The organism is Mesorhizobium humile (genome assembly GCF_033977215.1).
GTDB classification, from domain to species: domain Bacteria; phylum Pseudomonadota; class Alphaproteobacteria; order Rhizobiales; family Rhizobiaceae; genus Mesorhizobium; species Mesorhizobium humile.
The window spans coordinates 53865-109834 of the sequence record NZ_JAVIIV010000022.1 but is presented as its reverse complement, the minus strand read 5'-3'; the positions used below and the strand labels follow the sequence as shown (position 1 = coordinate 109834).

The following is a 55970-nucleotide window of genomic DNA, read 5'->3' as shown; positions in this document are numbered from 1 at the left end:
CTGCCGGTCGGCCAGAAGGCGATCTTCTATGAGGAGCGCACCAGCACCCAGCAGGGCACGGCCGAGCCGGGCAGCATCGTCTGGTCGCTGGTGCAGGAATCGCCCGGCGGCGATCTGCCGCCAGAGCCGGCGATCCGCGCCGAGGCGACGATCCCGGGCAAGAACCTCCAGCTGCGCATGACGATCCGGCGCAACGCCGACCAGACCTTGCCGGCCAGCCACATCATCGAAATGATTTTCCTGACGCCGAAAGACTTCGACGGCGGCGGCGTCGACGGCCTTCTGCGCATCGCCATGAAGAGCTCGGAGCAGGATGCCGGCAGCCCGCTGATCGGCCTCCCGGCCAAGATCGGCGACGGCTTCTTCCTCGTCGCGCTCAACGACACCAAGGCCGACGAGGACGCCAACCTGACGCTGCTGAGGGGGCAGGCGTGGATCGACGTGCCGGTGGTCTACAAGACCGGACGCCGCGCGCTGCTCACCATGGAAAAGGGCATCCCGGGCGAAAAAGTGTTCGACGAGGCGCTGAAGGCCTGGGCGGCGAAGACGTCGGGGTGAAGTTAAAGGCGCGCCTTAAAGCCTTGAAAGAGCATGTCGAGCGCAGCGACGATATCGTCGTGGTGGCTCGTAAGATTGGTTCGATTTTCACCCAGTTCGGTCGCCGCAACCGTGGCAATCAGGTGGGTGGCCATCACCATCTTCCGGCCGTTGATCTCGAAAACCGGATGCAGCTTGCGCATTGGCGAAGGTGCCGAGGTCAGCGGCAGAAGCGGAACGACCACGCGAGTCTTGAAGTGGTCGAGCAGGTCGGATTGAACGTCGAGCAGATAGCCGCCTTCGATGCTGCTGGCGAAGACGTCATAGCGCGCCATTAGAATTGCCGATGTTCGGCGAGCGGGATGCCGTGCTTGTCGACATAGTCGTTCCAGGCGACCATCGTCGCGCGGTTTTCAAGCTTCCATAGCCGCGTTTTCTCCGCAGCAACCGCTTCCGCTATGCCGGCCTCCGCGGCACGCGATACATTCACGTTGAGCCCCTTGGCTTCCGCCATGAGTTGAGAATCGATAGACAGGTTAGCCGGTTGGCGGACTGCGTTCGGCGCTATCTTGCGCATGATGGTGTCCTCATTATGCGCATATCTTATGCGCACGCCGCCGTTTTTGCAACGAAGACAGCGCTACCCCTCCATCTCCTCCCGCAGCATCTCCAGCTCCAGCCACTCTTCCTCGAGCGCGGCGAGCGTGGTGCGTTCCTTGTCGAGCGCGGCGATGGTCTTCTGGAACGAGGTCGGGTCGCGCTCGTAGAAGGACGGGTCGGCGATGTTGTTTTCCAGCCGCGAGATAGAGGCCGTCACCGCCTCGATCTTCTTCGGCAGCGAATCCAACGCGAATTTCTGCTTGAACGAGAGCTTTCTTGCGGGGCCCTTAGGCGATGGCTGTTCGGCTTTCGATCCAGCCTCGCCTGCCTCGGTTTTCGACCTTGCCTTGCGATCCTCCAGCTTGGAACCGCCGCGCTGCGCCAGCATGTCGGAATAGCCGCCGGCATATTCGATCCAGCGGCCGTTGCCGTCCGGCGCGATCACGCTGGTGACGGTGCGGTCGAGAAAATCGCGGTCGTGGCTGACCAGGATCACGGTGCCGGCAAAGCCCGCTACCAGTTCCTGCAGCAGTTCCAGCGTCTCCATGTCGAGATCGTTGGTCGGCTCGTCGAGCACCAGCAAGTTCGCCGGCCGTGCCAAGACCCGGGCCAGCAGCAGCCGCGCGCGCTCGCCGCCGGAAAGCTCGCGCACCGGCGTGCGCGCCTGCTCCGGTTTGAACAAGAAGTCCTTCATGTAGGAAACGACATGGCGCTGCTCGCCATTGATGACGAGGTTCTCGCCGCGCCCGTCGGTCAGGTAATGCGCCAGCGTCTCGGCCGGGTCGACGGCCTCGCGCTTCTGGTCGAGCGTCGCGATCTCGAGATTGACGCCGAGGCGCACGGTGCCGGCGTCCGGCGCCAGCTCGCCGGTCAGCATCTTCAAAAGCGTCGTCTTGCCGGCGCCGTTCGGGCCGACCAGGCCGACGCGGTCGCCACGCTGGATGCGGGTCGAGAAACCCTTGATCACGGTGAGGTCGCCAAAGCTCTTGTCGATGGCCTTGGCCTCGATCACCAGCTTGCCGGATTCGGCCGCGTCGCTCGCCACCATGGTCGCTGTCCCCTCGGCGCCGCGGTGGCTGCGGAAACGCTGGCGCATGGTCTGCAACTCGCCGAGGCGGCGCATGTTGCGCTTGCGCCTGGCGGTCACGCCGTAGCGCAGCCAGTGCTCCTCGCGCACGATCTGGCGGCCGAGCTTGTGCTGCTCGCGTTCCTCCTCTTCCAACACCTGGTCGCGCCATTCCTCGAAATGGGCGAAACCCTTGTCCAGTCGCCGCGTCTGGCCGCGGTCGAGCCAGACGGTGGCGCGCGTAACGCGCTCGAGAAAGCGGCGGTCGTGCGAGATCAGGATGACGGCCGAGGAAGTTCGGGCAAGCTCCTCTTCCAGCCATTCGATGACTGAAAGATCGAGATGGTTGGTCGGTTCGTCGAGCAGCAGGATGTCGGGTTCGGGCGCCATCACGCGGGCAAGGGCGGCGCGGCGCGCCTCGCCGCCGGAAAGGTCGTTCGGCCGCTCCTCGCCGGTCAGCCCGAGATGTTCCATCAGATAGGTCGCGCGATGCGGATCGTCGGCCGGACCGAGGCCCGCCTCGACATAGGCGCGCACGTCGGCGAAGCCGTCCATGTCGGGCATCTGCGGCAGATAGCGGACCGTGGCCGAGGGCTGGCGGAACACTTCGCCGTCCTGCGGCTCGATCATTCCGGCTGCGATCTTGAGCAGGGTCGACTTGCCCGAGCCGTTGCGGCCGACCAATGCGATCTTCTCGCCGGCGGATGCGCTGAGCGCCGCGCCGTCTAGCAGCGGAGTGCCGCCGAAGGACAGTTTAATGCCGTCGAGGTTGAGAAGTGGCGGCGCCATCTGGAAATGTCAGCTTTCAGGAAGAGGGTAGGGGTGGGCCAGAAGCAGCGCGCGGCCACGCTCCAGCGCGATGCCAAGCTGCCCTTTGACCTCGTTTGATATAGTGAGCGAGGAGCCGAACGCCACCTCGACGCGGTCGAGCGGCCATTTGGCGCCCGTGACCGTCAGGCCGGACAGATCGGAGAAGCCGAGCACCGAAAACAAGGTGCCGTCGGCATAGTCGAAACCGGCGCTGCCCGGCAGGACGGGGACGCCTTCCTGCGCCCCGCTGGTCAGCAGTATCGTCGTACCCGCTTCGGCGAGCCGAAGCCCGAGCGCCAGATGCAGGAAGGCATGGTCGGCGCGCTTGCCGCCGAAGGCTCCGGCCAGCACCAGGCTGGTGGCGCCGCGCTGGAGCGCTTCGGCTATGGCGAGCTCGCCATCGGTCATGTCCTTCTCGGCCGGGAATACCTTGCGCGGAACGGCGGCTAGGTCCTTTGGGAGGTTCGCCGGCACCGAGTCGAAATCGCCGACCCAGATCTCCGGCAGCAGTCCGAGCATGCGTGCATGGCCGATGCCGGCGTCGGCGGCGATGACGCGCGAACCCTCGATCTGGCGTTCGAGCCGGGGCGTGCGGATAAGCTCGCCGCCAAGCAGGATGGTGAATGTGCCCATGGCCGTCGCCCTTACCAGCCCTCCAAGCGAAACGGAAGCCGGATGGCCCCAGGTTCGGTTGCGAGCCTGCTGCCGGGAACATTAGCTGCCCGGCAAACTTCCGCTTGCGCGCCGCTTCGGCCGGGCCTATCTGTCGAAACGCTCTAACGGGGTGCCGGACGTGATCCGGCTGAGAGGCGATCAAGCCAACCCGCTGAACCTGATCCGGTTTGTACCGGCGGAGGGATTAGACGTTTCGGACCATCCGACGCCTCAATTCCTTGTCACTCGAACGAAGGAGGCGCCGATGCGCTCGATATTGTCACGTCTGATACTGGCAACAGGCTTAGTTTCGCTGCTGGCGGGCGTTGCGCCCGCCGAGGCGAAGGACAGGCTCACCGTCTACACCTATGAAAGCTTCACCGCCGACTGGGGTCCCGGTCCCGCGGTGAAGAAGGAATTCGAGGCCGAATGCGGCTGCGATCTCGAATTCGTCTCGGTGGCCGACGGCGTTGCGTTGCTCAACCGCGTCAAGCTCGAAGGCGCCGGCACCAAGGCCGATATCGTGCTCGGCCTCGACACCAACCTGACGGCGGACGCCAAGGCGAGCGGCCTGTTCGCGCCGCATGGCGAAGTGGCCGGCATCAACGTGCCCGGCGGCTGGAGCGACGACACGTTCGTGCCTTTCGACTATGGCTATTTCGCCGTCGTCTATGACACGGAGAAGCTAAAAGTCCCGCCGAAGAGCCTGAAGGAGTTGGTCGAGGATACCGGCACGGACAAGATCGTCATCCAGGATCCGCGCACCTCGACGCCTGGCCTCGGGCTGCTTTTGTGGGTGAAGTCGGTCTATGGCGACAAGGCGCCGGAAGCCTGGGCCAAGCTCAAGCCGAAGGTCCTGACGGTGACGCCCGGCTGGAGCGAGGCCTACGGCCTGTTCACCAAGGGCGAGGCGCCGATGGTGCTGTCCTACACCACATCGCCGGCCTACCACATGGTGGCCGAGAACACCGAGCGCTACCAGGCAGCCTCCTTCGAGGAAGGCGAGTACCTGCAGATCGAGGTGGCCGGCATCACCACGACGGGGGCGAAGAACCCGCTGGCGCAAAAGTTTATCGCCTTCATGACCGGGCCGAAATTCCAGGACATCATCCCGGAAACCAACTGGATGTTCCCGGCGGGCAAGACCGACAAGCCGCTCAACCCGGCCTTCGACAAACTGGTCAAGCCGACCAAGACCTTGCTGTTCAGCCCGGAGGAAGTCGCCGCCAACCGCAAGGCCTGGGTGGATGAGTGGCTGGCTGTGATGAGCAAGTAGATTTTCGATGCTTGCGCCAAGGCCCCCCTCTCTGTCCTGCCGGACATCTCCCCCTCAAGGGGGGAGATTGGCAGCTTTGGCGCCTTGCTCAATCCTGCGGCATTGGAGATTGGCGAAAGCCCGCGTGACGTCTGATCTCCCCCCTAGAGGGGGAGATGGCCGGCAGGCCAGAGAGGGGCGCGAAGGAACGCGGCGCCCGCTAGCTCGAACCCAAAGGGTGCAGCGTGCAACCCACGCCGCGCCCTGACTCCCGCATCACCGCCGGCATTGCCGCACTCGCGGCCATCGCCATCCTCATCGGCGGCGCTTTCGCCGGCCTCGCCCTCGAAGGCATGCAGGATCTCTCCGGCGCCGCCGCCGCCTTCGACGGCTATCTCCTGCGCGTCGCCCGCTTCACGCTCTGGCAAGCGGCTCTGTCGACGCTCTTATCGGTCGCGCCGGCGCTGCTGGTCGCGCGCGCCCTGTCGCGACATCCGGCCTTTCCCGGCCGTCGACTGATCCTGCAGCTGTTTACCGTGCCGCTGGCCTTGCCGGCGATCGTCGCCGCGCTCGGTATCCTGGCGCTCTATGGTCGCGCCGGGTACTTTGCCGGCGCTTTCGCCAGGCTCGGCGGCGGGGATTGGCCGGGGATCTACGGCCTCTCCGGCATCCTGGTCGCGCATGTCTTCTTCAACCTGCCGCTAGCCACGCGCCTCTTCCTCGAGGCGCTGGGCACCATTCCCGCCGACCAGTGGCGGCTGGCGAGCCAGCTCGGCATGGGCGCCCGGCCGGCCTTCCGGCTGATCGAATGGCCGGTGCTGCGCGCGGCCCTGCCGGGGATTGCCGGGCTGGTCTTCATGCTCTGCATCACCTCCTTCACCATCATATTGACGCTGGGCGGGGGGCCGGCCGCGACGACGCTGGAGGTCGCCATCTACCAGGCGCTGCGCTTCGATTTCGATCCCGCGCGCGCCGTGGTGTTGACGCTGCTGCAGATCGCACTCACCTTTGTCGTGGTCGTCGCGCTCACGCGGCTCGGCGCCAACACGGTCGGCGACGCCAACCTGCCGGTGGTATCGCGCCGCTACCTTTCGGTGGGCCGGATCGAAAGTGTGCTGAACGTCGGCCTCATCGTGCTTGCCCTGCTGTTCGTCGCCGGACCGATGCTTGCGACCGTGCTTTCAGGCTTTCAGGCCGATCTCGGCCGGCTGGCGGGTGAAGCGGCGGTGCGCCGCGCGACGCTGACCAGCGCGGGCCTCGCTTTGCTTGCGGCGCTGCTCGGCGTGACGTTGTCGCTGGCGCTGATCGCGGCGCGGCGCGCGCTGGCCCTGCGGCGCCGGGCGGGCGGCGCCATGGGCCTGCTCGAACACGCCGCCGACACCGGTGCCGGCTTCGTGCTCGTCGTGCCTCCGATCGTGCTTGGCGCAGGCTGGTTCCTGGCGCTGCGCCACGTCACCGATGTCTTTGCCGTCGCGCCAGTCATGGTCGTCGCCGTCAACGCGGTGATGGCGATGCCCTTTGCCATCCGCGCCATTCGTCCCGCCTATGACGCGGCGAGCGAGCGCCACGAGCGCCTTTGCGTGGCGCTCGGCATATCCGGCTGGACCAGGCTCAGCCTGATCGACTGGCCGTCGCTCAGACGGCCCCTGGCCACCGGCTTCGCCTTCGCCATGGCGCTGTCGCTCGGCGATCTCGGCGTGATCGCGCTGTTCGGCAGCGATTCCGTGCAGACCTTGCCCTATCTGCTTTTGGCGCGCATGGGCAGCTACCGGACAGCCGACGCCGCGGGACTTGCCTTGCTGCTCGGCCTGGTCTGCCTGATGCTGGTGTTTGCCGCCGACTGGCTGGGGCGGGAAGGAAAGTCATGACGACCATGGACGGCACCGCCACGCAAAAGGGCCTCACCGTCGCCCTGGATGGCGTCTCGTTCAGCTATGGCGAGGCCTCCTTCCGCTTCGACGCCGAATTCGAGGCCGGCAGGATCACCGCCATCATGGGGCCGAGCGGCTCCGGCAAGTCGACGCTACTCAATCTGATAGCCGGCTTCGAAACGCCCGATGCGGGCAAGGTGCTGATCGCCGGCGTCGATCTCGGCGACACACCGCCTTCGGCGCGGCCGGTGTCGATGGTGTTCCAGGAAAACAACTTGTTTGCGCATCTTTCCGTGGAAGCCAATGTCGGGCTCGGCCGCTCGCCGTCGCTGAAACTCGGCGACGCCGATCGCGCCGCCGTCACCAAGGCGCTGGCGCGGGTTGGCCTTGCCGGCAAGGAAAAGCGGCTGCCGCGCGAGCTATCCGGCGGCGAGCGGCAGCGCGTGGCGCTGGCGAGGGTGCTGCTGCGCGACCGGCCCGTCTTGCTGCTCGACGAACCTTTCGCATCGCTCGGCCCGGCGTTGCGCGACGACATGCTAGACCTTATGGCCGGCATCCATGCCGAGCGCGAAATGACGGTGCTGTTCGTCACCCATCAGCCGGAAGATGCGCGCCGCATCGGCCAGGACGTGGCATTTCTCGACGAAGGCACGATCGCGGCAATTGGGCCGGCCGACGATTTCTTCGACCGGTCTGGACCGGACGCCTTCCGGCGCTATATCGGCGATCGAGGCGGCACCGTTGCCGGATCACAACACATTGCCCGGAAGCGGACATAATTTACGGCCAAACCGGCAACGGGCGATCCGGCGTTTGCTTGCCTTGTCCGGGGGAGTGTGGCTAGGTCCGGCCATGCTGGTCCGGCGGGGCCGTGATTTGCCGAAAGATTTCGAAAGGAAGCCGATCTGTCGACCGGCGCTGAGAAGGTTTGGATGAGGCCGCTGGCACGATTTTTCGCGTTGGCGGGCGTTGCCGTGGCGCTGGCCAGCTGCCAGATGTTCACGCCGCCGGACGTGCAGGAAAGCGGCTTCCAGCCTTCCGACAAGCCGATCACCGTCGACAATGTGGTCGCCAACGCCAAGCTCGCCGAAATGGCGAAAGCGCAGCATCCGCGCATTCTTGCCACTTATGGCGGCGAATATTCCGACCCCAGGCTCGAGCGCATGGTTGCCAAGGTCGTCGGCAATCTCACCGTGGTGTCGGCCAACCCGACCCAGACCTATCGCATTACCATCCTCAACTCGCCCAACGTCAACGCCTTCGCGCTGCCGGGCGGTTATCTCTATGTGACGCGCGGCCTGCTGGCGCTGGCCAACGATTCCTCCGAGCTTGCCGCCGTCATCGCGCATGAGATGGGCCACGTCACCGCGAATCATGGCTTGCAGCGGCAGCAGCTCGAGGCCGAGGAGGGCCTGGCGACCAAGGTGGTTTCCGATGTGCTCGGCGACAGCCCGACCGCCAAGGCTGCGCTCATCCGCGGCAAGCTTCGGCTCGCGCAATTCTCGCGCAACCAGGAGCTGCAGGCCGACGCCATCGGCATCAAGTCGATCGGCGAGGCGGGCTACGATCCCTATGCCGCCGGCCGCTTCCTGCAGTCGATGTCGGCCTATACCGATTTCCGCTCGGTGAGCGGCGCAACCGACGCCAGCCTCGACTTCCTGGCGACGCACCCCAACACGCCGCAGCGCATCGAGCTGGCGCAGCGTCTTGCGCGCAATTTCGGCCCGCCCGGCTTCGGCACGCGCGACCGCGACGCTTTCCTCGCAGGCATAGACGGCCTGCTTTACGGCGACACGCCCGAGGAAGGCTATGTGCGCGGCCAGACCTTCATGCATCCCAATCTCGGTGTCTCCTTCACCGTGCCGGACGGTTTCGTCATCGACAATTCGGCGGCCGCCGTCACCGCGACCGGGCCGGGCGACATCGCCATCCGTTTCGACGGCGTGGCGATCGATAAGTCGGTGTCGCTCACCGACTACATCCGCAGCGGTTGGGTGGCCGGTCTCGAGGACGCCAGCGTGCGCCAGGAGACGATCAACGGCAACGATGCGGCGATGGCGCATGCCACCGCGCAAGGCTGGCAGTTCGATATCGCGGTGATCCGCGCCGGCGGACAGGTCTACAGGCTGCTGACGGCCGCGCCCTCGGCCAGCACCGCGCTGGACCCGGTCGCGCGCTCGGTCAGCGGTTCGTTCCGTGTGCTGAGTCCAGCCGAGAAGGCGGCGCTGAAGCCGCTGCATATCAGGGTCGTCACTGTCCAGGCCGGCCAGACCATGGGCTCGCTCGCAGCGCAGATGGTCGGCGTCGACCGCAAGCTCGATCTCTTCCGCGTGCTCAACGCCATGTCGCCCGGCGCGACGGTGTCGTCCGGCGACAAGGTCAAGATCGTCACCGATAGGTAGGACAGCCCGTCGGGGCGGCTTGCGGCCGCGACCTGGGTCGACGCTTCGGCCGATCCCAGGTTTTTGTCGCCGCCACCATCACAAGTCAGCACTGCCACTGGTGCTGTCGCCGGTGTTCCTGCTGGGTTGATCGGAATGATCGCCGCCATTGCCGCGCCAGGGCGCTGGTTCGATTGGTGCCAAAGGGGCCTTTGGCGTGTTCGGCGGCGGCGGCGCAGGGGTGCGGACCACTTTTACCTTCGTGACCACTTTCGTGACAACCTTGGGCTTGCACACGGCGACTGTCTGGGTGCTCCACTTCGGCGGAAGCCCAAGAATACCCATCGAATATACCTCTTGCCGCTCCATGCCTGCCCTGAGGAAAGCCAAGGCGCGGGCCGGGTCGGCGGGCACGCCGTTGCGGCCTTCCTGGAAGATCAGAGCAAGCTCCTTCATGGCGTCGACATGCCCCATCGCCGCTGCCTGGAGCAGCAGGTCCAGTCCCTTGCCGGTGTCGCGCTCGACACCGAGGCCATTGAACAAGGCTCGTCCCCAGGCGGCCATGGCGTAGGGGTCTCCCTTATCGGCCGCGGTCGAATAGAGGCCGTTCGCCTTCGATGTGTCGACAGCCGATCCGGACGAGGCGATGGAGCCGAGCGCGAACAGGGCGCGGATATGTCCCTTGTCCGCGGCCTCCTGGATCGCTTGCCTGGCTTCGTCGATCCTGCCCGACGCCAGCAGCACCCGCCCCAGCTCGTAACGGAAGCGCGCAATGTCGGGGTAGGACTTCACCGCCGCCTCGCAGGTCTCGACAGCCCCGCCGCCGATCTCGTTCGGCAACCGGCCCGAGACGACGCCCTGCAGGTCGAGCGGCTCGCCGGCAGCCTGGTCGCAAGGGTCTACGTCCGGCGACAGTTTCACCGTCGCCTGCTTGGCTGCGTTGCCCACGCGAATCTCGAAGCCGACTTCGACGGGAGCGGCCGAACCGATCTGCGGCTCGTAGCGCAGATTGTCGACCTCGGCGGCCATCAGGCTCGATTGCGGCGACAGGACGCGATCCGGCAGGGACAGCGTTCCGGTCGCCGGGTAGCTCGCAAGCTTGAGGCTGATCGAGGCATCCTTGGCTGGAAGATCGAGCTTCAGCGGAACCGGACCGACGCCGACCGGGACGCGGATGTCGCGACTTCCAATCGCTTCGGCGGCATCGGCGACCTGGATTCCGCGCTCCGTCACCTGCTGGTTCTGCTGCGCGTCGAGCGGCGGCGGCGCTGGTTGCTCCGCCCCACGCATCAGCACGACATCGTCGATGAGCGAGGAGTTCTCCCACGGAACCTGCTTGCCGTTGGTGGCCTTGACCACGTCGCGGCGCACGGCCGCCATGACAGAGCGTATCTCCTGGTCCGGCGCCAGCGCGCGGCGCGAGAAGGATGACGAGAACGGGCTGAGGTCGCCGGACCCGTCATAGGCGACTGCACCCGGCTCGGTGGCAAAGGCAATCAGCGTGTTCTGCGACCCTGTCACCTGCGCAAGCCCGCTGCCGCCGGCGACGATCAATTGGTCGCGCAGCCAATAGTCCTTGCGCGGGAAGGGATTGTTGCGACAGGCGTCGAGGATGATCATCTGGACTTTCGATCTCGACCGCAGTTGCCGCAATATGTCGTCGACCTTGATGGCCTGGACTTCCATGTCGGCCGCATCTTTCAACGACGCATCGACCGGGATCAGGAAATTCTCGCCGCCGATCTGGAAGCCGTGGCCCGAATAGTAGACGACCGCGAGATCGGCGCCGTCTGCCGCCGCCAGATAGTTGCGGAACCGCTCTTCGAACTGAAGCCGGGTCAGGTCCTTGGCCGCGAACACCTCGAAGCCGGCCAGCCGGAATGTCTTCGATACATCCTCTGCGTCCTTGTCCGGGTTCTTGAGCGCCGGGATTTCGCGGTATTCGGAATTGCCGATCACAAGGGCGACCCTTCGATCGGCACGAGCGTCCAGCGTCGTAAAGGCCACGAGGACCAGGGCCGCAAGGAACATACAGCATCGCAGCATGGCAATCCCCCATCTGTTGGCATCTGGAGGCTTCAAAGAGGCCAATTGCGACGCAATGGTCTGTTAAAGACCTCACAATCCAGAAGTATGGATGAAGGAAAATTGCCTCGATGGCGATATTTTCTTATTTACTAAATAACTTATTGTCGAATTCGAGCGCTCATTAGCTCAGGCGGCTTCCGCCAGGAATTCCGGATTCTGTTTTACCAGCGCCAGCTTCAACTTTTCCATGGCGCGGGCTTCGATCTGGCGGACGCGCTCCTTGGAGATGCCGAGCTGTTCGCCAAGCGCTTCCAGCGTGGCGCCGTCGTCGCTCAGCCTGCGCTCCTCGATGATGCGAAGCTCGCGGGCGTTGAGAGCGCCGAGCGCGCTCTTCAGCCAGACGGCCCGGCGCTGGATGTCGATCCGGTCGCCGACGATCTCGTCGGGGAGCGGGTCTTCGGAGACCAGGAAATCCATCCGCTCGGCGGCACCGTTCTCGTCGGCCAAAGGCGCGTTGAGCGAACTGTCGGGCGAGGAGAGGCGTGAATCCATCATCGCCACGTCGGCTTCCGGAACGCCGAGTGCGGCCGAGACCTCGCGATAGAGCGTTGCATTGGAGAGCGGCTCGGCGCCGTTGGCAAGGCGGGCGCGCAAACGCCGCAGGTTGAAGAACAGCGCCTTCTGCGCCGAACTGGTGCCGCCGCGCACGATCGACCAGTTGCGCAGGATGTAGTCCTGCATGGAGGCACGGATCCACCACGTGGCATAAGTCGAGAAACGCACTTCGCGTGCGGGCTCGAAACGGGCGGCCGCCTCGAGCAGGCCGACATGGCCCTCCTGGATAAGGTCGCCGAGCGGCAGGCCGTAATGGCGGAATTTCGAGGCCATGGAGATGACCAGGCGCATATGGGCGACGGTGATCCTGTGCAGCGCGTGCTGGTCGTTCTCTTCCTTCCAGCGGAGCGCAAGCACATGCTCCTCGTCGCGCTCGAGATAGGGAGCCTTCATTGCCGCCCGGACCAGTGTCCGTCCTGCCGCGTCCTCGATCATGCCGGCTCCTTTTGGCGGTGATTGCGCTTATGGCGGTTGAAAAGACGCCGCCGCGCCCTACAACAGCCATGCAACGTGTCAGGCGCATCGATGGTTCCGCCGCCCGAGGGGGGCAAATGTTGCCAGCGGGAACATTTTGTTATCGGCTTGTTATCGGCCCGGAAGTGCCGCTGGTGGATTATTGAGCGGTTTTGAGAATCAGATTTCTGGCAGAGCCGATATTTGAAATCTGGTTCCTTATTTAGCAGCCTTCTATCTGTCAGTTTCCGGCTCTCACAATCGTGCCGGGGCACCGGTCAAAACGGGATCACATAAAAATGAAATGGCTCAAATCGCTCCTCGTCGTCGGAACGCTGCAGGTTCTGGCGATCACCGCCGGTCATGCCGGCGCCAATCTCGACCAGATCAAGCAGGCCGGCGTCATCAAGGTCGGCACCGAAGGCACCTACGCGCCCTTCACCTATCATGACGAGTCCAACGCGCTGGTCGGCTTCGACGTCGAGATCGCCAAGGCCATCGGCGACAAGCTCGGCGTCAAGGTCGAGTTCCTCGAAGGCAAGTGGGACGGGCTGATCGCCGGCCTCGACGCCAACCGCTACGACGCCGTCATCAACGAGGTCGGCATCACCGACGCGCGCAAGGCCAAGTATGATTTCTCCGATCCCTACATCGCCTCGAAAGCGGTGCTGATCGTGCGCGGCGACAACACCGACATCAAGACCTTCGCCGACCTCAAGGGCAAGAAGTCGGCGCAGTCGCTGACCTCCAACTTCGGCAAGCTCGCCGAGTCGAACGGCGCCGAGCTCGTCGGCACCGACGGCTTCGACCAGTCGATCCAGCTGCTGCTTACCGGCCGCGCCGATGCCACGATCAACGACAGCCTCTCCTTCCTCGATTTCAAGAAGCACAAGCCGGACGCCAATGTGAAGATCGCCGCGCAGGAAGAGAATGCCGATTACTCGGGCGTCATCGTGCGCAAGGGCGATCCGGAGCTGGTCGCGGCCATCAACAAGGCGCTGGCCGACATCAAGGCCGACGGCACCTACCAGAAGATCGCCGACAAATATTTCGGCCAGGACGTTTCGAAGTAAGGCAATCGTCAGTTTCTTCGGATACCGGGGGGCCGTCAATGACGGCCCGCCATTTCTTGCATGGTATCCATGGGGGCCGTCAAAGACGGCCCGTCATTTCACACGATATTCATGCGCCGCCGTCTTTGACGGCCCGCCGGTTTTTGCATGATAGTCAGTCCATACGGGGGAACGCGCCGCCGTATCTGGATGGGAGAAGCGCGCCGTGCCGCACTGGCTGCAATTGATGCTGGACTCTCTGCCGACGCTGTTGTGGGCGGCGCTGATCTTTACCGTGCCGCTGACGCTCCTGTCCTTCGCGCTCGGGCTCATCGCCGGACTGGCGACGGCGCTGATCCGGCTGTTCGGTCCGAAGCCGCTGGTCGCGCTGGTGCGCTTCTATGTCTGGATCTTTCGCGGCACGCCGCTGCTCGTGCAACTGTTCCTGATCTTCTACGGCCTGCCGTCGGTCGGCATCCTGCTCGATGCCTTTCCCGCCGCGCTGATCGGCTTCACGCTCAACATCGGCGCCTATACGTCGGAGATCATCCGCGCCGTCATCGGCTCGGTGCCGAAGGGCCAGTGGGAGGCGTCCTATTCGATCGGCATGACCTGGAGCCAGGCGATGCGGCGCACGATCCTGCCGCAGGCCGGCCGCGTCGCGGTGCCGCCGCTGTCCAACACCTTCATCTCGCTGGTCAAGGATACCTCGCTCGCCGCGGCGATCACGGTGCCCGAGATGTTCCAGGCCGCGCAGCGCATCGTCGCCACCAGCTATGAACCGCTGATCCTCTATGTCGAGGCTGCGGCGCTCTATCTCGCGTTGAGCTCGGTGCTGTCGGCGCTGCAGGCGCGGCTGGAGGTGCGGCTCAACCGCTATGGCGGGTTCCTGGAGGCCAACGCATGATCGGCCTCACCAACATCGAAAAGCGCTTCGGCGACAATCTGGTGCTGAAAGGCGTAACCGTCAGCCTGGACGAGGGCAGCGTGACGGCGCTGGTCGGTCCTTCCGGCGGCGGCAAAAGCACGCTGCTGCGCTGCATCAACCTGTTGGAGATCCCGACCTCCGGTTCCTTGCGCATCGGCGACGAGACGATTGCGTTCCAACCGGGCGGCAAGGTGCCGTCCAAGGACATCCAGCGCATCCGCCTGCAAACCGGCATGGTGTTCCAGAATTTCCAGCTCTTCCCGCACCGCACGGCGATCGAGAATGTCATGGAGGGGCTGGTGACGGTGCTGAAGTGGCCAGAGCCAAAGGCGCGCGAGCGGGCGATGGCGCTGCTCGAAAAGGTTGGCATGGCGCACAAGGCCGACGCCTGGCCGGCGACGCTGTCGGGTGGCCAGCAGCAGCGCGTGGCGATCGCCCGGGCGCTGGCGCCGTCGCCGCGCGTGCTGCTGTGCGACGAGCCGACCTCGGCGCTCGACCCGGAACTCGCGCAGGAAGTGGTCGACGTGCTTGGGCAACTGGCCCGAGAAGGCACGACCATGGTGATGGCCACGCATGACCTGCGGCTCGCCTCCAAGATCGCGCAGGAAGTCGTCTTCCTCGATGCCGGTTCGATCGTCGAGAAAGGCCCGGCCTCGGTCGTGTTCGACAATCCGGAGCGCGAGCGGACGAAACGCTTCATCGCCTCGCTGCGGCAGGAGGAAGCGCAGAAGGAAGCTGGCGGCTAAAGCAGGTCGCGTGAAAAAGGATTCACGCAACCTGCTTTAAGTCTTTGATCTTAAGCATGTCTTTGTCCCGAAACCGGGACCACTTTCGGGAGACATGCTTTAAGCTCCTACCTCCCCCTTGTGGGAAGCCAATCGCCGTATGCGAGGGTCCCAGAAACAAAAAACCCGGCGCAAGGCCGGGTTCTTCGTGCAGAAAAGCAGAAAAGCTCAGGCAGCTTCTTCCTGTTCGGATTCCTCGTTGTCGGCCTTGGCGCCGCGCTTCGGACCCTTGTTGAGGTTGACCTCGATGAGGCGAACCGCCTCCGTCTCCGACATGCGGTTCACCGCGGCGATCTCGCGGGCCATACGGTCGAGCGCGGCTTCATACAGCTGACGCTCGGAGTAGGACTGCTCCGGCTGGTTGTCGGCGCGATAGAGGTCGCGCACCACTTCCGAGATCGAGATCAGGTCGCCGGAATTGATCTTGGCATCATATTCCTGGGCGCGGCGCGACCACATGGTGCGCTTGATGCGGGCGCGGCCCTGCACGACCTTCAGCGCGCGGTCGACATAGTCCTCTTCCGACAGCTTGCGCATGCCGATCGAGGTCGCCTTGGCGACCGGAACCTTCAGCCGCATCTTGTCCTTCTGGAAATCGATGACGAACAGTTCCAGCTTGTGACCCGCAACTTCCTGCTCGTCGATCGCCACGATCTGGCCGACGCCGTGCGCCGGATAGACGATGAACTCGCCGGTCTTGAACCCGTGGCGGGCCGCGCTGGACTTCTTCTGTGGGGTGACCGTTGCCATTACGCCCTGAACTCCTTAGTTGTGCAGCCGGCATCATGCCGGCTCGAACCGATGGGGTCGGCGATAGCCGACCATTAGCCGCGCAACAGGATGAGCCCACCGGAAAAGCAGGGACCGGCATATCGCACAAATGCGACCGCCTGCCCCAGATCGCTCTGGTCCGGATCTAGAAGCTCACCTTTCAGTGATTTGGGGCGTTAGCGCCATAAATCGACGTTGTGTCACCGGCATGTTTCGCTGATGTAACACAAAAAGTCGGAAGAATCAAGGTTTTGCTGCGTTCGCTAACGCCAAACGGGGTCGCTGCCTGTCAAGACAGCAATTGTATCGGTCTCGTTACGCCGCGTCATGCCGGCGTTGCCGGCGCCAGCATCAATCGCCTTCGCCAGGCTCCGGCGAAAAATATTTCTCGAACTTCCCGGCCTCGCCATCGAAGGTCTTGGCGTCTGCCGGCGGTTCTTTCTTGGCGGTGATGTTTGGCCATTTCTCGGCGTATTCGGAATTGACCTGCAACCATTTGTCGAGGCCGCCCTCGGTGTCCGGCTTGATCGCGTCGGCCGGGCATTCGGGCTCGCACACGCCGCAGTCGATGCACTCGTCAGGGTGAATGACGAGCATGTTCTCGCCTTCGTAGAAACAGTCGACCGGACAGACCTCGATGCAGTCCATGTATTTGCATTTGATGCAATTGTCGGTCACGACATAGGTCATTGCAGGCTCCGGAACGTCCCGATTTGCTCGGCTTTTTCAGGTTGAGGTAACGCCTTTGCCGGCTGCTTGCAAGGGCAGGGCATTTGTGTGCGGCCGGCATCGGGAAATGGAATTCCAGCGGTCTCGCCGGTTGCGGTCCGGCTGGCCCAATTCAATCATCGCCGAGCAGACGGTCAGTCTGCCGCCGCTCGCGTTTGGTCGGACGCCCGCTGCCGGCCTCGCGCAGGGCCGGAATGGCGTCCGGAACCGCCTCGCCCTTGGGTGTCGGCGCCGGCGACATATCCTCGTAAAGCAGCCGCGCTTCGTCGGCCGGACCGCGCCTGGCGCCACAGTTCAGCACTTTCCAGACCAGGATGCGGCCCTCGAGCGTGATGGTCAGCACGTCGCCGGGCTTGACCAGATCCGAGGCCTGCGCTGCTTTGTCGCGATTGATACGGACGCGCCCGGCGACGACGACTTTCGCCGCCAGCGACCGTGATTTCACCGCGCGCGAGAAGAACAGCCATTTGTCGATACGCTGGCGGCCCTCTCCAACCATCGCGACTAGCTTTGTTGGAGCATGATCTTATCCGAAAACCGGTTCCCACTTTTCGCTGACGCGGTCCTTCGGTTCGGGATCATGCTGTCTCTTCGTTGGAGCATGATCTCGCCCGAAAACCGGTTCCCACTTTTCGGGATCATGCTCTAGGCTATTTCTTCAGCTGGTCGCGCAAGGCGGCGAGCTTGGCGAAGGGCGAATCCGGATCGAAGCGCTGCGGACGTTCTTCGCGCGGCTTGCCCTGGAAGGCCGGCTTGCCGCCCGGGGCATTGCCCTTGCCGTCCTGCCTGTTGCCCTTCCAGTCGGGCCGGCCCTCGCGGCGGCCCCCTTCGTGGCGATCCGGGCGCTCGCCTTGCGGCCTGCCTTCGCGCCGGTCGCCGGTCTCCGGTCTCGGCTTGAACTTCGAGCGGTCGAAGCGCGGCTTGCCAGCGCCGTCGCGCTGCTCGCGGCGGCCCTCATGGGCGGGCTTGTCGCCAGGCTGGCCGCTAGCGGCGCCCGCCTGTCCGTCGCGCGCGGGCTGGCCGCCGCGGGGGCGATTGTCGCGACGGTTGTCGTGGCGATGGCGCGGACGCTGATGGTCGAAACGCGCCTGACGCCACAGAAGGACAGGCTTCGGCTCCTCAGCCTCGGCCGGGGTTTCGCCGGTGGCGGCTTCCGTCGTCGTTTCAGTAGGTGCGGTGGCCTCGCTTGCAGTCGGGGTTTCGGTCTGCAAGGACCCGGCCAGAGCCGAGGGCCCGCCTTCCTCCGTCACGGCCTCGCCTGCCGGCTCATCGCTTTGCGCTGCCGGCTCGCTTGCCGCTGCAGCTTCCACGGGAGCCTCCGCTTCCACGGTCTCCTGTCCGGTTGTTTCGCCGACAGGTTCCGCCGCGCTTTCGGTCGAGGTCTCCGTCGCATGGATTTCGGCGCCGGCCGTCTCCGGGCTCTCGACCGACGTTGCCTCGGCCGCGGCTTCGGGGGCTTCCGTCGCTTGCGCAGCACGTGCCGCTTCTTCCGCGGCAAGCTTGGCCGCGGCCGCTTCACGGGCGGCGTCGTCCTGCGCGTCGAGCTTCGCCTTCACCTCGGCGGCCGGCTTTGCCTCGGAGCGATAGCCGAGACCCTTGAGGATCTCTTCCATGTCGTCGGCGGTGGCGCCGAGGATCGACATCATCGGCGGCGTCACCATGAAGGCGTGGCCGTCATAGGCGCCGTCCGGACGCTGGCCGAGGCCGGGCTTCCAGTTGGTCGCCGGGCGGATGAGGTCGGCAAGCCTTTCCAGGATATCGATGCGCACGGCGCGGCGGCCGAGATTGCGGTAGCCGGCGAGCTTGTAGAAGGTCTTGTCGAAGGCCGGGTCGATGACCACCGAGGTGCGGCCCGAGGCCAGCGCATGCACCACGTCGCCGAAGCCAGGCTTGTCCTTGCCGTCGTTCTTCAGCGCCCAGAGCAAGGTCACCAGGCCGGCCGGCGCCGGCTTGATCAGCGCAGGCACGAAGACATGGTAGGCGCCGAAGCGGACGCCGAGGCGGCGCAGCGCCGCGCGGCCTTCCTGGTCGAGAGATTTCATCTCCTCCGCGATGTCGCGGCGGTTGATCAGGCCGAAATGCTCGACCAGCTGGAAGGCGATGCCGCGCGCGATGCCGGTGAGCTGGTCGGCATTCTTCAGATCGACCAGCGGCTTCAAGAGCGACTCGATCTGGAAATTGACGAAACGCTCGGCGCGCGCCGCCACCTTGTCGCGGGCAGGGCCAGTCAGCTGCTCGTCTGCAAGCAACACCAGGCGCGGCTTCAGCGCCTCGTCGCCGGCGACCAGCGTGCCGATCGGCGCGCCGATCCAGCGCAAGATGCCGTCCGAGCCCAAGGCCAGGTCGCCATTGGCGCAGGCGGCAAAGCGCTCGGCGCGCGCGTCGAACTCGGCCGCGAGCGCCTTCTGGGCGGCGGTACGCACCGCCTTGGCGTCCTCGCCGCCGGCGCTCTGGTCGGCGGTGAAGCGGAACCCTTGCAACTCGCCGACATGATGGCCTTCGACGAGGACGGTTCCGGTAGGGCTGATTTCGGCTTCAGGCATGGTATTTTCTCTAAGGCGCCGCATGAGGACGGAAGTCCTGCGGTCTACGAAGCGTTTCGTCAACCGCTCATGCAGCGCATCCGACAATCTGTCTTCGATTTCGCGCGTCTTTTCCTGCCAGTGTAGCTGATCGGCCAGCCAGCCGGGGCGGTTGGAGACGAAAGTCCAGGTGCGGATCTGCGCGATCCGGTGCGAGAGCGTGTCGATATCGCCTTCCGTCGTGTCGGCGCGCCGCACCTGCTCGGCCATGTAATTCTCATCGACATGGCCATGACGAGCAAGGTCCATATAGATGGAGGCGATGAGGTCGGCATGCTGCGCCGGCGCGATCTTGCGGTAGTCGGGGAGCGCGCAGGCCTCCCACAGCAGCGCCACGCGCTCCTTGCCGGTGGCCAAGGCGCGGATATCGCCGTCGCGCGACAGATGCTCCAGCGCCTGCGCGTCCACGGCCGGCAGCGCGCGGGTCAGCCCTTCGACCGGTGCATTGGTCTCGATCGAGCGTTTCAGCGCATCGAGGCTGGAAAAGTCGAAATCCGCGGTGCGCCATTGCAGCACCTTCACCGGGTCGAAGTCGTGCCCCTCGACCTTGGCGACCAGATCCTCGTCGAACGGATCGACCTGGCCGGTGACGCCGAACGTGCCGTCGCGCAGGTGCCGGCCGGCGCGGCCCGCGATCTGGCCAAGCTCGGCCGCGGTCAGGTTGCGGTATTGGTAGCCGTCGAATTTGCGGTTCTGGGCAAAGGCGACATGGTCGAGGTCGAGGTTCAGCCCCATGCCGATGGCGTCGGTGGCGATGAGATAGTCGACGTCGCCGGACTGGAAGATCTCGACCTGCGCGTTGCGGGTGCGCGGCGAAAGCGCGCCAAGCACGACGGCAGCACCGCCCTGCTGGCGGCGGATCAGTTCTGCGATGGCATAGACCTCGTCGGCGGAGAAAGCGACGATCGCCGTGCGCCGCGGCAGCCGGGTGAGCTTCTTCGAGCCGGCATAGGCAAGGTGCGACAGCCGCGGCCGCGTCACCACCGACACACCCTTCAGCAGCTTCTGCAGGATGCCGTGCATGGTGGCGGCGCCCAGAAGCAGCGTCTCCTGGCGGCCGCGCAGATGCAGGATGCGATCGGTGAAGATATGGCCGCGCTCGAGATCGCCGGCGAGCTGCACCTCGTCGATGGCGACGAAGGCGGCGTCGGTCTCGCGCGGCATCGCCTCGACGGTGCAGACGGAATATTTCGCGCCGGCGGGCACGATCTTCTCCTCGCCGGTGATCAGCGCCACCTTGTGGGCGCCGACCTTCTCGCAGACACGGGCATAGACCTCGCGAGCAAGCAGTCTCAGCGGCAGGCCGATGATGCCGGTCTCGTGCGCGACCATGCGCTCGATGGCGAGATGGGTCTTGCCGGTGTTGGTGGGCCCTAGCACGGCCGTCACGTCGCGGCCTGAAAGGATCAGCGGCTGGGAATGTTTCGGCTGGATGTTCATCGGCTCGGAAATAAGGTTTCTGCCGCTTGTAGTCTGAAGCACGGCGATGCCGCCGCGTGTGACAGGCGACACATAGGGACTTCGGGCGTGAAGCGAAAGCGGAATGTTCCTTTGGAGACAGGCGAGGCAGGCCGGGGCGTTCAAAATCGGCTGCTTGTTAACGGCTGGAACGAGTCTGGAACGAATCAGCGACGAATCGCTGACTCGTTCTGATTCAGGTTTTGTTCACGGCTATATGTGGATTTTTTGACGCTGAGTCTCACCACATGCTGAATCGGGCAATTGGCCCGATTCATGCTTGACCGCCGCTGGACCCGAGCGGTCGTTAACTTTTGCCGGCGAGCCGCCGCGGTCGACTCTAGGGACGCTCGCAAGGTTATGAAATTGTTGATTTTTCTTAACGGCATTTAACGATTTCGGTAATGTTTTGGCGCTCCGCCATTAACTTTTCGGCCAAAGCCAGAACGAATCGGCGACGAATCAGAGATGCGCGAAGTTTCCCGGTTTGTTCACCCCTAGATATGGTGTTATCCACAGCTTGCCCACCGAGGATTCACAGCTTGTGAGAGGGGTTGCGCACAGGGCGTGGCCGGGGCCGTTAACTTTTGCGTGCCGGATTGAGGCACGGTGTCGCGCCGGGCTTGCCGGCGGGCGAAAAAGGCGGCTCCGTTGCCGGAGCCGCCTTGGTGTCGTGCGTATCAGACGAAGTACTGGCCGCCATTGGCGGTGATGGTCGAGCCGGTGATGAAGCCGGCCTCGTCGGAAGCCAGAAAGACGACGCAGCGCGCGATCTCTTCCGGTTCGCCGAGGCGGCCGACCGGGATCTGCGGGATGATGCGCTCGTTGAGCACCTTCTCGTCGATCGCCTTGACCATTTCGGTCGCGATATAGCCGGGGCAGATGACGTTGACGGTGATGCCCGCGCGGGCGCCTTCCTGGGCAAGAGCCTTGCTGAAGCCGATGTCGCCGGCCTTGGCGGCCGAGTAGTTGGCCTGGCCGGCCTGGCCCTTCTGGCCGTTGATCGAGGAAATGGTGACGACGCGGCCGAACTTGCGGTCGCGCATGCCGCTCCACAAAGGATGCGTCATGTTGAAGACGCCGGAGAGGTTGGTGTCGATGACTTCCTTCCACTGCGCGGGCGTCATCTTGTGGAACATGGCGTCGCGGGTGATGCCGGCATTGTTGACCAGCACGGAGACCGGACCGAGATCGGCCTCGACCTGCTTGATGCCGGCGGCGCAGGCCTCGTAGTCGGCGACGGACCATTTGTAGACCGGGATGCCGGTCTCGGCCTTGAATTTCTGTGCCGCCTCGTCATTGCCGGCATAGTTCGCCGCGACCGAATAGCCGGCGTTCTTCAAGGCGACCGATATCGCCGCGCCGATGCCGCGCGACCCGCCCGTGACGATTGTTACCTTGCTCATGCATTCCCTCCCTTTGGTCGGGAGTGAATAGGGAATAGCGAGTAGCGAGTAGGGGTTTGATATCCTGTCGCGCTGACGCCATTCTTCCCTATTCGCTACTCCCTATTCACTACTCACTTCTCTTTCAGAGTGCTTCGACGCACATGGCGACGCCCATGCCGCCGCCGATGCAAAGCGTGGCGAGACCCTTCTTGGCGCCGCGGCGGCGCATCTCGTAGACCAGCGTGTTGAAGACGCGGGCGCCAGACGCGCCGATCGGATGGCCGATGGCGATGGCGCCGCCGTTGACGTTGACGATCGAGGGGTCCCAGCCCATGCCCTTGTTGACGGCGCATGCCTGCGCGGCGAAGGCTTCGTTGGCCTCGACGAGGTCGAGATCCTTGACCGACCAGCCGGCCTTTTCCAGCGCCCGCTTCGAAGCGGGAATGGGCCCCGTGCCCATGATCGCCGGATCGACGCCGGCGGTCGCCCAGGAGGCGATGCGGACCAGCGGGGTGATGCCGCGCCGGGCAGCCTCGGCCTCGGTCATCAGCAGCGCGCCGGCGGCGCCGTCATTGATGCCGGAGGCGTTGGCGGCCGTGACCGTGCCGTCCTTGTCGAAAGCGGGCTTCAGCTTGGTCATGGCGTCGAGCGTCGCGCCGAGACGGATATACTCGTCCTGGTCGACGATGGTGTCACCCTTCTTGCCCTTGATGGTGAAGGCGACGATCTCGTCCTTGAACCTGCCGGCCTTCTGCGCGGCTTCGGCCTTGTTCTGCGAGGCGAGCGCGAACTCGTCCTGGGTTTCGCGGGTGATCTGGAACTGGCGTGCGACGTTCTCGGCGGTGTTGCCCATATGGTAGCCGTTGAAGGCATCCCACAGGCCGTCCTTGATCATGGTGTCGATCATCTTGTAGTCGCCCATCTTGACGCCGGCGCGCAGATGCTCGGCATGCGGCGACAGCGACATCGATTCCTGGCCGCCGGCGACGATCACCTTGGCATCGCCCGTGGCGATCTGCTGCATGCCGAGCGCGATGGCGCGCAGGCCCGAGCCGCAGACCTGGTTGAGGCCCCAGGCGGTGGTCTCCTTCGGCAGGCCGGCGTTGATCGAGGCCTGGCGCGCCGGGTTCTGGCCTTGAGCGGCGGTCAGCACCTGACCGAGGATGACCTCGTCGACTTCCGCCGCCTCGACGCCGGAACGCGCGAGCAATTCCCTGATGACGACGGCGCCGAGCTCATGCGCCGGCGTGGCGGCGAAACTGCCGTTGAAGGAGCCGACCGCGGTGCGGGCGGCGCTGGCGACGACGATTGAATTGGAAGCGGACATTTTCTTCTCCAGACTTCGAGGTGGCGTATTTTCGAGATCGCTTTAGGACTTTCTTGCCCGTTCGAAACCCTGAGTCAAACCGGAAATGGGCATGACCGCCATGCGCGGCAAGCAGAGCGCGCGCCAGTCGCGGTAACGTGAGGTCGGCAATGCGGCGGATTTTGCAATGGCTGTGCAGCATTAATTGATGCCGCAGTGCACAAACCACTTGGAATTGTGACGCTTTTGCGCGTATCCTCGATAAAGGGTGCAATCGTTACCGGCCGCTTACTCCTAGAGGTGCCGGTGTCCTGGGGAGGATACGGATGGCCGCAAAAGACGACCCGATCGTCATCAAGAAGTATGCCAATCGCCGGCTCTACAATACCGGCACAAGCACCTATGTGACGCTCGAGGACTTGGCCGAGATGGTCAAGAAGGGCGAGGAATTCACGGTCCAGGACGCAAAGACCGGCGACGACATCACGCATCCGGTGCTGACGCAGATCATCTTCGAGCTCGAGAACAAGGATGGGCAGAACATGCTGCCGATCCCGTTCCTGCGCCAGCTCATCTCCTTCTACGGCGACCAGATGCAGATGATCGTGCCGAGCTTCCTCGAACAGTCGATGATTGCCTTCTCCAAGGAGCAGGAGCGGTTCCGCGAGCAGCTGAAGGGCGCCTTCGGCAAGGCGCCGATCGACATGATGAAGACGCCGATTAAGGCGCTCGAGGAACAGACGCGCCGCAATGTCGAGATGTTCCAGAACGCCATGCGCATGTTCACGCCGTTCCCATCCGCCGGCGGCAATTCGGCAGCACCTGCCGAGCCGCCGAAGAAGGAAGAAAAGGGCGACGACCTGCAGGAGTTGAAGGCGCAGATTGCGGCCATGCAGCGCAAGCTGGACACGATGTCCTGACGGGTGTGTTGATATTCAGGTGAGGCCGGCCTGCGAACGACGGCCTCCTGCGCTTCCGGTGCTCACGTACTTTAAGTACGCTCCGCTCCGGCCTTCGCCGGCCGAAGCCCTCATAAGTGCCTTCGCTCTATGAAGGCTACGGCCGGCGTAGGCCGGTTCTCGGAAGCCATCGTTCTCGACTCGGCCTGACCTGAATCTCAACACACCCTACGGCGCTTCATTGCAAGGCGTTGGTGACACTACGTCCCCACAGGCCCGTCATAGCGGGCGCGGGGCCTGATCAGCCTGTTGCTGGTCACCTGCTCGACGGCATGCGCGGTCCAGCCGACGCTGCGGCCGAGGGCGAACAGACGGAACGGAGCGTCGGTGGGCAGGCGCAGGCCGCGGGTGATCGCGGCTAAAGCGAAATCGATGTTCGGATGCAGCCCGGTCGCGGCAAGAACCGCCTTGCGCAGTTGCAACAACCCGTCGTCGATCCTGAAATCGGAAAACAGGCCCTCGGCGCGCGGGTCGCCTTCCGGATAGAGCGGGTGTCCGAAGCCTGGCAGCGGCCGGTCGTGCGCCAGCCAGCGGGCGATCGCCTCGTCCGGACCCAGCCGCTCCGCATCCTCGACCAGCGCGATCGCCGCAGCACCGGCGCCGCCATGGCGCGGGCCGCTCAGCGTCGCAAGGCCGGCGAGCAGGCAGGCGGCGATCGGCGCGCCGGTGGAGGCCGCGACGCGGGCGGCGAAGGTCGAGGCGTTGAGCTCGTGATCGGCCAGCAGCACCAGCGCCTTGCGGATGAGGTCTGCGCCCGCGGCGTCAACCGACCAGCCCTGCGCCAGCCTTAAATGCACGGGTTCGGAGCCTGGCGTCGCGCCGAGCGCCGTGGCCAGCGCGCTGGTCGCCGCGGCGCCGTCCTGCTGCAGCATGGCCGGCCTGCGGCCAAGCGAGGGCCAGCCTTCGGCCGCCAGCGCCGACAGCCTGGCAAAGGCCGTTGGCGTGCCGCTTTGCCGGGCGGCTGACGGCGTCAGCGAAGCGAACGACACCGGACGGTCGGAGGCCCACAGCAGTTCGGCGGTCTGCTCGAGCGTCGCCGTCGCCGAAAGCTCCACGGCGTCCCTGCCGCGATAGATGAGGCGGCCATGCAGCGCCGTCGAGATGGAAGTGGCGATCGCCGGTTCGCCCCAGGCAATGGCGCCTTCGGCGATCGCCTGCGGGCTCCTGCCGCGGTCGCGGCGCGTGGCAAGGGCGGCGATGTCGTCGGCGCGGTACTGGCTGCGGCGCGGGTCGGCGTCGTCCGGCTTCATGCCGATGCGGCCGCGGCTGACATAGGCATAAAGCGTCTGCGGCCGGACGCTCAGCCGCTCCAGCGCTTCATCCCGCGTCAGCCACTCCGTCATCTGCCGCCTTACATTGATTATCTTGATCAAGATTGATGCATTGATTGTGCAGCATTAATTACAATGCACAAAAGGTCAAGGAGACGATCATGGCGAATGGGCTCGATGATATTGTGGCGGCCGACACGGTGCTTTCCGATGTCGACGGTGTGGGCGGGCACCTCACCATCCGGGGCCATTCGCTGATGGAGCTCGCCGGCCACTGGCGCTACGCGCAGGTGGTGCGGCTGCTGTTCGACGGCTTCTTCGACGACCTTCCGGGCGATGCCGAACTGGAGAAGGCGATCGGCAAGGCGCGGGTGGAAGTATTTGATCGTGTGAAACCGATGCTTGCCCAGCTGGCGCCGCTCCACGTCTACAGCGGCATGCGGGCCGGCATGGCCGTCCTGCCGGACGGCGACGGGCTTGCCGATGCGCTGCGGCTCATCGCGGCGCCGGCTGTGCTGACGCCGGCACTGCTGCGCCTTGGCCGGGGCGAGACGCCGGTCGCCCCCGACGAAAATGCCGATCATGCCGGCGATATGCTGCGGATGCTCACCGGCACTGCCTCGCCGGCGCTTGCCAAGGCGCTGGACAGCTATCTGGTGACGGTCTGCGACCACGGCCTCAACGCCTCGACCTTCGCAACCCGCGTGGTAGCGTCGACGCAGGCCGGGCTGCCCTCGGCGATCCTGGCCGGGCTCGGCGCGCTGAAAGGCCCGCTGCATGGCGGCGCGCCGGGGCCGGTGGTCGAGATGCTGGACGCCATCGTGGCGAGCAACGATGCCACCGCATGGCTGCGTAACGAGATCGCGCACGGCCGGCGCATCATGGGTTTCGGCCATCGCATCTACCGCGTGCGCGACCCGCGCGCCGACGCCCTGAAGACGGTCGTGCGGCAGCTCGGTTCCCGCAATGAGACCGGTAGCCGGCTGGCCTTCGCCGAGACGGTGGAACAGGCGGCGCTCGAAGTGCTCAGGATCGCCAAGCCGCAACGCTCGATCCAGACCAATGTCGAGTTCTACACCGCGCTTCTCCTGGAAGCGGTCGGCTTCCCGAAAGAGGCATTCTCCAACGTCTTTGCCGCCGGCCGCGTTGCCGGCTGGCTCGCCCACGCGCGCGAGCAGCAGGCGACTGGGCGGCTGATCCGGCCGCAGTCGCGGTATGTCGGACCGATGCCCGATCTCGTGGCCTGAGCTTGGTTCCTCGCCCCCGCAAAGCGGGGGAGAGGTGGCCCGGCGAAGCCGGGACGGAGAGGGGGACGCTGGCCGTAAAGCGGCGTCCCTTCCGGGCGAAGTGCTGGCTGACTCCTCAATAGGCAGTAGTAGTAGTAGTTCGCGGGAGCCAAACCTCCGGCGGCCGCGAAGGCCCCTCTCCGTCCCGGCTTCGCCGGGCCACCTCTCCCCCGCTTTGCGGGGGCGAGGAAAGAACCCCATGACCGAAATTTCATCAGATCACGCTTGTGTGTTCGTGTTCTTGCCTTGGTCCGCCCTTATATGCTGCACTGCAACATAAGCTGACTGCGCCGACTTCGTCCAAATGACGCCGCGGCAGGCCGGCACATCGAGACAAGGAACGCCATGGCGAAGAACGGCAAGGCGGAGGAAAAGAAGAAGATCAACGTCGCGCTCCAGGGCGGCGGTTCGCATGGCGCTTTTTCCTGGGGCGTGCTCGATCGGCTGCTGGAGGATGGGCGGCTGGAGATCGCGGCGGTGTCCGGCACCAGCGCCGGCGCCATGAACGCGGTGGCGCTGGCCGACGGTTTTGTGCGTGGCGGCGTGGAAGGCGCGCGCAAAAAGCTCGACGATTTCTGGCGGGCGGTGGCCTCGAAAGGCCGTTTCAGCCCGGTGCAGCGCATGCCCTGGGACGTGGCCTGGGGCAACTGGTCGATCGAGAACACGCCCGGCTACGTCTTCTTCGACACGATGTCGCGGGTGTTCTCGCCCTATGTCGCCAATCCGCTCGGCCTCAACCCGCTGCGCGACGTGGTGGAGAAGGAGATCGACTTTTCCAATGTGCGCGCCTGCAAGTCGATGGAGCTGTTCATCTCGGCGACCAATGTCGAGACCGGGCAATTGCGCGTCTTCTCCGACGGCGAGATCGACCTCGACACGGTGATGGCCTCGGCCTGCCTGCCGCAATTGTTCCAGGCGGTCGAGATCAAGGGCGTGCCCTATTGGGATGGCGGCTATGGCGGCAACCCGGCGCTCTATCCGTTCTTCAAGACGGCGGCGACCGAGGACGTGCTCCTAGTGCAGATCAACCCGGTCGTGCGCGAAGGCACGCCGAAAAGCGCCAACGAGATCCAGAACCGCATCGACGAGATCACCTTCAACGCCGGGCTGCTGCGCGAATTCCGCTCGATCGCCTTCGTCAAGGAACTGATCGCGGCCGGACGCCTGCCGCATGGCGAATATCGCGACATCCGCATGCACCGCATCGATGCCGACGAGGCGTTCAAGGACCTCTCCGCGTCTTCCAAGGTCAATGCCGAATGGGCTTTCATCGCCTATCTGCGCGACCTCGGCCGCAGCGCCGCCAGCGACTGGCTGGAGGAGAATTACGACGCCGTCGGCCAGCGGCCGACACTCGATCTCTCGGGCGAGCTCGACGACGGCTTCAAGCCGTTGCGCGGCCCGGCGCCGGGCCGTCGCGTCAAGGAATTCCTGGCCGCCCATGTCAAACCGGAATCCGCGCGGCGGCGGGCGTAGAGCGCTCGATTGTCAGCATCTTCCCCAGCGGAACCGGCGAGGCGCTGGATCACGTCTTCGGCGCGATGTAGTCTTACGTCGACGTAAACGGGAGGTGGCGATGCTGCAGACCAGACAGAATACTCTCGGGGTCAGGTTTGAAGCGCAGTGCAGGGCCTTCGAGAAAGAGCCGTTCCCGACGCTGGAGGCGCGCAAGGACCGGCTGAGCCGCCTTCTCGCGCTCACCGAAAGGCATGGGGCCGAGATCTGCGCGGCGATCGACAGCGATTTCTCCGCTCGCTCGGCCGAGGAAACGCGGCTTGCCGAACTGTTCGTCGTGCGCGCCGGCATCAGGCATGTGCTGTCGCATCTCGGCGCCTGGATGCGCGAGCGCCGCGTCGCCACCAGCCTGCCGTTCCTGCCGGGCCGCAACCGCCTCTTGCCGCAGCCTCTCGGTGTCGTCGGCATCGTCTCGCCCTGGAACTATCCTTTCCAGCTCGCCATCGCGCCGGCGACCGCGGCACTGGCGGCCGGCAACCGCGTCATGATCAAGCCGTCGGAGCTGACGCCGAAGTTTTCGGACCTGCTCGCCAGCCTGGTCGAAAAATACTTCGCCGCCGATGAGGTCTGCGTGATGGTCGGCGACGCGGAGGTCGGCAAGGCGTTCGTGTCGCTGCCGTTCGACCACCTCCTGTTCACCGGCTCGACAGCCGTCGGCCGCCAGGTGGCGCTGGCCGCCGCCGCCAATCTGACGCCGGTGACGCTCGAGCTCGGCGGCAAGTCGCCGGCGATCTTCGATCCGTCCTGCGATCTCGACGCGGCCGTCGCCAGCGTCGCCTATGGCAAGCTGCTCAATGCCGGCCAGACCTGCATCGCGCCGGACTATCTGATGGTGCCGCAAGGCCAGGGCGCGGCGATCGCGGCCAAGTTCGCCTCGGCAATCGCGAAGCTCTATCCGCGCCTCGGCGACAATCGCGACTATACGGCGATCGTCAGCGAACGGCATCACCGGCGGCTGGTCGACATGGTCACGGAAGCGCGCGACAGCGGCGCCGACATTACCGAGGTCAATCCCGCGAATGAGAAGCTCGGCGTCACCGACCGCAAGATGGCGCCCGTGCTGGTGCGCAATGCGGGCGAGAATCTGCGGCTGATGCGCGAGGAGATCTTCGGGCCAGTCCTGCCGATCGTCGAATATGGCACGGTGGATGAGGCCATCGAGCATGTGAACCGGGGCGAGCGTCCGCTGGCGCTCTACTGGTTCGGCAGCGACAGCGCCAATCGCCAGAGGGTCATGCGGGAAACCGTGGCCGGCGGCGTCACGGTCAACGACTGCATGCTGCATCTGGTGCAGGAACGGCAGCCCTTCGGCGGTGTCGGCGAGAGCGGCACCGGCGCCTATCACGGCGAATGGGGCTTTCGCACCTTCAGCAAGGAAAAGCCGATCTTCATCCAGTCCAAGTTCAGCGCCGGTGGCCTGCTGCGTCCGCCTTACGGCAGGACCTTCGAGCGTCTCTTCCGGTTGCTCAACCTCATTACTTGACAACTTTAGCCGGGAAATGGCGGGGCGTGACTGCTTCAAACAAGCGATTGTCGCTGCTTGCGGAAGATTTTTTGCATCATACTGACGGCTGCTGCCAGTAACCTTGGGGAAACTGTCGGCGCGCCCGCAAAAGCGCCAGCCGCAGGCAGAAAAGTCGTTGTTTGTCGAGAAATCACATTCCGCGCCGCAATGCTTCCGCAACTTTTCCGGCTATATTGCGCCGCAACTTTCAGGTAGAAGCGGCGCTTCGCCGATCACGGCAAATTGAACTAGGCCCCGCGCACACCCATATCGGCCGCGCGCCCGAGTCGGAAGCGCCGACCTCGCCAGGTCCTGCAACGGAAAAATGACGATGCCGAAAATCAGGTTTCACAAGCTTGCAGCCATTGTCGTGCTCATCGGGTTCGCGGCCTGGATGGGGACCGGCGAGTTTTCGTCGGTCGGCAGTGCCGCCGACAAGTCGGTTACCACCGACAAACATCCCGCTGACGCCGGCAAGCCGGCGCAGCCGCAGGCCGCCAAGCCGGACGCGGCGCAGGCCGAGCCGAAGGCCCCGTTGCGTACCGTCGCGGTGGTAACGCCGCCGCGCAAGACCTTCGCGCGGGCGATACGGATTTCGGGTCTCACGGAGGCCGACAAGCGCGCCGTGTTGGCGACGCGCGTTGCCGGCGTCATCGACAAGCTGCCGGTCAAGCAGGGCGACCACGTCAAGACCGGCGATCTCGTGCTCATGCTCGCGGCCGAGGAGAAGATCTCCAATGTCGACAACGCCAAGCAGTTGCTTGTGCAGCGCAAGGCCGAGCTCGACGCCGCCGAGCGTCTGGCCAAGACCGGCAATCTGCCGAAGCTGCAGCTCGACACGGCCCGCTCCAACCTGACGCTCGCGCAATCGCAGCTCGATACCGCGCAGGCCGAACTCGACCGCAACGAGGTCAAGGCGCCCTTCGACGGCGTCATCGACCGCGTCCCCGTCGAGCTCGGCAGCTCGGTGATGCAGGGTGGCGAGGTGGCGACGATCCTGAAGCTCGATCCGGTGATCGCGCGCGGCGAGATCAGCGAGCGCGATCTGCGCTACATCAAGATCGGCGACGAGGCCGATGTACGCCTGGTCAACGACCAGAAGGTCACCGGCACCGTGCGCTACATCAGCCGCGATGCCTCGGCGCAGACCCGCACCTTCCGCGTCGAGGTGGCGATCCCCAACGGGGACGGCTCCATCCCCGCCGGCATGACGGCCGAGATCACGCTCAGCGCCGAGCCGACCAATGCGGTCATGCTGCCGCGCTCGGTGGTGACGCTGGGCGACAAGGGCGACCTCGGCATCCGCGCCGTCGGCAAGGACGACAAGGTCGCGTTCTTCCCGATCGATCTCGTCGACGACACGCCGCACGGCCTGGTGCTGGGCGGCATTCCTGAAGGTGCGCGCATCATCGTCGCCGGTCAGGAACTGGTGAAGGAAGGCGATCTGGTGAAGCCCGTCGAGGCCGACCAGGCGACCATCAGCAAGCTGATCGGCGAAGCCGCCGCCGGCACGCAGTAAAGCACGACGCGCCGGTCGCCGAACCGATCCGGCGATGGCAGTCCGAAGCCTCCGAAGCATAACAGGCCGAAGTCATGGATATCGTCAGACTCGCCATCAACAACGCCCGCCTCACCATATCGGCGCTGATGTTCCTGCTCATCGCGGGCTGGATCGCCTATCAGTCGACGCCCAAGGAAGCGGAACCCGACGTTCCGATTCCGATGATGTATGTCAGCCTGATCTACCAGGGCATCTCGCCGGAGGATTCCGAGCGCCTGCTGCTGAGGCCGATGGAAAGCAAGCTCAAGAGCCTGAAAGGGCTCAAGGAGATGCGCTCGGCCGCCTTCCAGGGCGGCGGCTATGTGATGGTCGAGTTCCAGCCGCAGACCAATCTGGCCACCGCGCTGCAGGATACGCGCAGCAAGGTGCAGGACGCCAAGGCCGACCTGCCGCAGGCGGCCGAGGAGCCGGTCGTCACGGAGGTCAACATCTCCGAATTCCCCGTCATGGTCGTGACGCTGTCGGGCGACTTGCCGGAACGCACACTGACGGCGGCGGCGCGCGAGCTGCGCGATCGGATCGAGGAAGTGCCGGGCGTGCTCGAAGGGTCGCTGCAGGGGGCGCGCGACGACCTCGTCGAGGTCGTCATCGATCCGGTGAAGCTGTCGTCCTACGGGCTGCAGCTCGACCAGGTGATGCAAGGCGTCGGCGCTTCGAACAGCCTGGTTGCCGCCGGCAATCTCGAAGGCTCGGAGGGCAAGTACGCCGTCAAGGTGCCGTCGCTGATCGAGACGCCGGAGGACGTCGCCAACCTGCCGGTGGTCGCCACGCCCAACGCCGTGGTGCAGGCCAAGGACATCGCCACGATACGCTCGACCTTCAAGGACGCCGAGACGATCACCCGTCTCGACGGCAAGCCGGCCATCGCGATCGAGGTGAAGAAGCGCATCGGCGCCAATCTGATCGACACGCTGAACCATGTCCGGGAGGTGTCGGACAATTACGTCAAGACGATGCCCGAGGGCATGCATGTCACCTACACGCAGGACAAGTCCGTCTTCGTCAACCAGTTGCTCGGCGACCTGCAGAACCATGTGATGATCGCCGTCATCCTGGTGTTCATCGTCATCCTCTACGCGCTGTCCGGCCGCGCCTCGCTGCTGATCGGCCTTGCCATTCCATCGTCGTTCCTGATCGGCATCCTTTTGCTCGCCATGATGGGCTACACGATCAACATGATCGTGCTGTTCAGCCTCATCCTGGCGGTTGGCATGCTGGTCGACGACGCCATCATCGTCACCGAATTCGCGGAACGGCGCATGAGCGAAGGCATGCCGAAGGCCGACGCCTTCGCTTTGGCCGCAAGGCGCATGGCTGGGCCGGTGATCGCGGCGACGATGACGCGCATTGCCGCCTTCTCGCCGCTGTTGTTCTGGCCCGGCATCATCGGCGACTTCATGAAATACATGCCGATCACGCTGATCGTGACGCTGTCGGCCTCGATGCTCTATGCGCTGGTGTTCGCGCCGACCTTGGGCGCCATCTTCGCCAAGGCGCCACAGCATCACGAGGATGATCACCGCGACGGCTGGTACATGGCGATCGTCAAGCAGGCGGTGCGCTTCCCGATCACCGTCATGCTGCTCACCATCGGCCTTCTTATCGGCGTGAGCGTTGCCTATTCCAAATATGGCGCCGGCGTCGAGTTCTTCCCCAGCGTCGAGCCGGATTACGGCCTGCTCTATGTGCATGCGCGCGGCAATCTTTCGCTGGCCGAAATGGACGCCGCCACCAAGACGGCCGAAAACCGGCTGCTCGGCTGGCCGGGCGTCAAGTCGGTCTATACGCGCGTCGGCAAGTCGCAAGGCGGCGGCCAGGACGTTCCGGAAGACGTGGTCGGCAATATCCAGTACGAATTCGTCGACTGGCGCCAGCGCAAGTCCGCCAATCAAATCCTCAGCGACCTGCGCGGCGCCATGGCCGGCATTCCCGGCGTCGATGTCGAGGTGCGCGTGCCGGAAGCAGGGCCGCCGACCGGCAAGCCGATCCAGATCCGGCTGTCGGCCGTCGATCCGGCCGGCCTCGACGACAAGGCGCGGGCCGTGGCGGCACGCATCGCCAAGATCCCCAACGTCATCGACATCTCGGATGGACTGCCGCCACCCGGTGTCGACTGGGCGATCGAGGTCGACCGCGCCAAGGCCGCGCAATACGGCATCAGCCCGACATCAGTGGGCACGGTGGTGCAGTTGGTGACCAATGGCCTGAAGCTTTCGGAATACCGGCCCGCCGGAGCGGACAAGGCGGTCGACATAAGGCTGCGCCTGCCGGAAGACCGGCGCACCCTGTCAACACTCGACGAGCTTCGCGTGCAGACCCCGCAGGGCTCGGTGCCGATCTCGAACTTCGTCGTCCGCAAGGCAAAACCCAGCGTCGGCATCCTCAACCGCATCGATGGCGCGCGCACCGTGGTCGTGCAGGCCAATGTCAGCTCCGGCGCGCAGGTCGCCGCGGTGCAACAGGAAGTCACCAAGGCCGTCGCCGACATGGGCCTCGGCAGCGGCATCCGCTGGAAGCTGGCTGGTTCCAACGAGGACAGCGCGGAAGCGAGCGCCTTCCTCGGCAAGGCATTCGGGGCCGCCATCTTCCTGATCTTCCTGGTGCTGCTCATGCAGTTCAACAAGTTCACCAGCGTGCTGATGGTGCTGTCCTGCGTGGTCATGGCGACGATCGGCGTGTTCCTGGGCCTGCTCTTGACCGGAGAGGCGTTCGGCATCGTCATGTCGGGCATCGGCGTCATCGCGCTCGCCGGCGTGGTGGTGAACAACAACATCGTGCTGATCGACACCTATGACCGGCTGCGCGAGGAGGGCTGGGACAAGATGGACGCTGTGCTGCAGACCTGCCGGGAGCGCGCCCGGCCGGTGGTGCTGACCGCCGTCTCGGCGATCCTCGGTGTGCTGCCGATCGCCTTCGGTCTCGGCCTTGAAATCTTCCACCACGAGACGACGATCAAGGCGCCGTCGACGCAATGGTGGATTTCGCTGTCCTCGGCCATCGTCTTCGGCCTATCCTTCGCGACCCTGCTGACGCTGGTGGTGACGCCGTCGATGCTGATGATCTTCACGCGCAGCAAGAACAGCCGGTTCTACGCCTTCTTCCGGCGCTTGTTCGGGCGCGACAAGCGCAAGGCTGCGACCGGCGAGCCGGTTGCCGAGACGAGCGCCGGGCCGGTAGAGGCATTCCCGAAAGCTGCGGAATAGCGCGGTCCCACAATCCTAAGGATAAAAGCCGCCCGGGAACAACCGGGCGGCTTTTTGCATTGTCCCCTCGAAGTTCGATTAGTGCGTTTCACCGTTTCACGGAAACGGCGAACTGCCCTATCTCTTTGTTTTTACGCAATTCCGGACGGAAAACCGCTCACACTTTTCCTGGAATTGCTTTGGACGGCGAGGGTTTCTCATGACCATCACGACACTTCTCGTAATAATCCTGGTTCTGATCCTGATCGGCGCCGTGCCGGCCTGGCCGCATTCGCGTTCCTGGGGCTACGGGCCGTCCGGCATCGTCGGCGTCATCCTGATCGTGCTGCTGATCCTTTTGTTGATGGGCAGGGTCTGATCAGGCGGCCCGGCTAACGGGTTCCACGGCGATACCGATATCCTGCAGCGCTTCCTTCACCGCCTGGTCGAGCGGGGTGTGCGGGATTTCGCCGATGACCTCCTCGAGCCGCGTCGAGGTGAGCCGGTGCGCTTCGAAGCGCAGATAGGACATGGTGACGATCTCGCGCCACATGGCCACGAACGGGCTGCCGGCGCGCAGCACCCACCAGGGCATGAAGGAGAGCTTCAGCTTGCGGCCGAGCGCCTTCTCGGCCGCGGCCTTCATGTCGAGATCGGTGATGGCGTGGCCGGGGAAGTTGATGGCTTCGTAGAAGCCGAGCTTGTCGAGGTTCTTCGCCAGGCCGACGAAGCCGACGGCGAAGTCCGGCAGGTAGGCCCATTCATGCGTCAGGTCGGCCGGGCCAGGCGCGGTGTAGACGCCTTTGTTCATTTTTGCGGCGACGACGAGGTCGAACCAGGAACCGCTGCCGGTGCCACCGAAGAAATCGCCCGCACGCAGGATAATGGTGCGCACCCGGCCGGCTTCGGCCTCGCCGCGGAACAGCGCCTCCATTGCGCAGCGGATGCGGCCTTTCTCGGTGGTCGGATGGAACGGCGTGTCCTCGGTGATGACCTGCGGCATCGGCGAGCCGTAATTGTAGACGGTGCCCGGGAAGAGATGCAGCGTGTCGTTCGCCCGGCAGGCAGCCATGACGTTCTCGGCCATCGGCATGCACTTGCCCCAGTCGGTGTAGATCGGGTTCAGGCCGTTGAAGATGATGTCGACGCCTTCGGTGGCGCGGATCAGGGAGTCGCGATCGAGCGCGTCGCCGGCGACTGCCGTGGCGCCCTTGAGCTCCGCCGGCACCTTGCCGGTGCGGGTCACGGCGCGGACATCGAAGCCGGCGTCGATGAAAGCCTTGCCGACCACGCGGCCGAGCCGGCCATTGGCGCCGAGGATTGCGATCTTGGTCATTTGTTCTCTCCGTTGCTTGCGTTTGCCCGGTTAATGTGAGGCGTTCACGAGCGAATTGAAATTGACCTTCTTTGGCGTTCTGTTATTCAAAAATGAATGAAGGAATTCGACTGGAACCTGATCAAGAGTTTCGTGGCGGTCGCCGATACCGGCAGCCTTTCGGCCGCGGCGCGCAGGCTTACGGCCAGCCAGCCGACGCTCGGCCGTCACATCGCCGAGCTCGAGTTAGCCCTCGGCGTCACTCTGTTCCGGCGTGGGCGGCGTGGCTACGAGCTGACCGAGGCGGGCAGCACGCTCTACGAGCGCGGCCGAACGGTCAGCGAGCAGGCCAATGCGTTTTCGCTGCTGGCGCTGGGCTCCGTCGAGGCGATCGAGGGCACGGTGCGCATCGCTGCCTCGGAGGTGGTCGCCGCCTTTGTGTTGCCGGACATGATGGCGCGTCTCGGCGAGGAGGAACCGGGCATCGAGGTCGAGATCGTCGCCTCGAACCAGGTCGAGAACCTTTTGCGCCGCGATGCCGATATCGCCATCCGCATGGTCAGGCCGGCGCAGAACGAGCTGGTGGCGCGCAAAGTCACCGACATCCCGCTCTGCCTATGCGCGGCAAGCGCCTATCTCGACCGGCGCGGCCGCCCGGAAACTGCCGCCGACCTCGCCGAGCACGCCTTGGTCGGTTTCGACCGCAGCGACGAGATCATTCGCGGCTTCACCTCGTTCGGCATCCCGGTCGGCCGCAGCCATTTCCGTTTCCGGACCGACAACCAGATCGTGCTGTGGGAGGCGGTGCGGACCGGCAACGGCATCGGCCTCGGCCAGGAGCCGCTGGCGGACCGCGATCCGGATATGGAGAAGCTGCTGCCCGATGTGCCGCTGCCGGTTCTGCCTGTGTGGCTCGCCATGCATCGCGACGTGCGCACCAGCATGCGCATCCGCCGTGTGGCGGATTTTCTGCATGAGGAACTGAAGCGCTACTCCGCCGGCACCGGCTAGAGCATGATGCTGAAAAGTTCGAAGCGGTTTTCGGACGGCATCATGCTCTATTTCCCTGATCCTAAAGCGCGTCACGCTGAAACGGATTCAGGCGACACGCTTTAAGCCTTTGTTTTGATGCATGTCGTTGTCCCAGAACCGCTGCGCACTTCTGGGCGACATGCATTGGAGCCGGATGATTTCAGGTCGATCCGACCTGAAATCCATCCGGCTCGGGAGCGAATTCGGCCCGGTGAGCGAGGCCTGCCATCAAAAGCACGATGACCAGCAGCCCGGATAGCGCAACGAAGATCGGGCCGAAGCTCGAATGCTCGGCGACGAAGCCGATCGCCGACGGCGCCACCAGGATGCCGGAATAGCCCATGGTGGTGACGACGCTCATGCCGGTGCCGGACGACATGCCTTCCTGGTTGCCGCCGGCTGAAAAGAGGATCGGCACCATGTTGGCGATACCGAAGCCGCAGAAGGCGAAAGCGGCGATGGCCAAGTAAGGCGAGGGCGAGAGGCCGGCGACCAGCATGCCGGCCGCGGCGACCAGCGCCGAGCCGCGCAAGGTCGCCACCGCGCCGAAGCGGTTGCGCACGCCGTCGCCCAGGAAACGCATCAGCGCCATGACGCCGGAGAAGGCGGCATAGGCGAGTCCGGCGACCGCGAGATCGGCGCCCAACTCCTGGTGCAGGAAGAGCGCCGCCCAGTCGAGCACCGCGCCCTCCGAGATCATGGTGAGCAGCGCCATCAGCCCGACCAGGTAGACGGCGGTGTGCCGCGGCAGCGTGAATTTCTGGTGCTCGACGGCCTGCGGCCGGTCCTCGGCGACAAGATAGCGAATGGCAAAGGCGATCACGGCAAAGGCGACGACCGTGACCACGACGGCATGGGGAAGATAGCCGTAGGTCTGGATCGAATAGCCGCCGAGCGCGCCGCCGGCGAAGCCGCCAAGGCTCCAGAAGCCGTGTGAGGACGACATGATCGCTCGGGAAAGCCTTCTTTCCACCACGACGGCATTCGAGTTCATGGCGACATCCATGCCGCCGATCGAGCCGCCGAAGATGAGCATGGCAATGGCCGCCAGGGGAACGTTGGGCGCGAGCGCCACGATCAGCAGGCCGAAGCTGCCGCAGATGCCAAACCAACGCGTCACGGTGCGCGAGCCGTGTCTGGAAATGAGATGGCCGCACCAGGTCATGGCTATGACGGCGCCGACGCCGAACAGCAGGATCAGCAGGCCGAGCGTGAATCTGGTGATGTCGAGCCGGGTAAGGAATACCGGAATCTGCGGCGCCCAGCTGCCCGTCAGAAAACCATTGGCAAGGAAAATGCCGGCCACGGCCCAGCGGCCGCGCGTCGCGTCCTGCATCGTGGTTTGCAAGGTCATAGTGAATTCCGCTGCGCCAAAGGCTTCGCGGGCAAATTAGATCGATTCAATTTGAGGTCAAGGGCCGCGGAAAGGAAGTGCTTGGACCAAGGGAGTACGTTCGTGGTAAGCTGCTGCCGTGGAGATTGGCCGAAACGCCCCTCCGATCGTCATCCACGGGCGGAGCAAGGAGCGAAGCGACGCGCGCAGACCCGAGGATCCATGCCGTGACCTGGGAGCTTCGCTACGATGCAGAACGTTCCCCGGGGTCGCGCCGTTACGATCATGTTCTGAACCGCCGTGCTCTTCGGCAGACCTCACGGAATGGATTCTAGGGTCTGCGCGCGTCGCTTCGCTCCTTGCTTCGCCCTAGAATGACGAAGCCGCGAAGGCGATCGGCATCATTAATGATCCCTAGGCCGCTTCGCCTCGAACTCGGCCTTCTTGGCTTCCGACGCCTCGGTCTGGTTGAGCGCCTGCCATTCGGCATAGGGCATGCCGTAGATGATCACGCGCGACTCGTCCTTCGACAGCGCGACACCCTTGGCGTCGGCGGCTTCGCGATACCAGTTGGACAGGCAGTTGCGGCAGAAGCCGGCGAGGTTCATCAGGTCGATGTTCTGGACATCGCCGCGTTCGCGCAGATGCGCCACCAGCCGACGGAAGGCCGTCGCCTCAAAGTCGCGTTTCTGGTCGTCAGTGAGTTCGGTCATCGAGGAACTCCAGGACTGTCGGCTCGTCACACGGGTCCGGTGCGCGAGCCGAACATTTTCACCTCATGTATATCGGGACGCCGGTCGATGGCGTCAACGATCGGCGCCAGGCGATCGGCCCAGGCGAGGGCGCCGGCGCGGTCGGCGATCAGGTCCTGGCGGATTTCGATCAGCGCATGGGCGTAGCCGTTGACGATGGCGTGGCGGAACATGGTGTCGCCGCGCAGCGCGCCGTCATAGGGCTCGTTGTCGCCGACGACGAGTGTCTTGTCCTCGGCGAGCATGTCGATCAGCGGTCGCGCCACGCGGTCGTCGCGGTCCCACAGCACGCCGACATGCCAGGGGCGGACAAAACCCTGCATCACCGGCGTGAAGGAATGCACGGAGAAGATGAACGGCGCCTTGCCCGAGGCATGCGCCACGGAGGCGATCATCGCGCCGACGGCGTCGTGATAGGGCCGGTAGAAACGGTCGAGCCGCCTCTCGCGTTCCTCCCGGGCAATCGGATAATTTCCCGGCACCACGGTGCCGTCATAGAGCTGGCGGATCATGGTGGGGTCGTCCTCGCCCCGGTTGGGGTCGATCAGCAGCCGCGAGAAGCCGGCAAGCACCGCCGGCACGTCTAGCAGGGCGGCGAGCTCACGCGTCACCGTCTCGACGCCGATGTCATAGGCGATGTGACGCTCGAATTCGGCCGCCGGCAAACCGAGACTGCCATACTCTTCGGGCAGGCCGCGGCGGGCGTGATCGGCCAGAAGCACGACGCCTTTCTTGCGGTCACCCTCGACAATGTCGAACGGCGTGAAAACTGTGGATCGGGTCATCGGCTGAAAAGGGGATGGCGGCTGCGATGTGGTATCGTCATTCCACGAAGAGGACGCCGGCGCAATGCCGTTGTTTGGCCAAGGTTTCTGCAAAAAATCCCCGCCGTGGGGAGAATTTGCGCGCGGGCCCTTCTAAATCGATTGGAATTGAACAAAACGGCGCGTTGACATGCGACCGGAGTTTGCTGAAAAGGGGCTTCGAGAGATGCAAATGTGGTTCGCAAGGGGATCTGCGATGGATTTTGCCGGCCGGTTGCGCAAGCGCCTGGCCGTGCCGTTGCTGATCGTCGGCGCGGGATTTTTCGCGATAGCCGCGACCTCGCCGGCCCGGGCCGACTTCCGCGTCTGCAACGCAACGCAAAATCTGGTGGGCGTCGGCATCGGCTATCGCGCCAAGGCCGGCTGGATCACCGAGGGCTGGTGGCACATCGAAGGATCGACCTGCAAGACGCTGATAGAGGGTCCGCTGTCATCAAGATTTTATTATCTTTATGCAGAAGACGCCGAACGCGGCGGGCGCTGGGACGGCCCGATCAACATGTGCGTCGCCGAAAAAGAGTTCAAGATCGCCGGCGTCAATGATTGCGTCGCCCGGGGCTTTCAGCGCGCCGGATTTCAGGAATATGACACGGGCGAGCAGGCCAGCTGGATGGTCCAGCTGACCGACGAGCCCGCAACGGGAGGCGCACCAAGCGCCCCCGCTCCGGGAACAAACAGTCAATGAGACGTAACCGCAAGGTCAAGATCCTCGCCACCATCGGTCCGGCTTCCTCCTCCGAGGAAATGCTGAGAAAGCTTTTCGAAGCGGGCGCCGATGTCTTCCGTATCAATATGAGCCATACCGACCACGAGCTGATGCGCACGCTGGTCGGCCGCATCCGTGCGGTCGAGGAAGCCGTCGGCCGTCCCATCGGCATCCTCGCCGACCTGCAGGGTCCGAAGCTCAGGGTCGGCAAGTTCGCCAACGTCAAGGAAGCGCTGACTCCGGGGCAGACGTTCACTCTCGACAACAATCCGGAGCCCGGCAATTCCAGCCGTGTCTTCCTGCCGCATCCGGAAATCCTGAGCTCGGTCGAGGCCGGTCACAGACTTTTGATCGACGATGGCAAGCTGGAATTGAAGGCGGTGAAGGCCGACGGCAAGTCGATCACCTGCACCGTCGTCGCCGGCTCGATCATCTCCGACAAGAAGGGCGTCAGCCTGCCCGACACCGACCTACCGGTCGGCGCACTGACCGAGAAGGACCGCGCCGATCTCGACGCGGTGCTTGCCACCGGCGTCGACTGGGTGGCGCTGTCCTTCGTGCAGCGGCCGGAGGACCTGGCGGAGGCCCGCAAGATCGCGCGCGGCCGCGCGCTGATCATGGCCAAGATCGAGAAGCCGCAGGCGGTCGCCCGGCTCCCCGAAATCATCGAGCTCTCCGACGCGCTGATGGTCGCCCGCGGCGATCTCGGCGTCGAGATGCCGATCGAAGCCGTGCCCGGCATCCAGAAGCAGATCACGCGCGCGGCGCGGCGCGCCGGCAAGCCGGTGGTGATCGCGACGCAGATGCTGGAATCGATGATCACCGCGCCCGTGCCGACCCGCGCCGAGGTCTCCGACGTGTCGATCGCCGTCTTCGAAGGCGCCGATGCGATCATGCTTTCGGCCGAATCCGCGGCCGGCGCCTATCCGGTCGAGGCGGTCGCCATGATGAACCGCATCGCCACCAAGGTCGAAACCGACCCGACCTATGCCGGCATCATCAACGCGCAGCGTTCCGAACCCGAGGCCACCGGCGCCGACGCCATTTCGCTGGCCGCGCGCGAGATCGCCGAGACGCTGAAACTAGCGGCAATCATCTCCTACACCGCGTCCGGCACCACCGGCTTGCGCGCCGCGCGCGAGCGCCCGCAGGTGCCGATCGTGGCGCTGTCGCCGATCCTCAACACCGCGCGCCGGCTGTCGCTGCTATGGGGCACGCATTGCGTCGTCTCGCCGGATGCGACCGACCTCGACGACATGGTCGACCGGGCCTGCCGGATTGCGCTGGAAGAAGGTTTTGGCAAGCCTGGGGACCGGGTGATCATCACCGCCGGCGTGCCGCTCAGGACGCCGGGCTCGACCAATATGCTGCGGATTGCGTATGTGGGGTCGGACACGCACTGACCTGCGGCGCTCTAGCCCGGCGCCAACTCGGCGTCGGGCACTTGGAGCTCAGGACATTTGCCGGCGCCTTGCGTGTCACCGGCGAGGCGGTTCTCCACCGTCTTGGCCATCGCTTGCAGATCGACATGCTTGCCCGCGACCTTCCCGATCGCACCGACCACGAGGTCGGGTGCGATCCAGTCCGGTTTGTGGCCGAGATTGTGGACCCAGACCAGTTCGGCGCCGGGAATGTCGCGCTCCAGGCCGATGGAATGGATCGTGGCATAGACCACCTTGTCGCGATCGCCCGAGATGACGACGGTCGGCGCCTTGATCTCGCGATAAGCAGGCGCGGCGGCGCTGACATAGTCGTAGAGCTGGGCGACATCGCGGGCGTTGGCGCGGAAGGCGGACGGCCGCAGCACCAGCGGGATCGAGGCCTTGTCGACATAGCGATCGGGCACGTCGTTCGGCGAAAAGACGCAAGACGTCGCGCCGCCGATCTGCGCCAACCCGGCCGGATAGGCGAGCGTTTCGGAAAACAGCCAGCCGACCACGGGAACGGCCGTCAGCTTGTAATACCAGGCGGTCGCGCCGCCCGGCCATGGATGCGTGGCGGGCGAGAGAAAGACCAGTCCCAGCGTCTTGTCAGGATGCTGGCGGGCGAAGGCCGTGGTGATCGCGCCGCCGAAGGAATGGGCGACGATGACTGCCTTCTCGATTCCCAGCCGGTCCATCAGCGCGGCAATGGTGTCGGCCTGCGTTGCAAGCGTTTCATTGTCGCCGCGCTCCGACCAGCCAAAGCCCGGACGATCGAGGAACAGCATTTCGGCGCGGCCCTCGAGCAGCGGCTCCAGCGGCAGCATCTGGTCCTTGAGATTGGCGCTGGCGCCATGGATGAAGACGACCGGCGGCAGGTCGGCGCCGGCCGGCGCCGGGATATGGACGTAGTGGATACGCGCGCCATCGATCTCGGCGAACGCGCCGGCAGGCGGGTTGCGGCGTTCGATCGACCAGATGCCGGCGCGGGTGACACCGGCCAGGGCAAAGACGAGCGCGACGAGGAAGAGGAAGGCGGCGCAGACGAGGTTCATGCGGGGAGATACGGGCGTGAAGGGAGTTTGGTTTTGGGCAGTAGGCAGTAGGCAGTAGGCAGTAGGCAGTAGGCAGTAGGCAGTAGGCAGTAGGCAGTAGGCAGTAGGCAGTAGGCAGTAGGCAGTAGTGGGCGTTCAGAGCCCTATTGCCTATTGCCTAATTCCTACTGCCTAAATTCCCTCGCCGGCCAGGTCCTCCGAAAGCGTCGAAACCTGGTCCTGGGCGCTGCGCATCATGGGATAGATCGTCAGCACCTTTTGCCAGGCTTCCAGCGCCGACTGCTTGTGGCCGGTCTCGGCCATGATCTGGGCGAGGCCCGAAAGCGCGCCGAAATGGCGCGGCTCGAGCTGCAGGGTGCGGTCGATGTCGGCCATCGACTTCCCGTAATTCTTCATCATGAAATGGACGGTGGCGCGCCGGTTCCAGCCTTCGGCATAATCGGGCTGCAAGGTCACCACCTGGTCGAGGAAGTCGAGCGCGACGTCGAACTTCTGGTCTTGCGTCGCCTTTTGCGCCCACTGCATCATCAGGTCGACCGAGGCGCTGCCGGACTGGTTCCACTCGTTCCAGATGCGGCCGGCGATGCGCTCGGCGGCCTTTTCGTTGCGCTCGCGCTTCAACTCGGCGAAGAGCTGGTCGAGGCGGCCCTGTTTGGTCGGAGCGACCGGCGGCGGTGTCGCGGCGGGCGGCGCGGCATCTGGAGGCAGCGCGCCTTGCACCTCTTCTGCTCCTGCAGGCAAAGCTGCGCCGGACAGCAAAAGGGCGGTGAGAAATGCAAAACGAATCCGCATCGCCGGAATCTAATCCCGGGCGGCGGATCGTCCAAATGATTTTAGCGTGAGAGGGCCGGCGAACCGGCACTCGACATCAGCGCGGTATGGTCTCTTCGCATGCCGCTCCCTTTCGGGCGACATGCATCAAGCCGCGCGCAAAGCTCAGCCCTGGCGCGCCTTGTAGCGCGGAGCGGTCTTGTTGATGATGTAGATGCGTCCCTTGCGGCGAACCAGCTGGTTGTCGCGGTGACGCGCCTTGAGCGCCTTGAGCGAATTCTTGATCTTCATGGTCTTGCCTGTTCGGTCAGGGCCCGTCCCGGGCCGAATTTTAAAGGCGCGCCCGAAAAAAGCGCGCCTTTGAACTTGCGGTGGCTCATAAACGAGGAGTGTTGTCCGTGTCAACCACGTGACGATGTCCGAATGCCACAAGTGGGCCGGCATATCAAATATTCGCCATCGCGGCGGCGCGGCATTGCGCGACTCAGAGCCGGCTGGAATGGTGCAATCTCGGCGAAACGACCGGAGATACCACATGCGCCGCCTGCTTCTGCCTGTCTGTCTGGTCTTGCTTGCGACCGCCCCGGCCGCCTTTGCCGAGGATTGCGACCGCAATGACGACAGCCAGTCGATGCTGAACATCTGCGCCGACGCCGACTATCAGGCCGCCGATGCCAAGCTCAATGCTGCGTACAAGAACATCGTCGGCAGCAACGATCAGGCCTCGAACAAGCTCTTGCAGACGGCGCAGCGTGCCTGGATCGCTTTCCGCGACGCCGAATGCGCCTATACGACCGCGGACAGCGAGGGCGGCTCCATCCATCCGATGGAGGTTTCGGAGTGCCTGACGACGCTCACCAACGATCGCATAAAACAGCTCACCTCCGGCGCCAACTGCAAGCTGAGCGATCCAGGCTGCGCCGGCTCGGACGCGGGCGGCGACGACCAGGATATGCAATAGGGCGGTTCTCCGTTTCACGGAAACGGCGAGACGCCTATCTTCTTGTTTTCACGCAATTCCGGACGGAAGGCTATGGCGAAGGCGCCGAGCCCAGCCGCTTACACTTTCCGTGGAATTGCTCCAGGGCGTTATTTCGGCCTGATGAGGCGCGTGAAATGGCCCATCTTGCGGCCGGGGCGCGACTCGGCCTTGCCGTAGAGATGCAGCATCAGATCGGGCTCGTTAAGCAGCGCCGGCACCTTCAGCATGTCGTCGCCGATCAGGTTTTCCATCACGCAGTCAAAATGCCGGGCGGGCGAGCCCAGCGGCAGGCCGGCGACGGCGCGGATATGCTGCTCGAACTGCGAGATGACGCAGGCGGCTTCCGTCCAGTGGCCGGAATTGTGCACGCGCGGCGCCAGCTCGTTGGCCAGAAGCGAACCGTCGGCAAGCACGAAGAACTCGACGCCGATGACGCCGACATAGTCGAGCGCGGACAGGATTTTCGCGGCCGCGTCCTTGGCGGCGGCCACCGTTTCCGGGCGGATGGCGGCCGGCAAGGTCGAGCTGCGCAATATGCCTTCGCTGTGGACGTTTTCGGCCGGATCGAAGGCGGCAACGGTCGCGTCGAGGCCGCGCGCGGCGATCACCGAAATCTCGCGCTCGAAAGCGACGAGCGATTCCAGGATGAGCGGCACATTGCCCATCGCATCACAGACGCCGGCAAAGCCGGCCGTTTCCATGTTGCGGAAGACGCGCTGGCCCTTGCCGTCATAACCCATGCGGCGGGTTTTCAGCACGCCGCTGCCATTGAACACCTTGAGGGCCTCGGTCAGCTGATCATCATTGTCGATCGGGCGGAATGCCGCCGTGGGAATGCCGATGCCGTTGAGGAAGCTCTTCTCGGTGACGCGATCCTGCGCCACTTCGAGCGCGCGTGCCGGCGGATAGACCGGAACCTTTGCCGCGAGCGTTTCGGCGGCGGCGACCGGGACATTCTCGAATTCATAGGTGACGACGGCGCTGGCGGCGGCCAGGTCGGCGAGCGCTGCCGGATCGTCATAGGCGGCGACGATCTGGCGGTTGGCGACCTGTGCGGCCGGGCAGTCGGCCTGCGGTTCCAACACGACGATACGGTAGCCGAGACGCGCTGCGGCCATCGCCAGCATGCGGCCGAGCTGGCCGCCGCCGATGATGCCGATGGTCGAACCCGGAGCCAGGCTCACGGCGCGTCCGTCGGCTCGGTGGCGACCTTGGCGGTTTGGGCCGAACGCCAGGCGTCGAGCCGAGCGGCGAGCTTGTCGTCGTTCAGCGCCAGCACGGCGGCGGCGAGAAGGGCGGCGTTGGCTGCACCCGCCTTGCCGATGGCCAAAGTGCCGACCGGGATGCCGGCCGGCATCTGCACGATGGAGAGAAGCGAGTCCTGGCCCGACAGCGCCTTGGACTCGACCGGAACGCCGAACACGGGTAGCGGCGTCATCGCCGCCGTCATGCCGGGCAGATGCGCCGCGCCGCCGGCGCCGGCGATGATGACCTTGAAGCCTGCGGCCTTGGCGCCCTTGGCGAACTCATAGAGGCGGTCGGGCGTGCGGTGCGCGGAGACGATCAGCCTCTTGTGCGGGATGCCCAGCGCTTCAAGCGTTTCCGCCGCCTGGCGCATCGTCGCCCAGTCGGACTGGCTGCCCATGATGATGGCGACGTCGGCACGCTGATCGGTCAAGGGTTCGCTCCCGGCGGCAAAGGCGCGCCTTAGCGGAATTCGCTGGCAGCCGCAAGGATTGTCGACGCCGCGAACCTAGTCCGGCCAGCGCAGCGAGCCCGCCGAATCCTTGCGGGCGATCTTCATCGCATCGGCGGGACGCTCCTTGGCCGTCAGCACGGCCCGCAGCTGCTCGGCGACGATTTCGGCCTCGCCCGGATGCAGGTTGCAGGGGTCGAGGAAGAAATGGCCGCGCTCGACCTCGTGGTTGCGCACAATGACCGGCGGCGAGCCGGCGGCCAGTGCCGATGCGAGGCCGGCGGCGGTGAAGCGGCTTTCCGGCCGCACGTAGACCTGCAGGCGGTCGAGCGGATTGCTGGTCGGGTCGGGAATGATCTCAGCACCGACGCCGGGAATGCCTTGCAGGGCATCCTTCCAGAGATTGAGCGCCGCCTCCTCGCGCCGGCGGATGCCGGCGTGGTCGCGTTTCTCCCAGGCGTCGAGCGCGGCCATGGTGCCGGCAATGCTTTCCTTGCCGACCTTCATGGCGCGCGCCACGCCGCGGTTCTGCAGATAGGCTGCGCGCACCAGGTCTTTCCGGCCGGTGACGATGCCGCTGGTCGGGCCTGAAAGGAATTTGTGGCCGCTATAGACGACGATGTCGGCGCCGCGCGCCAGGAAGCTGCGCAGATCGTATTCCGAAGCCGCGTCGACGATCACCGGCACGCCCTTGGCGTGGCAGATCTCGCAAAATTCCTCCAGCGAAAGCATGCCGTATTGCACCGTGTGATGCGCGACGACATAGAGGGCTGCCGCCGTGCGCTCGTTGATCGCCTCGCGCACGTGATAGTCCTGGGTGACGCTGACGGTTCCCGACGGAATGACCTTGGCGCCGGCGACACGGATCGACTGGTCGATCGGCGCACCATAGTTGACGATATGGCCGAGCTGGATGACAACTTCCGACTTCAGCCCTTCGGTGTCGTCCGGCAGCCGCTCGATCGCCAAAAGGTTGGTGCCGGTCATCGCGCCGGCGATCGCCATGGTGATGCCCGAGGCGCAGCAAGCGGTGATGAAACCGGCCTCGCCGCCGGTGAGGCGTGCGACGACCGCGCTCGCGGCGCGCTGCAGATCGTCCATCTCCACCCATTGCGAAGCGATCTCGGCCATGGCGCTGATCGCCTCGGGAACGATGATCGAAGCGCCCAGCGTCGTCATTGTGCCGGAGACGTTGATGATCGGTCTCAAGCCGAGGCGCTCGCGGATCGTGGTGTTGGAGCCGGCGTCAGAATAGGTTTTCATGTGAATGGACTCCGTTAAATCAGGCCGCGATCTCGACGACCGCTTCGATTTCGACAGTGATGTTGCGTGGCAGTGAGCCGACGCCGATCGCCGAGCGGGCATGGCCGCCGATGTTGTCGAAGACGTCGGCGAAGAGGTCGGAGCAGCCATTGACCACTTTGGGGTGTTCGCTGAAGGTCGGGGTCGCGTTGACGAAGCCGAGCAGTTTCACCACGCGCACGATGCGGCCGAGATCGCCTGCCGCCGCATGCATGACGGCGAGCAGATTGAGGCCGGTGAGGCGGGCATGCTCATAGGCCTGCTCGACGGTGACGTCGTCGCCGACCTTGCCGGTGCAGAGCGTGCCGTCGGCGCGAAGCGGGCCCTGTCCTGAAAGAAAGATCAGCCGGCCGCTTTCGGCATGGGTAACGAAATTGGCGATCGGCATCGGCGGCTCCGGCAGTGTCAGGCCGAGTTCGGCGAGCCGTATGTAAGGCGACATGGAAGGGTACTCCTTGGATGGCTTAAGGCCATCCGCTTTCAGAAATGCGAGGCGCGGAAGCGCGCCAGAAATGTGCGGAGGCGCTCATTGGTGGTCTCCGCGGCAAGGACTTCCTTCGGCGGTCCAACGGCCGAAACGCCGCCATCGGCCATGAAGACGATGCGGCTTGACGCATCGCGGGCGAAGGCCATCTCGTGCGTCACCATCACCATGGTCATGCCGTCCTCGGCGAGGCTGCGCACCACCGCCAGCACCTCGCCGACGAGCTCCGGGTCGAGCGCCGAGGTGATCTCGTCCAGCAGCAGGATCTTCGGTTCCATGGCGACCGCGCGGGCAATGCCGACGCGCTGCTGCTGGCCGCCGGACAATTCGGCCGGCAGGCTGTCGGCCTTGTGGGCGAGGCCGACGCGGCCCAGCCAATGCTCGGCGATCGAGCGCGCCTCCGTGCTGCTCTTGCCGCGCACCTTGGTGAGGCCGAGCATGATGTTGCCGGCCGCCGTCAGATGCGGGAAAAGATTGAAGCTCTGGAACACCATGCCGGTTTCGGCGCGCATCGCGGCCAGGTCGCGCTCGCTGCGCCGCTGGCGCGTGCCGGAGTCGCGAGCAGGGCCGGGGCGAAAACCGACTTCCTTGCCGTCGATGCGGATCGAGCCGCTGTCATAGCTCTCAAGGAAGTTGACGCAGCGCAGCAGCGTGGTCTTGCCGCTGCCGGACGGGCCGATGACGGTGACCACCTCGCCCTTCGCAACTTGCAGGCTGACCGAGCGCAGCACCTCGACCGAGCCGAAGGATTTCGAGACCTCGGCAATATCCAGAAGTGCTGGGCTGTCGTTCGAACTTTTGGCCATCGCGTTAGTCCCGGATGAAAGCGAAGCGCCGTTCCAGCCGCCGGCTGGCGTATGAAAGCGCGTAGTTGACGGCGAAATAGATCAGGGCGCCGAGGATATAGAGCGGCATCGCCTCATAGGTGCGGCCGATGACCTGGTTGATCGCCTGCATCAGATCGGTGATGCCGAGAAGCGACACCAGGGCGCTGCCCTTCACCGCGTCGGTGACGCCGTTGATCCAGGGCGGCAGGAAGCGTCGGAAGGCCTGCGGGAAGATGACGTAGGCAAGGCGCTGGCGGAAGGTAAGGCCGATCGCCATCGCCGCCTCCGACTGGCCCTTCGGGATGGAAGCGACGGCGCCGCGCAGATATTCGACGACCTGGGCGGTCTTGAACAGCGTCAGCGCCAGCACGGCGGCCCAGAAGGACTGGAGGTGCACGCCGATCGCCGGCAGGCCGTAATAGACGAAGAACATCAGCACCAGGATCGGAATGCCGCGGATGGTGTCGCTGAAGATGCGCACCGCCCAGCGCACCGGCGCGGGGCCATAGACGAGGCCAACGCCGAGGATGACGCCGGCGATCAGCGACAGCACCACGACGAGGAGGGACACCCACAGCGTCAGCGCGAAGCCTTCGGCGAGGAACGGCAGGGCATAGGCGATCTGGCCGAGCATCTCAGCGTGCCGTCCTGAACCGACGCTCGACGAGGCGGAGCGCAAAGAGAAGAGCGTAGCCCGTGACCAGATACATCGCCGTCGTCACCAGGTAGACCTCGACGATGCGGAATGTGTTGAAGTTGATCCACTGGGCGCCGTAGGTGAGCTCGGGCACCGAGATGACCGAGGCGATCGAGGTGTCCTTGAACAGCGAGATGAAGGTGTTGGACAGCGCCGGCAGCGTGATGCGCAACATCGTCGGCAGGCGCACATGGATCAGCCTTTGCCACGGCGTCAGGCCGATCGCCTTGCCGGCGTCGAGCTGGCCGCGCGGCACGGCCTCCAGGCCGGAGCGAAACACCTCGACCAGATAGGCGCCGCTATAGACCGACAGCGTGACGACAAACGAGGTCTGCGCGCTATAGGCAAGGTCAACAACGGTCGGCAGGCCGTAGAAGACCAGATAGACCAGCAGGATCAGCGGCACGTTGCGGATGAACTCGACGTAAGCGGCGATGAAGGCGCGCACGACGCGCCCGGCCGAGACATACCAGACTGCCAGCACTAGGCCGATGACGATGCCGATGGCGATCGAGATGACGGCAAGCTCGAGGCTGAGCAGCAGGCCGCCCCACAGCTTGTCGAAATGCCGCCAGATCAGGTTGAAATTGAGCGTATAGCCCATGCGTCCATCTCAATGGCTCGCGGTGACGAACGATCTCTTTGTTTGACGCAATTTCAGACGGAAAACCGCTTCACACTTTTCCTGAAATTGCTCTAGGATTCGTCATCCGCATGGCCGGTGTCGAGGAGAAACAGGCGGAAGAGCGCTTTACCGCGCGCTTCCGCCGGCCTGGTCAGATGACCGGGAAGCCCGGATGGCGTGGCGGCGGCTCCTGTCCGAAATACTCCTTGAAGGCGGCGTCGTAGAGCGCCGTCTCATGGCCGAACATCGCAATGGTGAAGGTCTGGTTGACGAAGGTCAGCCAGTCGAGATCGCCCTGTCGGACGGCAGCGCCGTACAGCATCGAGTACCAGCTCTTGCCGGCGTCGAAATATTTGTCCGGATTGCGCGAGGCGAGCCAGCGCACCGTCGACAGATCGACCGCAGCGGCGTCGGCGCGTTTCGATTCCAGCGCCTGCAATACGTTGGCCTGGGTGTCGATCTGCAGCACCTGCGCCTGCGGCAGGGCGAAGTGCACCGAGCTCTCGGCGTCGACATTCTGCAGGATCGAGATGCGGGTGGCGGCGCCGTTCGCCAGGAGCTTGTCGAAGGTCTTGTTCTCGGAGCCAGGCAGCGTGAGCAGCGCGACGCCTTCGACATAGTAAGGCCGCGAGAAATGGATCAGCTGCGAGCGCTGCGCGGTCATGGTCATGAACTGGATGGTGATGTCGACCTTGTTGGTCGTCACGTTCGGGATGCGCTGCGCCGGATCCTGGGTGACGAACTCGACCTTGGTCGGGTCGTCGAAGAGGCCCTTGGCGAGGATGCGGCCCATGGTGATGTCCATGCCGACCAGCTCTCCGGCATCGTTCTCGAAGTGCCACGGCGCATTGGTGCTGCCGGTGCCGACGATCAGCTTGCCGCGATCGAGCGCGGTGCGCAGCACGCTGTCGGACGCAGCCTGCGCCGCCGCCTTCTCGGCGCTGACTGCGGTGAGCGCGCCGGCGGTGGCCAGCCCCGCCATACCCAATTTCAGAAAATCACGTCTTCCGGATGTGTCGTTCACGGCGACCTCCTTTCGTGTTGTGTTCCCCTTGTGAATACACGCGCCGGCAATCGACAAAGCATTTGTCTCTTACAAGAGACGTGTGTATCCTGTACAGGACAGATACTAACACCAGGAATGAGCAATGCAAGATAGTGAAACGTTGACCGGGTGGCCGGGCGAAGGCGCGGACGAAGAGCGGCCGGCGGGCTCGCGCGAGAAGGGCCTCAACAGAGTCTTGAACATGCTGGAATTCCTGCATGCCAACCAGCGCGCGATCGGCATCGGCGAGCTGGCCAAGAGGCTGAATGCCCCGCGCTCGACGACCTACACGCTGGTGCGCGAACTGGTCGAAGCCGGGCTGCTGGAAATGGCCGGCGACGGCAACCGCGTCTATTTCGGCAAGAAGCTCTATCTCTATGGAATGGCCTATATGCGGGGCAATGATCTGCTCAGGCGCGGCCGTCAGGAGGTCGACGCGCTGTCGCGCGAGACCGGCGAGACGTCGGAACTCTGCATGCTGCAGAGCGGCCGTTACACGATCATCCATTCGAGCCCGGGCACAAGGCCGTTCCGCATCAGCTCGGCCACCGGCCTGCAGATCCCGCTGCCCTGGACAGCCTCCGGCCGACTGCTGCTTGCCGGCCTCGACCGAGGCCGGATCGAAGCGATGGTCTCTGAAGACGATCTCGTGCTGCCCGACGGCCGCAAGCTCCTGCTCGACGATTTCATCGACGACATCGCGCGGGCCCGCGTCACCGGCTATTGCGTCACGTCAGGCCTGGTCGATGCCTACACCAAATGCCTTGCGGCGCCGGTGTTCTCGGCCCCTGGCACGGTCGAGGCGACGATGTGCCTGGTGGTGCCGATCGACACATCCGGGGAGCGGACCGACGAACTCGTTGCCGTGCTGCGCGAGCGCGCGGCCAGGCTTTCGATCTCTTAGAGCGTTTCACCGTTTCACGGAGACGGCAAACCGCTCTATCCCTTTGTTTTTATGCAATTCCGAACGGAAAACCGCTCACACTTTTCCTGGAATTGCTCTAGTGAGTGAGCTTTGCTCTAGGCGATGATGTCGGGAATGATGCGGTCTTCCAGCGCCGACAACCGGTCTTTCAGCAGCAGCTTCTTCTTTTTCATGCGCTGGATCTGAAGCGGGTCGCAGCCCGTGGCGATCATCGCGTTGATGGCGGCGTCGAAATCGGCGTGTTCTTGTTTGAGCCGGGAATATTCGAGGCGTATTTCAGCCTGTTCCTGTTCGGACATTATCTACCGTTTAGCGTATGCATCGCCCAATCGGGCTGTGTGGGCGGGACCGGTTGGGTTGTCTGTTGTGGCCGGCGCGCGGCTCATATCACATTTCACTTTGCCGTGGAATGCTACCACGTGGCATTCGACATCGAGATCGCTTGGTGGCAAACTGTCATTGTGCCGTCACAGTCGCAACCTGCGGTGGAGGCGTCCGCGACGGCTGCAATCGAGGAAACCATGAAAGGGAGAACCAATCATGTCTCTTGCGTCCCATCTTGATGAGTTGCAGCGGAAACACGGTGACATCGAGCGCGAGCTCACCGATGCGATGAACCATCCTTCGGTCGACGACCTCGAAATCGTGAATCTCAAGCGACGCAAGCTGGCAATCAAGGACGAGATTGAAAAGCTGAAGGGTAGCCCAACGACACACTGAAGCTCTTCCAGGCACCATCACCGCAACCCGCCGCGGTGAGACTGCCGGTGGCAAGAAATGCCACCGGCGTGGTGCTTTTTAACTGAAATCGATGGAAAGTTCGGTCGCAGATCTTGCGATCGGCAGAGTCGGCGTTTTTCGCACGGCTGCAGCCGATTTGCCGGCCTTGCCCGCGGCTTGCCATTGACAAGCCATCTTTGCTCCGCCACCTCATGCCCGGAACTCCCAGATGAAGGCGGCCGGCATGACCGGATATTTTTCCTCTCCCTTCCCGCGGCGCACGTCGGTCGGCGTATCGGTCGGCGGCGTGATCGTCGGCGGCGGCGCGCCGGTCGTCGTGCAGTCGATGACCAACACCGACACCGCCGACGTCGACCAGACCGTCGCCCAGGTCGCGGCGCTGCATCGCGCCGGCTCGGAAATCGTGCGCATCACGGTCGACCGCGACGAGAGCGCGGCGGCGGTTCCGCGCATCCATGAGCGGCTGCTGAGGCTCGGTATCGAGGTGCCGCTGGTCGGCGACTTCCACTATATCGGCCACAAGCTTCTGGCCGATCATCCGGCCTGCGCCGAGGCGCTGGCCAAATACCGCATCAATCCCGGCAATGTCGGCTTCAAGGACAAGAAGGACCGGCAGTTCGCGGCGATCGTCGGGATGGCGATCAGATATGACAAGCCGGTTCGCATCGGCGTCAACTGGGGCTCCCTCGACCAGGAGCTTTTGACCCGGCTGATGGACGACAACCAGGCTAAGGGCTTTCCGCTTACCGCGCAGGAAGTGACGCGCGAGGCGATCGTGCAGTCTGCGATCCTGTCGGCCGAGATGGCGGAAGAGATCGGGCTTGGTCGCGACAAGATCATCCTGTCGGCCAAGGTCAGCGGCGTGCAGGACCTGATCGCCGTCTACACCGAGCTCGCAACCCGCTCCGACCATGCGCTGCATCTGGGTCTCACCGAAGCCGGCATGGGCACCAAGGGCATTGTCGCCTCTTCCGCGGCGATGGGCATCCTGTTGCAGCAGGGCATAGGCGACACGATCCGAATCTCGCTGACGCCGGAGCCGAATGGCGACCGCACCCGGGAGGTGCAGGTGTCGCAGGAATTGCTGCAGACCATGGGCTTCCGGCAGTTCGTGCCGATCGTCGCGGCCTGCCCCGGCTGCGGGCGAACGACGTCAACCGTATTCCAGGAACTCGCCCAGAGCATCCAGGCCGATATCCGCAAGAACATGCCGGTGTGGCGCGAGAAATATCCGGGCGTCGAGAACCTCAAGGTCGCGGTGATGGGCTGCATCGTCAACGGTCCGGGCGAATCCAAGCATGCCGATATCGGCATATCCTTGCCCGGCACCGGCGAGACGCCGACGGCGCCCGTCTTCATCGACGGCAAGAAGGCGGCGACGCTGCGCGGTCCGTCGATCGCGCAGGATTTCGAGAAGATGGTCGGCGACTATATCGAGCAGCGCTACGGACACGGCAAGGCAGCGGCCGAGTAGGCCGATGCCGCTTTTGCCGCGCGCGACGCTGATCCTGATCTGCGTGCTGATCCTTACCGCTCAAGCGCTGGCGGACCCGCCGCAGTCGCGGTCCGCCGGCAAACGGCTGATCAACCGTGTCTGCGATCTGATCGAGACCCAGGCCCTAGAGAGCGGACTGCCCAGGGATTTCTTCGCCCGGCTGATCTGGAAGGAAAGCCGCTTCGATCCGAACGCGGTCAGCCCGGTCGGCGCCGAAGGCATCGCGCAATTCATGCCGGGCACCGCCAAGATGCGCGGTCTTGCCGATCCCTTCGACATCGAGCAGGCCATTCCGGCTTCGGCGAAATATCTCGCCGAGATGAAGGCCGGCTACGGCAATCTCGGGCTTGCGGCCGCGGCTTACAATGCCGGCGAGAACCGCGTGTCGCGCTGGCTGAGTTCGGGCGGCTTCCTGCCGATGGAGACGGAAAGCTATGTCTTCGACGTCATGGGCGAGCCCGTCGACAAGTTCTCGGACAAGTCCTATGCCGGGACCGTCCAGCCGCTCGATCCCAAGATGAGCTTCGCGGTTGCCTGCCGCCGGTTGCCGGTGATCATGTCGCGAACCGTCGCCATGGCCTCGATCAACGTCAAGCCGTGGGGCGTGCAGGTGGCGGGCAATTTCCGCCGCTCCGCAGCGATCGACCAATGGCTGAAGGTCAGGAGCCGGTTCCCGGCCTTGCTCGCCAGCCATGACCCGGTGGTGAGCCGGGTGCGCACGCCGATCGGCCGGCGCGGCATCTACGCGGTCAGGATCGGCGCCAACTCGCGCGGCGAGGCCGACGGCATCTGCAACAAGATGCAAAGCGTCGGCGGCGCCTGCGTGGTGTTGCGCAACCGGTGATGCCGGGGCGTGCGCGCGCCACATCCAGCAGACATTCAGCTTGTAGCGACATGCATTCCTTGCAGGGGCTCGAGCTTCCCCTGCCGCCAACAACGCCGGTAGCCAATTGCTAATGTTGCGACGAGAATCTGCTTGTCAGGGCGGCGGCGGTTAAATCTTAATGCGCTTTGCGGTAGTAAGGGCGGGGTCAGTTATTTCCGCGCGTATTTTTATTCGCGGTCTTACAAGGGAGGCATCATGCCGGAGGGGAATTTCCTTAAAAGGGTTGTCGGCGAGCTCGAAACGCCGCGCACCAAGCGACCGTTCGGCTCCGGTTGGCTGTCCGGCTCGATCGCATTGCTCGCCGGTATCACCGCCCTCCTGATGGTCATCGTGTTGCGCTACCCGACGCTGACCTCGATGCCGGACCTGGCGCCCATCCACCAGATGCTGTTCTTCAAGCCGGTCCTCTATTTCGTGCTTATCTCCGGCTACATCCTGGCCATCCTGAGCATGATGCTGCGCAGGGAAAAGACGCTCGGCGCGGCGGCGATGGTCACCGTGCTCCTGGC

Annotated in this window: 53 protein-coding genes and 1 riboswitch (2 of these 54 cut by a window edge); of the genes, 24 read left to right on the top strand and 29 right to left on the bottom strand. The window is 64.6% G+C overall.

Annotated elements, in window-relative coordinates; all coding sequences use genetic code 11:
• Positions 1 to 558 carry the final stretch of a hypothetical protein gene (locus RFM52_RS26845; RefSeq protein WP_320296461.1) on the top strand. The gene continues 1260 nt to the left of window position 1, outside the view, so the window shows 558 of its 1818 coding nt (coding positions 1261–1818); its start codon lies off the left edge, out of view; its stop codon occupies positions 556 to 558.
• A 2-nt stretch (positions 559 to 560) separates the two neighbouring features.
• On the opposite strand, the gene RFM52_RS26840 is transcribed toward RFM52_RS26845, so the two are convergent.
• The 4 genes from RFM52_RS26840 to RFM52_RS26825 all read right to left on the bottom strand — a co-directional run bounded on the left by RFM52_RS26840 (position 561) and on the right by RFM52_RS26825 (position 3646).
• Entirely contained in the window at positions 561 to 872 is a 312-nt protein-coding gene (locus tag RFM52_RS26840) for a CcdB family protein (RefSeq protein ID WP_320296462.1), read from the bottom strand.
• Positions 872 to 1114, bottom strand: a complete 243-nt coding sequence (locus tag RFM52_RS26835; protein ID WP_320296463.1) for a type II toxin-antitoxin system CcdA family antitoxin — start codon at positions 1112 to 1114, stop codon at positions 872 to 874. Before RFM52_RS26835 ends, RFM52_RS26840 begins: the two co-directional genes overlap by 1 nt.
• A gap of 63 nt (positions 1115 to 1177) precedes the next feature.
• Entirely contained in the window at positions 1178 to 2992 is a 1815-nt protein-coding gene (locus RFM52_RS26830; protein WP_320296464.1) for an ABC-F family ATP-binding cassette domain-containing protein, read from the bottom strand.
• A 9-nt stretch (positions 2993 to 3001) separates the two neighbouring features.
• The gene (locus RFM52_RS26825; protein ID WP_320296465.1) at positions 3002 to 3646 is read right to left on the bottom strand and encodes a thiamine diphosphokinase; all 645 of its coding nucleotides are present in this window, start codon (positions 3644 to 3646) and stop codon (positions 3002 to 3004) included.
• A gap of 137 nt (positions 3647 to 3783) precedes the next feature.
• A riboswitch (TPP riboswitch) is annotated at positions 3784 to 3889 on the top strand.
• A 43-nt stretch (positions 3890 to 3932) separates the two neighbouring features.
• Between RFM52_RS26825 and thiB the strand changes: the two genes are divergently transcribed.
• From thiB to RFM52_RS26805, 4 genes are all read left to right on the top strand, one after another.
• A complete protein-coding gene (thiB, locus tag RFM52_RS26820) occupies positions 3933 to 4943 on the top strand; it encodes a thiamine ABC transporter substrate binding subunit (protein ID WP_320296466.1) in 1011 nt (336 codons plus the stop codon).
• A gap of 224 nt (positions 4944 to 5167) precedes the next feature.
• A complete protein-coding gene (gene thiP / locus RFM52_RS26815) occupies positions 5168 to 6790 on the top strand; it encodes a thiamine/thiamine pyrophosphate ABC transporter permease (RefSeq protein ID WP_320296467.1) in 1623 nt (540 codons plus the stop codon).
• Positions 6787 to 7572: a thiamine ABC transporter ATP-binding protein gene (thiQ, locus tag RFM52_RS26810; protein ID WP_320296468.1), complete on the top strand. Its 786-nt coding sequence runs from the start codon at positions 6787 to 6789 to the stop codon at positions 7570 to 7572. The genes thiP and thiQ overlap by 4 nt, the downstream gene beginning before the upstream one ends.
• A gap of 153 nt (positions 7573 to 7725) precedes the next feature.
• A complete protein-coding gene (locus tag RFM52_RS26805) occupies positions 7726 to 9195 on the top strand; it encodes a M48 family metalloprotease (RefSeq protein WP_320296469.1) in 1470 nt (489 codons plus the stop codon).
• A 78-nt stretch (positions 9196 to 9273) separates the two neighbouring features.
• Here the strand turns inward: RFM52_RS26805 and RFM52_RS26800 are convergent, their stop codons facing one another.
• Both RFM52_RS26800 and RFM52_RS26795 read right to left on the bottom strand, forming a co-directional pair.
• Positions 9274 to 11220, bottom strand: coding sequence for a caspase family protein (locus RFM52_RS26800; protein WP_320296470.1), 1947 nt, complete (start codon positions 11218 to 11220; stop codon positions 9274 to 9276).
• 168 nt (positions 11221 to 11388) lie between these two features.
• On the bottom strand, positions 11389 to 12252 hold the full coding sequence (locus tag RFM52_RS26795; RefSeq protein ID WP_140645832.1) for an RNA polymerase factor sigma-32: 864 nt from the start codon (positions 12250 to 12252) through the stop codon (positions 11389 to 11391).
• Between the two features lie 317 nt (positions 12253 to 12569).
• Here RFM52_RS26795 and RFM52_RS26790 point away from each other — a divergent pair, with 317 nt between their 5' ends.
• The 3 genes from RFM52_RS26790 (at position 12570) to RFM52_RS26780 (ending at position 14996) form a co-directional block, all read left to right on the top strand.
• On the top strand, positions 12570 to 13343 hold the full coding sequence (locus RFM52_RS26790) for an amino acid ABC transporter substrate-binding protein (protein ID WP_320296471.1): 774 nt from the start codon (positions 12570 to 12572) through the stop codon (positions 13341 to 13343).
• Between the two features lie 205 nt (positions 13344 to 13548).
• Positions 13549 to 14229, top strand: a complete 681-nt coding sequence (locus RFM52_RS26785; RefSeq protein ID WP_320296472.1) for an ABC transporter permease subunit — start codon at positions 13549 to 13551, stop codon at positions 14227 to 14229.
• The gene (locus tag RFM52_RS26780) at positions 14226 to 14996 is read left to right on the top strand and encodes an amino acid ABC transporter ATP-binding protein (RefSeq protein WP_320296473.1); all 771 of its coding nucleotides are present in this window, start codon (positions 14226 to 14228) and stop codon (positions 14994 to 14996) included. Before RFM52_RS26785 ends, RFM52_RS26780 begins: the two co-directional genes overlap by 4 nt.
• Positions 14997 to 15203: 207 nt before the next feature.
• On the opposite strand, the gene RFM52_RS26775 is transcribed toward RFM52_RS26780, so the two are convergent.
• The 6 genes from RFM52_RS26775 to RFM52_RS26750 all read right to left on the bottom strand — a co-directional run bounded on the left by RFM52_RS26775 (position 15204) and on the right by RFM52_RS26750 (position 23290).
• Positions 15204 to 15785: a CarD family transcriptional regulator gene (locus RFM52_RS26775; RefSeq protein ID WP_320296474.1), complete on the bottom strand. Its 582-nt coding sequence runs from the start codon at positions 15783 to 15785 to the stop codon at positions 15204 to 15206.
• 372 nt (positions 15786 to 16157) lie between these two features.
• Positions 16158 to 16496 (bottom strand): ferredoxin FdxA, encoded by a 339-nt coding sequence (gene fdxA, locus RFM52_RS26770; protein WP_140645827.1) that lies wholly within the window; start codon positions 16494 to 16496, stop codon positions 16158 to 16160.
• Between the two features lie 151 nt (positions 16497 to 16647).
• Positions 16648 to 17034: an RNA-binding S4 domain-containing protein gene (locus tag RFM52_RS26765; RefSeq protein ID WP_320296475.1), complete on the bottom strand. Its 387-nt coding sequence runs from the start codon at positions 17032 to 17034 to the stop codon at positions 16648 to 16650.
• A gap of 151 nt (positions 17035 to 17185) precedes the next feature.
• Positions 17186 to 20557 (bottom strand): helicase-related protein, encoded by a 3372-nt coding sequence (locus tag RFM52_RS26760; protein WP_320296768.1) that lies wholly within the window; start codon positions 20555 to 20557, stop codon positions 17186 to 17188.
• Between the two features lie 698 nt (positions 20558 to 21255).
• Positions 21256 to 21981: an acetoacetyl-CoA reductase gene (gene phbB / locus RFM52_RS26755; RefSeq protein ID WP_320296476.1), complete on the bottom strand. Its 726-nt coding sequence runs from the start codon at positions 21979 to 21981 to the stop codon at positions 21256 to 21258.
• A 124-nt stretch (positions 21982 to 22105) separates the two neighbouring features.
• Complete coding sequence (locus RFM52_RS26750; RefSeq protein ID WP_320296477.1) at positions 22106 to 23290, bottom strand: acetyl-CoA C-acetyltransferase; 1185 nt, start codon at positions 23288 to 23290, stop codon at positions 22106 to 22108.
• A 305-nt stretch (positions 23291 to 23595) separates the two neighbouring features.
• Here RFM52_RS26750 and phaR point away from each other — a divergent pair, with 305 nt between their 5' ends.
• The gene (phaR, locus tag RFM52_RS26745; RefSeq protein WP_320296478.1) at positions 23596 to 24189 is read left to right on the top strand and encodes a polyhydroxyalkanoate synthesis repressor PhaR; all 594 of its coding nucleotides are present in this window, start codon (positions 23596 to 23598) and stop codon (positions 24187 to 24189) included.
• Positions 24190 to 24428: 239 nt separating this feature from the next.
• On the opposite strand, the gene RFM52_RS26740 is transcribed toward phaR, so the two are convergent.
• Positions 24429 to 25571: a citrate synthase gene (locus tag RFM52_RS26740; protein WP_320296769.1), complete on the bottom strand. Its 1143-nt coding sequence runs from the start codon at positions 25569 to 25571 to the stop codon at positions 24429 to 24431.
• A gap of 89 nt (positions 25572 to 25660) precedes the next feature.
• Here RFM52_RS26740 and RFM52_RS26735 point away from each other — a divergent pair, with 89 nt between their 5' ends.
• From RFM52_RS26735 to RFM52_RS26710, 6 genes are all read left to right on the top strand, one after another.
• The gene (locus RFM52_RS26735) at positions 25661 to 26746 is read left to right on the top strand and encodes a citrate synthase/methylcitrate synthase (RefSeq protein ID WP_320296479.1); all 1086 of its coding nucleotides are present in this window, start codon (positions 25661 to 25663) and stop codon (positions 26744 to 26746) included.
• A 384-nt stretch (positions 26747 to 27130) separates the two neighbouring features.
• On the top strand, positions 27131 to 28261 hold the full coding sequence (locus tag RFM52_RS26730) for a patatin-like phospholipase family protein (protein ID WP_320296480.1): 1131 nt from the start codon (positions 27131 to 27133) through the stop codon (positions 28259 to 28261).
• 100 nt (positions 28262 to 28361) lie between these two features.
• A complete protein-coding gene (locus RFM52_RS26725) occupies positions 28362 to 29783 on the top strand; it encodes a coniferyl aldehyde dehydrogenase (protein ID WP_320296481.1) in 1422 nt (473 codons plus the stop codon).
• A gap of 352 nt (positions 29784 to 30135) precedes the next feature.
• Positions 30136 to 31323 carry an efflux RND transporter periplasmic adaptor subunit gene (locus RFM52_RS26720; RefSeq protein ID WP_320296482.1) on the top strand — a complete coding sequence of 396 codons (1188 nt, stop codon included), beginning with the start codon at positions 30136 to 30138 and terminating at the stop codon, positions 31321 to 31323.
• 74 nt (positions 31324 to 31397) lie between these two features.
• A complete protein-coding gene (locus RFM52_RS26715; protein ID WP_320296483.1) occupies positions 31398 to 34568 on the top strand; it encodes an efflux RND transporter permease subunit in 3171 nt (1056 codons plus the stop codon).
• 199 nt (positions 34569 to 34767) lie between these two features.
• Positions 34768 to 34926 (top strand): DUF3309 family protein, encoded by a 159-nt coding sequence (locus RFM52_RS26710; RefSeq protein ID WP_320296484.1) that lies wholly within the window; start codon positions 34768 to 34770, stop codon positions 34924 to 34926.
• Here the strand turns inward: RFM52_RS26710 and RFM52_RS26705 are convergent, their stop codons facing one another.
• On the bottom strand, positions 34927 to 35883 hold the full coding sequence (locus tag RFM52_RS26705; RefSeq protein WP_320296485.1) for an SDR family oxidoreductase: 957 nt from the start codon (positions 35881 to 35883) through the stop codon (positions 34927 to 34929).
• Positions 35884 to 35979: 96 nt separating this feature from the next.
• Here RFM52_RS26705 and RFM52_RS26700 point away from each other — a divergent pair, with 96 nt between their 5' ends.
• A complete protein-coding gene (locus RFM52_RS26700; protein ID WP_320296486.1) occupies positions 35980 to 36873 on the top strand; it encodes a LysR family transcriptional regulator in 894 nt (297 codons plus the stop codon).
• 181 nt (positions 36874 to 37054) lie between these two features.
• Here RFM52_RS26700 and RFM52_RS26695 read toward each other — a convergent pair whose 3' ends face one another.
• The 3 genes from RFM52_RS26695 to RFM52_RS26685 form a co-directional block, all read right to left on the bottom strand.
• Positions 37055 to 38248: an MFS transporter gene (locus RFM52_RS26695; RefSeq protein ID WP_320296487.1), complete on the bottom strand. Its 1194-nt coding sequence runs from the start codon at positions 38246 to 38248 to the stop codon at positions 37055 to 37057.
• Between the two features lie 383 nt (positions 38249 to 38631).
• Entirely contained in the window at positions 38632 to 38940 is a 309-nt protein-coding gene (locus tag RFM52_RS26690) for a DUF1244 domain-containing protein (protein WP_320296488.1), read from the bottom strand.
• Between the two features lie 26 nt (positions 38941 to 38966).
• Entirely contained in the window at positions 38967 to 39764 is a 798-nt protein-coding gene (locus RFM52_RS26685; protein WP_320296489.1) for an N-formylglutamate amidohydrolase, read from the bottom strand.
• A gap of 235 nt (positions 39765 to 39999) precedes the next feature.
• On the opposite strand from RFM52_RS26685, the gene RFM52_RS26680 reads away from it, so the two are divergent.
• Together RFM52_RS26680 and pyk are read left to right on the top strand one after the other, a co-directional pair.
• On the top strand, positions 40000 to 40488 hold the full coding sequence (locus tag RFM52_RS26680; protein WP_430699263.1) for a DUF1036 domain-containing protein: 489 nt from the start codon (positions 40000 to 40002) through the stop codon (positions 40486 to 40488).
• Positions 40485 to 41912 (top strand): pyruvate kinase, encoded by a 1428-nt coding sequence (pyk, locus tag RFM52_RS26675; protein ID WP_320296491.1) that lies wholly within the window; start codon positions 40485 to 40487, stop codon positions 41910 to 41912. The genes RFM52_RS26680 and pyk overlap by 4 nt, the downstream gene beginning before the upstream one ends.
• Positions 41913 to 41923: 11 nt before the next feature.
• On the opposite strand, the gene RFM52_RS26670 is transcribed toward pyk, so the two are convergent.
• The 3 genes from RFM52_RS26670 to ykgO all read right to left on the bottom strand — a co-directional run bounded on the left by RFM52_RS26670 (position 41924) and on the right by ykgO (position 44047).
• Entirely contained in the window at positions 41924 to 42985 is a 1062-nt protein-coding gene (locus RFM52_RS26670) for an alpha/beta fold hydrolase (RefSeq protein WP_320296492.1), read from the bottom strand.
• A 171-nt stretch (positions 42986 to 43156) separates the two neighbouring features.
• Complete coding sequence (locus RFM52_RS26665; RefSeq protein ID WP_320296493.1) at positions 43157 to 43777, bottom strand: tetratricopeptide repeat protein; 621 nt, start codon at positions 43775 to 43777, stop codon at positions 43157 to 43159.
• 144 nt (positions 43778 to 43921) lie between these two features.
• A complete protein-coding gene (gene ykgO / locus RFM52_RS26660; RefSeq protein ID WP_006203764.1) occupies positions 43922 to 44047 on the bottom strand; it encodes a type B 50S ribosomal protein L36 in 126 nt (41 codons plus the stop codon).
• A gap of 244 nt (positions 44048 to 44291) precedes the next feature.
• On the opposite strand from ykgO, the gene RFM52_RS26655 reads away from it, so the two are divergent.
• Positions 44292 to 44717, top strand: coding sequence for a lysozyme inhibitor LprI family protein (locus RFM52_RS26655; protein ID WP_320296494.1), 426 nt, complete (start codon positions 44292 to 44294; stop codon positions 44715 to 44717).
• A 128-nt stretch (positions 44718 to 44845) separates the two neighbouring features.
• On the opposite strand, the gene RFM52_RS26650 is transcribed toward RFM52_RS26655, so the two are convergent.
• From RFM52_RS26650 to RFM52_RS26615, 8 genes are all read right to left on the bottom strand, one after another.
• Complete coding sequence (locus RFM52_RS26650) at positions 44846 to 45922, bottom strand: 5-(carboxyamino)imidazole ribonucleotide synthase (RefSeq protein ID WP_320296495.1); 1077 nt, start codon at positions 45920 to 45922, stop codon at positions 44846 to 44848.
• On the bottom strand, positions 45919 to 46416 hold the full coding sequence (gene purE / locus RFM52_RS26645) for a 5-(carboxyamino)imidazole ribonucleotide mutase (RefSeq protein ID WP_320216736.1): 498 nt from the start codon (positions 46414 to 46416) through the stop codon (positions 45919 to 45921). The genes RFM52_RS26650 and purE overlap by 4 nt, the downstream gene beginning before the upstream one ends.
• 75 nt (positions 46417 to 46491) lie before the next feature.
• A complete protein-coding gene (locus RFM52_RS26640) occupies positions 46492 to 47697 on the bottom strand; it encodes an aminotransferase class V-fold PLP-dependent enzyme (RefSeq protein WP_320296496.1) in 1206 nt (401 codons plus the stop codon).
• Between the two features lie 19 nt (positions 47698 to 47716).
• Positions 47717 to 48178, bottom strand: coding sequence for a RidA family protein (locus RFM52_RS26635; RefSeq protein ID WP_320296497.1), 462 nt, complete (start codon positions 48176 to 48178; stop codon positions 47717 to 47719).
• A gap of 38 nt (positions 48179 to 48216) precedes the next feature.
• Complete coding sequence (locus tag RFM52_RS26630; RefSeq protein WP_320296498.1) at positions 48217 to 49026, bottom strand: amino acid ABC transporter ATP-binding protein; 810 nt, start codon at positions 49024 to 49026, stop codon at positions 48217 to 48219.
• 4 nt (positions 49027 to 49030) lie between these two features.
• Positions 49031 to 49681 carry an amino acid ABC transporter permease gene (locus tag RFM52_RS26625; RefSeq protein WP_320296499.1) on the bottom strand — a complete coding sequence of 217 codons (651 nt, stop codon included), beginning with the start codon at positions 49679 to 49681 and terminating at the stop codon, positions 49031 to 49033.
• 1 nt (position 49682) lies between these two features.
• A complete protein-coding gene (locus RFM52_RS26620; protein WP_320296500.1) occupies positions 49683 to 50348 on the bottom strand; it encodes an amino acid ABC transporter permease in 666 nt (221 codons plus the stop codon).
• Between the two features lie 172 nt (positions 50349 to 50520).
• Positions 50521 to 51393, bottom strand: coding sequence for a transporter substrate-binding protein (locus RFM52_RS26615; RefSeq protein ID WP_430699264.1), 873 nt, complete (start codon positions 51391 to 51393; stop codon positions 50521 to 50523).
• Positions 51394 to 51517: 124 nt separating this feature from the next.
• On the opposite strand from RFM52_RS26615, the gene RFM52_RS26610 reads away from it, so the two are divergent.
• A complete protein-coding gene (locus RFM52_RS26610) occupies positions 51518 to 52318 on the top strand; it encodes an IclR family transcriptional regulator (RefSeq protein WP_320296501.1) in 801 nt (266 codons plus the stop codon).
• A 116-nt stretch (positions 52319 to 52434) separates the two neighbouring features.
• On the opposite strand, the gene RFM52_RS26605 is transcribed toward RFM52_RS26610, so the two are convergent.
• Entirely contained in the window at positions 52435 to 52638 is a 204-nt protein-coding gene (locus tag RFM52_RS26605; RefSeq protein ID WP_320230990.1) for a YdcH family protein, read from the bottom strand.
• 241 nt (positions 52639 to 52879) lie between these two features.
• On the opposite strand from RFM52_RS26605, the gene RFM52_RS26600 reads away from it, so the two are divergent.
• From RFM52_RS26600 to RFM52_RS26585, 4 genes are all read left to right on the top strand, one after another.
• Complete coding sequence (locus RFM52_RS26600) at positions 52880 to 53059, top strand: YdcH family protein (RefSeq protein ID WP_027166662.1); 180 nt, start codon at positions 52880 to 52882, stop codon at positions 53057 to 53059.
• Positions 53060 to 53303: 244 nt separating this feature from the next.
• Positions 53304 to 54554, top strand: a complete 1251-nt coding sequence (gene ispG, locus RFM52_RS26595) for a flavodoxin-dependent (E)-4-hydroxy-3-methylbut-2-enyl-diphosphate synthase (RefSeq protein ID WP_320296502.1) — start codon at positions 53304 to 53306, stop codon at positions 54552 to 54554.
• A 4-nt stretch (positions 54555 to 54558) separates the two neighbouring features.
• Entirely contained in the window at positions 54559 to 55419 is an 861-nt protein-coding gene (locus RFM52_RS26590) for a lytic transglycosylase domain-containing protein (protein WP_320296503.1), read from the top strand.
• A 237-nt stretch (positions 55420 to 55656) separates the two neighbouring features.
• Positions 55657 to 55970: the beginning of a sterol desaturase family protein gene (locus RFM52_RS26585; protein ID WP_320296504.1), read on the top strand. It continues 823 nt past the right edge of the window; 314 of the gene's 1137 nt are visible here — the first part of the coding sequence; the start codon lies at positions 55657 to 55659; its stop codon lies off the right edge, out of view.

Excerpts from the sequence above, each read along its gene's own strand:
- RFM52_RS26840 (WP_320296462.1), bottom strand. The coding sequence starts at position 872 with ATGGCGCGCTATGACGTCTTCGCCAGCAGCATCGAAGGCGGCTATCTG.
- RFM52_RS26835 (WP_320296463.1), bottom strand. The coding sequence starts at position 1,114 with ATGCGCAAGATAGCGCCGAACGCAGTCCGCCAACCGGCTAACCTGTCT.
- RFM52_RS26830 (WP_320296464.1), bottom strand. The coding sequence starts at position 2,992 with ATGGCGCCGCCACTTCTCAACCTCGACGGCATTAAACTGTCCTTCGGC.
- RFM52_RS26825 (WP_320296465.1), bottom strand. The coding sequence starts at position 3,646 with ATGGGCACATTCACCATCCTGCTTGGCGGCGAGCTTATCCGCACGCCC.
- thiB (WP_320296466.1), top strand. The coding sequence starts at position 3,933 with ATGCGCTCGATATTGTCACGTCTGATACTGGCAACAGGCTTAGTTTCG.
- thiQ (WP_320296468.1), top strand. The coding sequence starts at position 6,787 with ATGACGACCATGGACGGCACCGCCACGCAAAAGGGCCTCACCGTCGCC.
- RFM52_RS26805 (WP_320296469.1), top strand. The coding sequence starts at position 7,726 with ATGAGGCCGCTGGCACGATTTTTCGCGTTGGCGGGCGTTGCCGTGGCG.
- RFM52_RS26800 (WP_320296470.1), bottom strand. The coding sequence starts at position 11,220 with ATGCTGCGATGCTGTATGTTCCTTGCGGCCCTGGTCCTCGTGGCCTTT.
- RFM52_RS26795 (WP_140645832.1), bottom strand. The coding sequence starts at position 12,252 with ATGATCGAGGACGCGGCAGGACGGACACTGGTCCGGGCGGCAATGAAG.
- RFM52_RS26790 (WP_320296471.1), top strand. The coding sequence starts at position 12,570 with ATGAAATGGCTCAAATCGCTCCTCGTCGTCGGAACGCTGCAGGTTCTG.
- RFM52_RS26780 (WP_320296473.1), top strand. The coding sequence starts at position 14,226 with ATGATCGGCCTCACCAACATCGAAAAGCGCTTCGGCGACAATCTGGTG.
- RFM52_RS26775 (WP_320296474.1), bottom strand. The coding sequence starts at position 15,785 with ATGGCAACGGTCACCCCACAGAAGAAGTCCAGCGCGGCCCGCCACGGG.
- fdxA (WP_140645827.1), bottom strand. The coding sequence starts at position 16,496 with ATGACCTATGTCGTGACCGACAATTGCATCAAATGCAAATACATGGAC.
- RFM52_RS26765 (WP_320296475.1), bottom strand. The coding sequence starts at position 17,034 with ATGGTTGGAGAGGGCCGCCAGCGTATCGACAAATGGCTGTTCTTCTCG.
- RFM52_RS26760 (WP_320296768.1), bottom strand. The coding sequence starts at position 20,557 with ATGAACATCCAGCCGAAACATTCCCAGCCGCTGATCCTTTCAGGCCGC.
- phbB (WP_320296476.1), bottom strand. The coding sequence starts at position 21,981 with ATGAGCAAGGTAACAATCGTCACGGGCGGGTCGCGCGGCATCGGCGCG.
- RFM52_RS26750 (WP_320296477.1), bottom strand. The coding sequence starts at position 23,290 with ATGTCCGCTTCCAATTCAATCGTCGTCGCCAGCGCCGCCCGCACCGCG.
- phaR (WP_320296478.1), top strand. The coding sequence starts at position 23,596 with ATGGCCGCAAAAGACGACCCGATCGTCATCAAGAAGTATGCCAATCGC.
- RFM52_RS26740 (WP_320296769.1), bottom strand. The coding sequence starts at position 25,571 with ATGACGGAGTGGCTGACGCGGGATGAAGCGCTGGAGCGGCTGAGCGTC.
- RFM52_RS26735 (WP_320296479.1), top strand. The coding sequence starts at position 25,661 with ATGGCGAATGGGCTCGATGATATTGTGGCGGCCGACACGGTGCTTTCC.
- RFM52_RS26730 (WP_320296480.1), top strand. The coding sequence starts at position 27,131 with ATGGCGAAGAACGGCAAGGCGGAGGAAAAGAAGAAGATCAACGTCGCG.
- RFM52_RS26725 (WP_320296481.1), top strand. The coding sequence starts at position 28,362 with ATGCTGCAGACCAGACAGAATACTCTCGGGGTCAGGTTTGAAGCGCAG.
- RFM52_RS26720 (WP_320296482.1), top strand. The coding sequence starts at position 30,136 with ATGCCGAAAATCAGGTTTCACAAGCTTGCAGCCATTGTCGTGCTCATC.
- RFM52_RS26715 (WP_320296483.1), top strand. The coding sequence starts at position 31,398 with ATGGATATCGTCAGACTCGCCATCAACAACGCCCGCCTCACCATATCG.
- RFM52_RS26710 (WP_320296484.1), top strand. The coding sequence starts at position 34,768 with ATGACCATCACGACACTTCTCGTAATAATCCTGGTTCTGATCCTGATC.
- RFM52_RS26705 (WP_320296485.1), bottom strand. The coding sequence starts at position 35,883 with ATGACCAAGATCGCAATCCTCGGCGCCAATGGCCGGCTCGGCCGCGTG.
- RFM52_RS26700 (WP_320296486.1), top strand. The coding sequence starts at position 35,980 with ATGAAGGAATTCGACTGGAACCTGATCAAGAGTTTCGTGGCGGTCGCC.
- RFM52_RS26695 (WP_320296487.1), bottom strand. The coding sequence starts at position 38,248 with ATGACCTTGCAAACCACGATGCAGGACGCGACGCGCGGCCGCTGGGCC.
- RFM52_RS26690 (WP_320296488.1), bottom strand. The coding sequence starts at position 38,940 with ATGACCGAACTCACTGACGACCAGAAACGCGACTTTGAGGCGACGGCC.
- RFM52_RS26685 (WP_320296489.1), bottom strand. The coding sequence starts at position 39,764 with ATGACCCGATCCACAGTTTTCACGCCGTTCGACATTGTCGAGGGTGAC.
- RFM52_RS26680 (WP_430699263.1), top strand. The coding sequence starts at position 40,000 with ATGGATTTTGCCGGCCGGTTGCGCAAGCGCCTGGCCGTGCCGTTGCTG.
- pyk (WP_320296491.1), top strand. The coding sequence starts at position 40,485 with ATGAGACGTAACCGCAAGGTCAAGATCCTCGCCACCATCGGTCCGGCT.
- RFM52_RS26670 (WP_320296492.1), bottom strand. The coding sequence starts at position 42,985 with ATGAACCTCGTCTGCGCCGCCTTCCTCTTCCTCGTCGCGCTCGTCTTT.
- RFM52_RS26665 (WP_320296493.1), bottom strand. The coding sequence starts at position 43,777 with ATGCGGATTCGTTTTGCATTTCTCACCGCCCTTTTGCTGTCCGGCGCA.
- ykgO (WP_006203764.1), bottom strand. The coding sequence starts at position 44,047 with ATGAAGATCAAGAATTCGCTCAAGGCGCTCAAGGCGCGTCACCGCGAC.
- RFM52_RS26655 (WP_320296494.1), top strand. The coding sequence starts at position 44,292 with ATGCGCCGCCTGCTTCTGCCTGTCTGTCTGGTCTTGCTTGCGACCGCC.
- RFM52_RS26640 (WP_320296496.1), bottom strand. The coding sequence starts at position 47,697 with ATGAAAACCTATTCTGACGCCGGCTCCAACACCACGATCCGCGAGCGC.
- RFM52_RS26635 (WP_320296497.1), bottom strand. The coding sequence starts at position 48,178 with ATGTCGCCTTACATACGGCTCGCCGAACTCGGCCTGACACTGCCGGAG.
- RFM52_RS26630 (WP_320296498.1), bottom strand. The coding sequence starts at position 49,026 with ATGGCCAAAAGTTCGAACGACAGCCCAGCACTTCTGGATATTGCCGAG.
- RFM52_RS26625 (WP_320296499.1), bottom strand. The coding sequence starts at position 49,681 with ATGCTCGGCCAGATCGCCTATGCCCTGCCGTTCCTCGCCGAAGGCTTC.
- RFM52_RS26620 (WP_320296500.1), bottom strand. The coding sequence starts at position 50,348 with ATGGGCTATACGCTCAATTTCAACCTGATCTGGCGGCATTTCGACAAG.
- RFM52_RS26610 (WP_320296501.1), top strand. The coding sequence starts at position 51,518 with ATGCAAGATAGTGAAACGTTGACCGGGTGGCCGGGCGAAGGCGCGGAC.
- RFM52_RS26605 (WP_320230990.1), bottom strand. The coding sequence starts at position 52,638 with ATGTCCGAACAGGAACAGGCTGAAATACGCCTCGAATATTCCCGGCTC.
- RFM52_RS26600 (WP_027166662.1), top strand. The coding sequence starts at position 52,880 with ATGTCTCTTGCGTCCCATCTTGATGAGTTGCAGCGGAAACACGGTGAC.
- ispG (WP_320296502.1), top strand. The coding sequence starts at position 53,304 with ATGACCGGATATTTTTCCTCTCCCTTCCCGCGGCGCACGTCGGTCGGC.
- RFM52_RS26590 (WP_320296503.1), top strand. The coding sequence starts at position 54,559 with ATGCCGCTTTTGCCGCGCGCGACGCTGATCCTGATCTGCGTGCTGATC.